General features: G+C 57.8%; 51 protein-coding genes (2 of these 51 cut by a window edge). 31 read left to right on the top strand and 20 right to left on the bottom strand.

Going from position 1 to position 57,671, the window contains the following annotated elements; translation table 11 throughout:
* The 5 genes in view from BOA8489_RS09010 to BOA8489_RS08990 are tightly spaced (at most 57 nt apart) and all read left to right on the top strand, a layout consistent with a single transcriptional unit that may run on beyond the window.
* Positions 1–106, top strand: partial view of a TRAP transporter large permease gene (locus BOA8489_RS09010; protein WP_093973697.1) — the 3' portion only. Its footprint begins 1,223 nt before the window's first position; only the last 106 of its 1,329 coding nucleotides appear in the window; the start codon falls outside the window, past its left edge; its stop codon occupies positions 104–106.
* A gap of 46 nt (positions 107–152) precedes the next feature.
* Complete coding sequence (locus BOA8489_RS09005) at positions 153–1,184, top strand: TRAP transporter substrate-binding protein (protein ID WP_093973696.1); 1,032 nt, start codon at positions 153–155, stop codon at positions 1,182–1,184.
* 57 nt (positions 1,185–1,241) lie between these two features.
* Entirely contained in the window at positions 1,242–2,603 is a 1,362-nt protein-coding gene (locus BOA8489_RS09000) for a glutamine synthetase family protein (protein WP_093973695.1), read from the top strand.
* Between the two features lie 4 nt (positions 2,604–2,607).
* A complete protein-coding gene (locus BOA8489_RS08995; protein ID WP_093973694.1) occupies positions 2,608–3,981 on the top strand; it encodes an aldehyde dehydrogenase family protein in 1,374 nt (457 codons plus the stop codon).
* Between the two features lie 4 nt (positions 3,982–3,985).
* The gene (locus BOA8489_RS08990; RefSeq protein ID WP_093973693.1) at positions 3,986–5,146 is read left to right on the top strand and encodes an iron-containing alcohol dehydrogenase; all 1,161 of its coding nucleotides are present in this window, start codon (positions 3,986–3,988) and stop codon (positions 5,144–5,146) included.
* Between the two features lie 172 nt (positions 5,147–5,318).
* On the opposite strand, the gene BOA8489_RS08985 is transcribed toward BOA8489_RS08990, so the two are convergent.
* The 3 genes from BOA8489_RS08985 to BOA8489_RS08975 are packed head-to-tail and all read right to left on the bottom strand — an operon-like array spanning position 5,319 to position 9,710.
* Positions 5,319–6,200: a DMT family transporter gene (locus tag BOA8489_RS08985; RefSeq protein ID WP_245813748.1), complete on the bottom strand. Its 882-nt coding sequence runs from the start codon at positions 6,198–6,200 to the stop codon at positions 5,319–5,321.
* Positions 6,184–8,529, bottom strand: coding sequence for a PIG-L family deacetylase (locus tag BOA8489_RS08980; RefSeq protein WP_093973692.1), 2,346 nt, complete (start codon positions 8,527–8,529; stop codon positions 6,184–6,186). Before BOA8489_RS08980 ends, BOA8489_RS08985 begins: the two co-directional genes overlap by 17 nt.
* Before the next feature lie 14 nt (positions 8,530–8,543).
* Positions 8,544–9,710 (bottom strand): ROK family transcriptional regulator, encoded by a 1,167-nt coding sequence (locus tag BOA8489_RS08975; protein WP_093973691.1) that lies wholly within the window; start codon positions 9,708–9,710, stop codon positions 8,544–8,546.
* A gap of 96 nt (positions 9,711–9,806) precedes the next feature.
* Between BOA8489_RS08975 and BOA8489_RS08970 the strand changes: the two genes are divergently transcribed.
* The 6 genes from BOA8489_RS08970 to BOA8489_RS08945 all read left to right on the top strand — a co-directional run bounded on the left by BOA8489_RS08970 (position 9,807) and on the right by BOA8489_RS08945 (position 16,324).
* Positions 9,807–11,063, top strand: a complete 1,257-nt coding sequence (locus BOA8489_RS08970) for an extracellular solute-binding protein (protein ID WP_093973690.1) — start codon at positions 9,807–9,809, stop codon at positions 11,061–11,063.
* 66 nt (positions 11,064–11,129) lie between these two features.
* Positions 11,130–12,017, top strand: coding sequence for a carbohydrate ABC transporter permease (locus tag BOA8489_RS08965; RefSeq protein WP_093973689.1), 888 nt, complete (start codon positions 11,130–11,132; stop codon positions 12,015–12,017).
* A complete protein-coding gene (locus BOA8489_RS08960; RefSeq protein WP_093973688.1) occupies positions 12,017–12,898 on the top strand; it encodes a carbohydrate ABC transporter permease in 882 nt (293 codons plus the stop codon). The genes BOA8489_RS08965 and BOA8489_RS08960 overlap by 1 nt, the downstream gene beginning before the upstream one ends.
* The gene (locus BOA8489_RS08955) at positions 12,895–14,379 is read left to right on the top strand and encodes an argininosuccinate lyase (protein WP_093973687.1); all 1,485 of its coding nucleotides are present in this window, start codon (positions 12,895–12,897) and stop codon (positions 14,377–14,379) included. The genes BOA8489_RS08960 and BOA8489_RS08955 overlap by 4 nt, the downstream gene beginning before the upstream one ends.
* A gap of 2 nt (positions 14,380–14,381) precedes the next feature.
* Positions 14,382–15,440, top strand: coding sequence for an ABC transporter ATP-binding protein (locus tag BOA8489_RS08950; protein ID WP_093973686.1), 1,059 nt, complete (start codon positions 14,382–14,384; stop codon positions 15,438–15,440).
* The gene (locus BOA8489_RS08945; protein WP_093973685.1) at positions 15,437–16,324 is read left to right on the top strand and encodes a carbohydrate kinase family protein; all 888 of its coding nucleotides are present in this window, start codon (positions 15,437–15,439) and stop codon (positions 16,322–16,324) included. The genes BOA8489_RS08950 and BOA8489_RS08945 overlap by 4 nt, the downstream gene beginning before the upstream one ends.
* Positions 16,325–16,456: 132 nt before the next feature.
* Here the strand turns inward: BOA8489_RS08945 and BOA8489_RS08940 are convergent, their stop codons facing one another.
* The 3 genes from BOA8489_RS08940 to BOA8489_RS08930 are packed head-to-tail and all read right to left on the bottom strand — an operon-like array spanning position 16,457 to position 18,908.
* Positions 16,457–17,680, bottom strand: a complete 1,224-nt coding sequence (locus BOA8489_RS08940; RefSeq protein ID WP_093973802.1) for a metal-dependent hydrolase family protein — start codon at positions 17,678–17,680, stop codon at positions 16,457–16,459.
* Positions 17,681–17,694: 14 nt separating this feature from the next.
* Positions 17,695–18,177 (bottom strand): GAF domain-containing protein, encoded by a 483-nt coding sequence (locus tag BOA8489_RS08935; RefSeq protein ID WP_093973684.1) that lies wholly within the window; start codon positions 18,175–18,177, stop codon positions 17,695–17,697.
* Entirely contained in the window at positions 18,177–18,908 is a 732-nt protein-coding gene (locus tag BOA8489_RS08930) for a GntR family transcriptional regulator (protein ID WP_093973683.1), read from the bottom strand. Before BOA8489_RS08930 ends, BOA8489_RS08935 begins: the two co-directional genes overlap by 1 nt.
* A 140-nt stretch (positions 18,909–19,048) precedes the next feature.
* On the opposite strand from BOA8489_RS08930, the gene BOA8489_RS08925 reads away from it, so the two are divergent.
* Genes BOA8489_RS08925 through BOA8489_RS08895 form a run of 7 tightly spaced genes read left to right on the top strand, consistent with a single transcriptional unit; the run spans position 19,049 to position 27,469 of the window.
* On the top strand, positions 19,049–21,103 hold the full coding sequence (locus BOA8489_RS08925) for a hydantoinase/oxoprolinase family protein (RefSeq protein ID WP_093973682.1): 2,055 nt from the start codon (positions 19,049–19,051) through the stop codon (positions 21,101–21,103).
* Positions 21,096–22,778, top strand: coding sequence for a hydantoinase B/oxoprolinase family protein (locus BOA8489_RS08920; RefSeq protein ID WP_093973681.1), 1,683 nt, complete (start codon positions 21,096–21,098; stop codon positions 22,776–22,778). Before BOA8489_RS08925 ends, BOA8489_RS08920 begins: the two co-directional genes overlap by 8 nt.
* Before the next feature lie 50 nt (positions 22,779–22,828).
* Positions 22,829–23,824 (top strand): TRAP transporter substrate-binding protein, encoded by a 996-nt coding sequence (locus BOA8489_RS08915; protein ID WP_093973680.1) that lies wholly within the window; start codon positions 22,829–22,831, stop codon positions 23,822–23,824.
* A gap of 9 nt (positions 23,825–23,833) precedes the next feature.
* A complete protein-coding gene (locus BOA8489_RS08910; RefSeq protein ID WP_093973679.1) occupies positions 23,834–24,409 on the top strand; it encodes a TRAP transporter small permease subunit in 576 nt (191 codons plus the stop codon).
* Positions 24,409–25,722, top strand: a complete 1,314-nt coding sequence (locus BOA8489_RS08905; RefSeq protein ID WP_093973678.1) for a TRAP transporter large permease — start codon at positions 24,409–24,411, stop codon at positions 25,720–25,722. Before BOA8489_RS08910 ends, BOA8489_RS08905 begins: the two co-directional genes overlap by 1 nt.
* 11 nt (positions 25,723–25,733) lie before the next feature.
* Complete coding sequence (locus BOA8489_RS08900) at positions 25,734–26,474, top strand: SDR family oxidoreductase (protein WP_093973677.1); 741 nt, start codon at positions 25,734–25,736, stop codon at positions 26,472–26,474.
* Positions 26,471–27,469, top strand: coding sequence for a Gfo/Idh/MocA family protein (locus tag BOA8489_RS08895; protein WP_176440248.1), 999 nt, complete (start codon positions 26,471–26,473; stop codon positions 27,467–27,469). Before BOA8489_RS08900 ends, BOA8489_RS08895 begins: the two co-directional genes overlap by 4 nt.
* A 17-nt stretch (positions 27,470–27,486) precedes the next feature.
* On the opposite strand, the gene BOA8489_RS08890 is transcribed toward BOA8489_RS08895, so the two are convergent.
* The 6 genes from BOA8489_RS08890 to BOA8489_RS08865 all read right to left on the bottom strand — a co-directional run bounded on the left by BOA8489_RS08890 (position 27,487) and on the right by BOA8489_RS08865 (position 33,622).
* Positions 27,487–28,620, bottom strand: a complete 1,134-nt coding sequence (locus BOA8489_RS08890) for a Gfo/Idh/MocA family protein (RefSeq protein ID WP_093973675.1) — start codon at positions 28,618–28,620, stop codon at positions 27,487–27,489.
* A gap of 10 nt (positions 28,621–28,630) precedes the next feature.
* Positions 28,631–29,371 carry a sugar phosphate isomerase/epimerase family protein gene (locus BOA8489_RS08885; RefSeq protein WP_093973674.1) on the bottom strand — a complete coding sequence of 247 codons (741 nt, stop codon included), beginning with the start codon at positions 29,369–29,371 and terminating at the stop codon, positions 28,631–28,633.
* Positions 29,372–29,439: 68 nt separating this feature from the next.
* Entirely contained in the window at positions 29,440–30,519 is a 1,080-nt protein-coding gene (locus BOA8489_RS08880) for an ABC transporter ATP-binding protein (RefSeq protein ID WP_093973673.1), read from the bottom strand.
* A 4-nt stretch (positions 30,520–30,523) separates the two neighbouring features.
* Positions 30,524–31,429, bottom strand: a complete 906-nt coding sequence (locus tag BOA8489_RS08875) for a carbohydrate ABC transporter permease (protein WP_093973672.1) — start codon at positions 31,427–31,429, stop codon at positions 30,524–30,526.
* The gene (locus tag BOA8489_RS08870) at positions 31,422–32,315 is read right to left on the bottom strand and encodes a carbohydrate ABC transporter permease (RefSeq protein ID WP_093973671.1); all 894 of its coding nucleotides are present in this window, start codon (positions 32,313–32,315) and stop codon (positions 31,422–31,424) included. Before BOA8489_RS08870 ends, BOA8489_RS08875 begins: the two co-directional genes overlap by 8 nt.
* An 80-nt stretch (positions 32,316–32,395) precedes the next feature.
* Positions 32,396–33,622, bottom strand: a complete 1,227-nt coding sequence (locus BOA8489_RS08865; RefSeq protein WP_093973670.1) for an ABC transporter substrate-binding protein — start codon at positions 33,620–33,622, stop codon at positions 32,396–32,398.
* A 181-nt stretch (positions 33,623–33,803) separates the two neighbouring features.
* Here BOA8489_RS08865 and BOA8489_RS08860 point away from each other — a divergent pair, with 181 nt between their 5' ends.
* The 5 genes from BOA8489_RS08860 (at position 33,804) to BOA8489_RS08845 (ending at position 40,177) form a co-directional block, all read left to right on the top strand.
* Positions 33,804–34,862 carry a LacI family transcriptional regulator gene (locus BOA8489_RS08860; RefSeq protein WP_093973669.1) on the top strand — a complete coding sequence of 353 codons (1,059 nt, stop codon included), beginning with the start codon at positions 33,804–33,806 and terminating at the stop codon, positions 34,860–34,862.
* 97 nt (positions 34,863–34,959) lie between these two features.
* The gene (locus BOA8489_RS20405) at positions 34,960–35,103 is read left to right on the top strand and encodes a hypothetical protein (RefSeq protein ID WP_176440247.1); all 144 of its coding nucleotides are present in this window, start codon (positions 34,960–34,962) and stop codon (positions 35,101–35,103) included.
* 429 nt (positions 35,104–35,532) lie between these two features.
* Positions 35,533–36,936: a glucuronate isomerase gene (uxaC, locus tag BOA8489_RS08855; RefSeq protein ID WP_093973668.1), complete on the top strand. Its 1,404-nt coding sequence runs from the start codon at positions 35,533–35,535 to the stop codon at positions 36,934–36,936.
* Positions 36,933–38,375 carry a mannitol dehydrogenase family protein gene (locus BOA8489_RS08850; protein WP_093973667.1) on the top strand — a complete coding sequence of 481 codons (1,443 nt, stop codon included), beginning with the start codon at positions 36,933–36,935 and terminating at the stop codon, positions 38,373–38,375. Before uxaC ends, BOA8489_RS08850 begins: the two co-directional genes overlap by 4 nt.
* A 173-nt stretch (positions 38,376–38,548) precedes the next feature.
* The gene (locus BOA8489_RS08845) at positions 38,549–40,177 is read left to right on the top strand and encodes a winged helix-turn-helix domain-containing protein (RefSeq protein WP_093973666.1); all 1,629 of its coding nucleotides are present in this window, start codon (positions 38,549–38,551) and stop codon (positions 40,175–40,177) included.
* Positions 40,178–40,340: 163 nt separating this feature from the next.
* On the opposite strand, the gene BOA8489_RS08840 is transcribed toward BOA8489_RS08845, so the two are convergent.
* From BOA8489_RS08840 to BOA8489_RS08825, 4 genes are all read right to left on the bottom strand, one after another.
* A complete protein-coding gene (locus tag BOA8489_RS08840) occupies positions 40,341–41,582 on the bottom strand; it encodes a ShlB/FhaC/HecB family hemolysin secretion/activation protein (RefSeq protein WP_093973665.1) in 1,242 nt (413 codons plus the stop codon).
* 60 nt (positions 41,583–41,642) lie between these two features.
* The gene (locus BOA8489_RS08835; RefSeq protein ID WP_245813746.1) at positions 41,643–41,885 is read right to left on the bottom strand and encodes a DUF6522 family protein; all 243 of its coding nucleotides are present in this window, start codon (positions 41,883–41,885) and stop codon (positions 41,643–41,645) included.
* A 96-nt stretch (positions 41,886–41,981) separates the two neighbouring features.
* A complete protein-coding gene (locus BOA8489_RS08830) occupies positions 41,982–43,040 on the bottom strand; it encodes a Gfo/Idh/MocA family protein (protein ID WP_093973663.1) in 1,059 nt (352 codons plus the stop codon).
* Positions 43,037–44,041, bottom strand: coding sequence for a Gfo/Idh/MocA family protein (locus BOA8489_RS08825; protein ID WP_093973662.1), 1,005 nt, complete (start codon positions 44,039–44,041; stop codon positions 43,037–43,039). Before BOA8489_RS08825 ends, BOA8489_RS08830 begins: the two co-directional genes overlap by 4 nt.
* 145 nt (positions 44,042–44,186) lie before the next feature.
* On the opposite strand from BOA8489_RS08825, the gene BOA8489_RS08820 reads away from it, so the two are divergent.
* Entirely contained in the window at positions 44,187–45,962 is a 1,776-nt protein-coding gene (locus tag BOA8489_RS08820) for an SLC13 family permease (RefSeq protein ID WP_093973661.1), read from the top strand.
* A gap of 13 nt (positions 45,963–45,975) precedes the next feature.
* On the opposite strand, the gene nagA is transcribed toward BOA8489_RS08820, so the two are convergent.
* The 4 genes from nagA to BOA8489_RS08800 are packed head-to-tail and all read right to left on the bottom strand — an operon-like array spanning position 45,976 to position 49,817.
* Entirely contained in the window at positions 45,976–47,133 is a 1,158-nt protein-coding gene (gene nagA, locus BOA8489_RS08815; RefSeq protein ID WP_093973660.1) for an N-acetylglucosamine-6-phosphate deacetylase, read from the bottom strand.
* Positions 47,130–48,155, bottom strand: a complete 1,026-nt coding sequence (locus BOA8489_RS08810) for an SIS domain-containing protein (RefSeq protein WP_093973659.1) — start codon at positions 48,153–48,155, stop codon at positions 47,130–47,132. The genes nagA and BOA8489_RS08810 overlap by 4 nt, the downstream gene beginning before the upstream one ends.
* A gap of 10 nt (positions 48,156–48,165) precedes the next feature.
* Positions 48,166–48,924, bottom strand: a complete 759-nt coding sequence (locus tag BOA8489_RS08805; RefSeq protein WP_093973658.1) for a GntR family transcriptional regulator — start codon at positions 48,922–48,924, stop codon at positions 48,166–48,168.
* Entirely contained in the window at positions 48,921–49,817 is an 897-nt protein-coding gene (locus BOA8489_RS08800; protein WP_093973657.1) for a glucosamine kinase nucleotide-binding domain-containing protein, read from the bottom strand. The genes BOA8489_RS08805 and BOA8489_RS08800 overlap by 4 nt, the downstream gene beginning before the upstream one ends.
* A gap of 153 nt (positions 49,818–49,970) precedes the next feature.
* Between BOA8489_RS08800 and BOA8489_RS08795 the strand changes: the two genes are divergently transcribed.
* The 7 genes from BOA8489_RS08795 to BOA8489_RS08765 form a co-directional block, all read left to right on the top strand.
* Positions 49,971–50,873: an N-acetylmuramic acid 6-phosphate etherase gene (locus tag BOA8489_RS08795; RefSeq protein WP_176440246.1), complete on the top strand. Its 903-nt coding sequence runs from the start codon at positions 49,971–49,973 to the stop codon at positions 50,871–50,873.
* Between the two features lie 14 nt (positions 50,874–50,887).
* Complete coding sequence (locus BOA8489_RS08790; protein ID WP_093973656.1) at positions 50,888–52,141, top strand: ABC transporter substrate-binding protein; 1,254 nt, start codon at positions 50,888–50,890, stop codon at positions 52,139–52,141.
* A 113-nt stretch (positions 52,142–52,254) separates the two neighbouring features.
* Positions 52,255–53,181 carry a carbohydrate ABC transporter permease gene (locus tag BOA8489_RS08785; RefSeq protein ID WP_093973655.1) on the top strand — a complete coding sequence of 309 codons (927 nt, stop codon included), beginning with the start codon at positions 52,255–52,257 and terminating at the stop codon, positions 53,179–53,181.
* A 10-nt stretch (positions 53,182–53,191) separates the two neighbouring features.
* On the top strand, positions 53,192–54,031 hold the full coding sequence (locus tag BOA8489_RS08780; protein ID WP_093973654.1) for a carbohydrate ABC transporter permease: 840 nt from the start codon (positions 53,192–53,194) through the stop codon (positions 54,029–54,031).
* Positions 54,028–55,053: a Gfo/Idh/MocA family protein gene (locus BOA8489_RS08775; RefSeq protein ID WP_093973653.1), complete on the top strand. Its 1,026-nt coding sequence runs from the start codon at positions 54,028–54,030 to the stop codon at positions 55,051–55,053. The genes BOA8489_RS08780 and BOA8489_RS08775 overlap by 4 nt, the downstream gene beginning before the upstream one ends.
* Positions 55,050–56,048, top strand: coding sequence for an ABC transporter ATP-binding protein (locus BOA8489_RS08770; protein ID WP_093973652.1), 999 nt, complete (start codon positions 55,050–55,052; stop codon positions 56,046–56,048). Before BOA8489_RS08775 ends, BOA8489_RS08770 begins: the two co-directional genes overlap by 4 nt.
* Positions 56,049–56,280: 232 nt before the next feature.
* Positions 56,281–57,671, top strand: the 5' portion of a protein-coding gene (locus BOA8489_RS08765; protein ID WP_093973651.1) for a glutamate synthase-related protein. 220 nt of this gene lie beyond the right edge of the window; only the first 1,391 of its 1,611 coding nucleotides appear in the window; its start codon is at positions 56,281–56,283; its stop codon lies off the right edge, out of view.

Below are 57,671 nucleotides of genomic sequence, written 5' to 3'. Positions count from 1 at the left end.
GTCCATTACGCCTTTTGTCATGATCATGGTGCTGGCTCTGGTTCTTGTGATGATCTTCCCGGGCATCGCCACATGGCTTCCTGACTACGTATACAACAAACAATAATAGAACCGCCGTTCAGGTGGTCATCATTTAACCAAGGAGAGAAAACATGACTTCAAGACGTAAATTCATCCAAGGTGCCGCCGTCCTTCCTGCGGCCTCGCTGGCGACTCCGGCACTTGCTCAAAGCAAGATCACCTGGCGTATGCAAACCTATGCTGGCGCCGCGCTTGCCGCCGAGGTGATCGACCCGGCGATCAAGATGTTCAACACGATCGCAGGCGATCGCATGCAGATCGAGTTGTTCTATGCAGATCAACTGGTCCCGACGGGTGAGCTGTTTCAGGCGCTTCAGCGCGGCACGATCGACGCGGTGCAATCGGACGACGATTCGATGGCGTCGCCTACGGAGGTGACTGTATTCGGGGGCTATTTCCCGTTCGGTTCACGCTATTCACTCGATGTGCCCGTGCTGTTCAACCAGTATGGACTGAACGAGATCTGGGACGAGGAATATTCAAAAGTCGGTGTCAAACACATCTCGGCAGGCGCTTGGGATCCGTGTCACTTTGCCACCAAAGACCCGATCCGCAGCCTTGCGGATCTGAACGGCAAGCGCATCTTTACCTTCCCGACCGCTGGGCGCTTCCTGACCCAGTTCGGCGTCGTGCCGGTCAACCTGCCATGGGAAGACATCGAAGTCGCCGTGCAGACGGGTGAGTTGGACGGGATTGCCTGGTCTGGCATCACCGAAGACTACACCGTTGGTTGGGCTGACGTGACGAATTACTTCCTGACAAACAATATCTCCGGCGCATGGGCCGGGTCGTTTTTTGCCAATATGGATCGTTGGAATGAATTGCCGGAAGACCTGCAAACGCTGTTCCGGGTATGCTGTGACCAGTCGCATTACTATCGTCAATGGTGGTACTGGGGTGGCGAAGCCAATCTGCGGGTCAACGGCACCAAGTTGGAGCTCACGACAATCCCGGACGAAGAATGGGCGACCGTCGAAACGGCTGCGCAGGTCTTCTGGGAAGAGATCGCCGCAGAGTCCGAGACCAAGCGACGCGTTGTTGATATTTTCAAGAAATACAACGCAGATATGGTCAAGGCCGGACGGCCTTATCGTTACACCTGAACAGACGTCGGGGGTCGCGCACGCGCGGCCCCCACTCCAGATTGAAATGGACACGCCATGCCCGACAAAATGACCTTCGATAATCTGAAATCCCGCGTTGCAGACGGTGGAATTGACACGGTTCTTGTGTGCCTCGTTGATATGCAGGGGCGTTTGATGGGCAAGCGTTTCCATGCGCAGGCCTTTGTCGAGAGCGGATACGACGAAACGCATTGCTGCACGTATCTGCTGGCAACGGATATCGAAATGGCGACCCCCGACGGCTATGCCGCGACCAGTTGGCAGCAGGGGTACGGCGATTACATCATGAAGCCTGATCTCACCACGCTGCGCCCTGTTCCCTGGCTTGAGGGCACCGCTATGGTCCTGTGCGATGCCTTAGATCATCACCACAAGCCAATCGCCCATTCTCCGCGCGCAATGCTGCAAAAACAGATCGCGCGCTTGGCTGAAATGGGGCTGACGTCGACGATGGCGACAGAGCTTGAATTCTTTCTGTTCGAGAAGTCATTCAGCGAGATCACAAAAAGCGGGTTTCGTGAGCTGACACCGATCAGCGATTACAACGAAGATTATCACATTCTGCAAACCACCAAGGAAGAGGCGGTCATGCGCCCGTTGCGCAACCATCTTTATGCCATGGGTATCCCGGTCGAAGGGACCAAAGGCGAAGCAGAGGCTGGACAAGAAGAGCTGAACATCAAGTACGCTGATGCGCTTGCCTGCGCCGATCATCATTCCATAGCGAAACATGCGGTCAAGGAAATCGCGTGGCAACAGGGTCACGCCGCGACATTTCTGCCGAAATGGCATCATGACCGGACCGGCTCGGCCAGCCACGTTCATCAGTCTCTTTGGAAGGATGGCAAGTCTGCTTTTTTCGACCCCGACCGACCGCTCGGGAAATCGGAAATCATGGATCACTACATGGCTGGCTTGCTGAAATATGCCGCCGACTACACGTATTTCCTGGCACCTTACGTCAACAGTTACAAACGCTTTGCCAAGGGAACGTTCGCGCCGACCCGCATAATCTGGTCTGTGGACAATCGTACCGCAGCCTATCGCCTGGTCGGTGAAAACGGCCCGGGCATTCGCGTTGAATGCCGTATTCCGGGGGCCGATATGAACCCCTATCTGGCGCAAGCCGCGATGCTAGCCGCAGGCCTCAAGGGGATCGAGGAAGAATTGGTCTTGCCCCCGGCTTATGCAGGCGATGCCTATCTCGACGATACTTCGGAACACATTCCACGCAATCTGCGCGATGCGAAGGACGCGCTGTATCAATCATCCATGCTTCGCGAGGCGATGGGCGATGCGGTGGTCGATCACTATGTCCGCGCCGCGACATGGGAACTTGAGGAATTTGACCGTGTGGTGACCGATTGGGAAATCGCGCGCGGCTTTGAAAGGGCTTAAAGTCATGACAATCCAGTGCATCTCGCCGATTGATGGCTCGGTTTATGTCACACGCGAGGTATTGTTGCGGACCCAAGCCGATGAGGCCGTTGCCCGTGCGCGTTTGGCGCAAAAGAAATGGGCGGCGCGCCCCTTGTCGGAACGTATCGCATTGGTCCAGGCGGGAGTTGCGGCCGTGGGCGCGATGAACGACGAGATCGTCCCTGAACTTGCGTGGCAAATGGGCCGTCCGATCCGCTATGGCGGGGAATTCGGCGGCTTCAGCGAGCGTGCGACCTACATGGCGCAGATTGCACAAGAGGCGTTGGCCCCGATCGAGATCGAGGACAGCGACGCCTTTCGCCGGGTCATCAAGCGCGTACCGCACGGGCTTATTTTGGTCGTCGCGCCTTGGAACTACCCGTTCATGACCGCGATCAATACCGTGGCGCCGGCTCTGATTGCAGGCAACGCGGTCATGCTCAAACATGCTTCGCAGACACCGTTGGTGGGTGAGCGTATGGTCGCGGCGTTCTACGCGGCGGGCGTCCCTGCGGACGTTTTTCAGAACGTTTTCCTTGACCACCAAACGACGTCAGACCTGATTGCTTCCCGCGCCTTCGAGTTCGTGAATTTCACAGGTTCCGTCGGAGGTGGCCGCGCGATGGAGGCTGCTGCCAGCGGAACTTTCACCGGGCTTGGACTGGAGCTTGGCGGCAAGGACCCCGGTTACGTCATGGACGACGCCAACCTGGACGCAGCAGTGGATACTCTGATCGACGGTGCGATGTTCAATTCTGGCCAGTGTTGTTGCGGAATAGAACGCATTTACGTCCACGAAAGCTTGTTTGACGCCTTCGTGGAAAAAGCCGTTGCCATTGTGAACGGCTACAAACTGGGCAATCCGCTTGACCCCGAAACTACGCTTGGGCCGATGGCGAATGTGCGGTTCGCCGATGCGGTTCGCAGCCAAACCGCCGAGGCTATTGCCGCGGGGGCAAGGGCTCATATCGACCCGACCGATTTCCCCGAAGACGGCGGGGCATATCTGATGCCGCAAATTCTGACGAACGTGACCCACGAGATGCGCGTCATGCGCGAAGAGAGCTTTGGCCCCGTCGTCGGTATCATGCCGGTCAAGGATGACGCCGAGGCGATCCGGCTGATGAATGACAGCGACTTTGGTCTGACGGCCTCACTTTGGACGCAAGACACGGTACGCGCCGAGGCGATTGCCGATAAGATAGACACCGGCACAGTGTTCATGAACCGTGCCGATTATCTTGATCCGGGTTTGTGCTGGACCGGCTGCAAGGATACCGGGCGCGGCGGCGGACTGTCGATCATTGGCTATCACAATCTAACCCGTCCCAAATCCTATCACCTCAAGAAAGTCTGACGACATGAGCATCAAAGCAAACTGGTCTTATCCCACGGCCATTCGATTTGGCGCAGGCCGGATATCCGAGATCGCTGACGCTTGCGCAGCTGCGGGGATCAAGAAACCCCTTTTGGTTACCGACCGGGGTCTTGCCTCAATGGCGATCACTACCAAAACGCAGGACCTGCTTGAGGACGCCGGTCTGGGCCGTGCGATCTTTGCCGATGTTGATCCGAACCCGAACGAAAAGAACGCTGAAGCCGGGGTGAAAGCCTATCGCGATGGCGGTCATGACGGCGTGATCGCCTTTGGGGGCGGCTCTGGCCTGGACCTGGGGAAGCTGGTGGCATTTCTTGCCGGACAAACCAGACCGCTTTGGGATTTTGAGGATATCGGCGACTGGTGGACGCGGGCCGATGCGGATGCAATCGCCCCGATCGTCGCGGTTCCCACGACGGCGGGCACTGGCTCTGAAGTCGGTCGCGCCTCGGTGATCACCAATTCCGAGACGGCCGAAAAGAAAATCATCTTTCACCCCAAGTTTCTGCCAACGGTGGTGATCTGCGATCCGGAACTGACTGTCGGCATGCCCAACTTCATCACCGCCGGCACTGGTCTGGATGCGTTCGCTCATTGCGTTGAGGCCTATTGTTCTCCACATTACCATCCGATGTCTCAAGGTATTGCGTTGGAGGGGATGCGGTTGGTGAAAGACTATCTGCCGCGTGCCTATGCTGTCGGAAATGACATCGAGGCTCGCGCGCACATGATGTCTGCCGCTGCCATGGGAGCCACGGCGTTTCAAAAGGGTCTGGGGGCCATTCATGCGCTTTCTCATCCGATTGGCGCCATACATCACACCCACCATGGCACGACCAACGCCGTTTGCATGCCCGCCGTGCTTCAGTTCAACAAACCGGCCATCGCCGGCGTCATTGAAAAGGCTGCTCGATATTTGGATATCGACGGCGGTTTTGACGGTTTCTGCACCTATGTCGACGAGTTGAATGCGTCGCTTGGCATACCGAAAAACCTGACCGCGCTCGGCATCGAAAACCCGGACATTGATCGCCTTGTCGCAGGTGCTTTGCGGGATCCAAGCACGGGCGGAAACCCGGTCGAAATGACGAAGGAAAACACAAGGGAACTCCTTCTCGCCTGCATTTCCTATGGCGATGCCTAGTCGCAGACACTTGAGCGAAAGCAGCGCGGACGGCGCGGTATCTGGAGATTGGGTCCCGGTCGGCGGCTGCATTGCTCTTTGATGGGGCATTGATGAGGCGTCCGGCACCGGTTTATCGCTGCGAGAGAAACGGCTCGCAACCGAAAGGCGGGCCGCAAGAATTGCTTGGATTTCAAGAGGATGCGGCGGCAATCCGGGGCGCGCGACGTAGTGTGATCCACAAGGTCGCAGCAATGATCAACAATGCTCCGACCCAGAAGCTGAAGCTCGGCGCCTCGTCGAAAACGAGGTATCCAACCGTGGTGGAAAACAAGAGACTTGCATAGGAAAGGATCGCCAGAAACGCCGCCTGACCATACCGGTGCGCACGCAAGAAGCAGAATTGGGCACATTGGGCGAAGGCTCCGATTGCAAGCAGCGCAGGCCATTGCCCTGCCGGCACAGGCTGCCACGTCGACAGCGCGAAGGGCGCTGAAATGAGTGTGAGGCCGGCTGTGTAAAAGGTCATCATGACGACTGTCGGGGCTTCGACCAGTCGGCGGGTGACGATCACCACCGCCGTCGCGGCAAGAACCGTGATGACCTGCGCAACAAGACCCGAGCCGCCCGACAAGGTTGAAGGTTCGACCGCGATGACGACCCCGATCAATCCGATCAGCGCCGCGACCCAGCGCCCGCCCGAGATGACCTCACGCAGGATCAGCGCGGCAGCGATCATCGTCAGGATTGGCCGCGTAAAGCTCATGGCCGTGAACAGCGCGAGGGGCAGGCGTGTGATTGCATAGAAACTGGCTGTCAGAGCAATCGCGGAGAACACGACACGCATGGCGTGCAGGTGCAAGTCTGGCAGGCCGACGAAGGCGCGACGCTGGCGCAGGACCCACGGCAGCATCAACACCAGCCCGACGAGGGCTCGCAGAAACACGATCTGAAAGGCAGGGTAGCCCAGGCCGATTGCCTTTACGATCGCCAGCGCCCAGATGTTGAGCGACATATCAGCCAAAAGCCAGGCCGCGCCGGTCAGATTGCGCGGTGGATCAGTTCCTTCGGGCAAGAAGGTTGGCCATGATGCGGAAGGCGCCGGGTGTCAGTTTTTCCATCTGGTGGTGCAGGATCAGCGAGGTATGGACGTGGCGTCCCTTGCCGACGTCTGCAACCAGCAATGCGCCATCCAGAGGTGCTTCGTCGGGATCATGCATGGATATCAGGGGTTTATAGGCGGGATCCCAGTCCTTGGCGAAGTAGAGCCCACGTTCCTTGTGCCAGCCGGCCCAGTCGTCTTCACTGATTTCATTCGGCATGTGTAAAAGCGAATGCTCGGGTTCCAGCAGCGTGACCTCGGCGGCTTCGTCCGTCACACGCCACCTGAGAGACGGCTGCCCGATCTCAAGGCGATGCGGCGGTGTGGCTTCAGGATTCCAGTTGTCCCAAGGACGATGATAAAGCGTAACCAATGTCCCTCCGTTCCGGGTCCAGTCGTGAATTCTGGGCATGGCTTTCGCAAGACCGGGGCAGAATTTCATGGCGAAGATGCCGATCACAAGAGTATCGAATTGTGCCAACGTTTCGTCGTTCAACTGGTGCTTTGAAAGGTCCGTGACGTCGGCCCCGATGCGGTCCAGCCAATGTGCGACACGATCATTCCCACCGCCGATATACCCGACTTTGACGTCTGGAAGTTTTGCTTCAACGACGCGAACGCGGACTTCCGCCGGACGTATGAGTGCCCGAGGGGGGAGGCCGTGGTGCTGAATACGCTGCACACTTCGAGCGGGTGCGCCGTCAATCTCAAGCGCCAGCGTATAAATGCCAGGACTTACATCGCTCGGAGCTTCCAGCGAGAAAACATGACCGGCCTGCGAGACCGCCCAACCTTCCGGAGCCTGCAATGTGGCGTCAGCGCCTGCGGGTCCGACATCGTCGAGCCGGACCATGATCGTGCGATTTTCGGCTGCTGAGTTGATGACGTCCTCGCCAGGGGTCAAGGTTGCTGACCGCGCAGGAATGATGACCGGAGCTGTCTCAAATGGAACGCGTGTGGTCGAATGCGTGCCCATCGTTTTCAGCGTTACCTCAAGGCAGGGGGCTTCGGGTTCGCCGGGCAGATAGGTGTCCGGGTAAGGGTTGCTTGGATAGGTGGCCTCGTCAATGGTCACGGTTGAGCCGTTGAGCGACCAACCGGCCGGCAGAACAGGCGAAACTTCGACCGTGGCGGGGTGGCGATCTATGCGGATTCCAACGCTTTCCGAGGGTCTCAGGATGTTGCGTTCAAACGCGCCTGTGACCGCGACGCCAGCTGCGATGCGGATGACGGTGCCAAGCTGTGACCGCTTCCGATCAAGCTTGTGGCCGATTGCGTCTTCGCTGTCTTTGCCGAGTATGGCCCGAGCCCGATCTAGAGCGGTGAGCGCCAGTGCGGCACGTTTTACAATCTCTGATTGGTTGGGAAAGGCGACGATTGCCGCGTCAATATTTTGTTGTGCGTTTGCAAGGTGTTCGGTGGCTTCTGGGGCGGACAGGTCGCCAAGGGTCAGGGCGAGCCCTGAAGTCAGGCCTGTGTCGGGGCCGCCTGTGCGGCTGCGGACGAGGTGGAGCGGGAAATCGGTTTCTTCGCCCCGGTTGACCCAACGCCCCATCGCTTGAGTGGCGTGTCTTACCCGACTTTGCTGGCCCATGCGGGCGAAACTCCAACCGGTGACCGGGTCTTCGTCCATGGCTTTGATGGTGAGCGTGGCGGGCGGAGGAGGGAGGTCGTCGTCATAGGCCTGACCCGCGCCGGACCATGCTGGAAGGTAGAGCTTTTTCACCTCCCAAACGGGCAGATCGCAGTCGCTATAGGCAGGGTCCGCCGCAAGGTCCATGACGGTGTGTGCCGCTTCCGTCATTGCCCGGTGGTGTCCGTGCTGGCCGGGGATATCGAGGAAAGTCGGGCAGATGATGTCCGGCCGCTCGCGACGGATGATGTGAACGAAACGCGCCAACGTGCGCGCGCGGTCCCACTTTGCAAGCGTTTCTTTACCAGATTTGGAAAACCCGAAATCGAAGATCGTGTCGTCAGGGCTTTCGGATAGCCAATACATGCGCAAATCAAGCTGGTCGCAGGCGGCTTCCATTTCGACGGTGCGCAAGATCCCCAGTGCATGCGTCGTTTCAGTTCCGATATCGTTCTGTCCTCCCTCGCCGCGCGTCGAGCAGGCGTAGGAAATGTCGATGCCATCGCGGAAGCGCAGGGCCGCAAGCATGGCGGACGTTTCGTCATCTGGGTGTGCGCCGGTGTTCATAAATGAGACAACGCTTTTGAGGGCAGTCAGAGCTTTCCAAAGGACGACGATGCGCGGTGCGCTTTGGTCGCGGGCAATCCGGTCTTTGTCAGTAAGGGGCATGGACCGCTTTCCGATCAGTGAGCATGGGCGATATGGGGCGAAAGTGTTCGGTGAAGCACAAGAGCCGCCGCGCCAAGAGTCGCGGTCATGCGGCCAGATGCACCGCGCTGAAGTCGTGGATGCATTGAATCCGGCCGATGCGAGACCGATTGGTCCGCAAGCGCCGTATTCGTCACGAAATGATCCAGAATGGCGTCGGGCATAGCCCCGCCAAGGATCACGGTTTCGGGATCGAACAGGTTCTCGACAATGGAAATTGCGTATGCCAAAGCGTCGGTCGCCGACGCCAGCCAGTTCATGAGATCCTTGTCTTTTTCGGCGAAAAGGGCCGCGAGTGTGTCGATATCTTCGCCTTTCTTTCCCACATTCTGGAGGTGCCTTTGAAGCGACAGACGACTTAGAGCGCTCTCCAGATTCCGCGCTTTTGCTGGCATGGGGATATGTCCGATCTCGCCGGCGTTGCCGAATGCGCCCTGTATCAGGTTGCCTCCACTTACAAGCCCAAGTCCGAGACCTGCTCCGAAATACAGGTAAGCGTAATTCGAAATGCCCTGCGCGGCCCCGTTCAGTCGCTCTGCCATCGCGGCCGCATTAGCGTCATTGCTGACTTCAACCGGAAGCGCCAGCGCGCGAGAAAACAATGTGTTTGCGTCGACGTCACGCCATTCGTCGAGGTCCGTTCCGTGCCCCTTAATGCCGGTCGGACCGAAGGGTCCCGGCATGACAATTCCCGCGCCAAGCATTCGGGCTTTGGCCCCCGCTTCATCCGCAAGGGCTTCGTGGTAGAGGGATTTGATCTGGAAAACGACGGTTTTCGGGTCGTTCTTTTTCAGAGCGACTCTTTTTGTCATCACCGGTTCGCCTGCCATGTTCAAAAGGGCCGCGAAAACTGCGTCGGGGCGCACCTCGATCCCGAAGGCATAGCCGCCTTTCGGATTGAGGGCGTATTGTCTGGCCGGCAGGCCGCGGCCAGACGTCAGTTGCCCGCGTTCGACCAATAGGCCGTCGTCCGAGAGTTCTGCTATGATATTGCTGACCGCTTGGGTGGAAAGCGACAACGCGCGTCCGATCTCGGCGCGCCCCATCGTTCCACTTCGGTGGATCTGTCCCAGCACGGCCTGCCGGTTGCGGTGCCGCGAACGTTCGGCATTGCTGCCTTTCTGGGAAGCGCGTTGAAACATATCCGGGGATTAACTCAAACTGATTGAACGATCAATCTAATTGAGTTAATCGGGTAGCAGGATCAAAAACGAAAAAATCTTCTTGGGAGTTATCAAATGAAAAAGCAATTCAAGGGTATGGTCGCCGCTGGCCTGACCTCGGCTGCGGCACTTTTTGCATCAACGGCAAATGCCGTTGAGATCGAATACTGGCAGTATTTTTTCGATGCACGGGTCACGGCGATGGAGCAGTTGATCGAGAATTTCGAAGCCGCCAACCCGGATATAACAGTGACGATGACGCATTTCCCCTATGCCGACTATCGCACTAAAGTCGCCGCCGCGATACCGGCGGGTGAGGGGCCTGATGTCGTACAGTTGTTTTACGGCTGGCTGAATGACTATGTGCAGGCGGAGTTGATTCAGCCGTTGCCAGCGGACACATTCCCGGCGTCGACAATAGACGAAGAATTCTTCCCGATGGTTCAGGCGATGAAGGATGGCGACGCATATTGGGCGCTCCCAACAGCCGTTCGCTCGCTGGCGCTCTTTTACAACGAGCGTCTGATGGAAGAGGCCGGGGTCGAGCCTCCGACCAACATGGAAGAGTTTTTGGCCGCGGCTGCTGCAATGACGAAGGTTGACGGAGCTGGCAACCTTACACAAGTTGGAGTCACTGCGGGGATGACGGCGCAGGACCACCACTGGTGGCGTGAGGGCCTTGTCCGTCAGATGGGTGGCGAGCCATACACCAACGACTATCAAACGGTAAACTACAACTCAGAAGCGGGTGTTAAAGCGCTAGAGTTCTACACGGACCTTTTTGAGGGCGAAAACCCGGTTACGGCGATCGGCTTCATGGATGAACCGCAAGCGGCCTTCAAAGCAGGCAGAGCAGGCATGCACATTGACGGTTCGTTCCGGATCGGATCGTTGAACAATACGCGGGGCCTGAAGTGGGGCGTGACCGAGTTGCCGGCAATGGCTGATGGCACACGGTCGAACTATTCCTCCTACTGGGTGAATGCGATCACGACCAAGGCAGAGGGCGAAAAGTACGATGCCGCGGTTAAGTTTATGCAGTACATCACCTCGGACGAAGCCATGCAAATCTGGCTTGATGTGGTGGGTGAATTGCCAGCAAAGCCATCGGTTGGGCTGACAGAAGCAAATGCAAATGATGCGACTTACGGTCCGTTCATTCGTGGACTTGCTTATGCCAATACAACGAAGTTCGCCAATGAAAGTGCTCAGCGACAGCTTATGGTCGAAATGGTCGAGCGCATTCAGCTTCAGGACATGAGCGTTGAAGACAGTCTTGCGATTGCAGCGGAAGCTGAGCAGAAAATCCTCGACGAATACTACAGCAAATAGAGCTGTTTGGTGCCGTTCCGGTCTTCGCGGCCGGGGCGGCATGTTTCGACCCTAAAGGGCGCCTTCATGTATCGCAATCTTACCATTCGCCAGAAGCAGATTGTCTGGGCGTGGGGCTTTCTGGCCTTGCCGGTGATCTTTTATGTGGTGATCCGGTTTTACCCGACAGGGAATGCCATTGTTATCAGCTTCCAGAACTGGAACCTGCTGGGTGATCGCACATGGGCGGGGCTGGAGAACTACAAAAAACTCTGGAATGACCCGGTCTTCTGGAAGGTCTTCCAGAACACGTTTCTTTATCTTCTGATCGGGACGCCGCTGAGCCTCATCCTTTCATTCGTGATTGCGTATCACCTTGACAAGCTGCGGTTCATGCACGGCTTCTTGCGGATGCTGTATTTCCTGCCGTTCATGACAAGTGCTGTGGCGATGGCATGGGTCTGGCGCTGGTTCTATCAGGACGTCCCCATCGGGTTGTTCAACAACATTCTGGCCGGGTTCGGGATCCCGCAGATTGCGTTTCTGCAATCGACGACCAATGCCTTGCCGTCTGTTCTGGCCCCGGCGGTCTGGGCGGGACTGGGCTTTCAGGTGATCATTTTCATGGCCGGTATCCGCGCCATTCCGACAAGCTATTACGAAGCTGCCAAGATCGATGGAGTGGGGTGGTGGACTGTTTTGACACAGATCACGCTGCCACTGCTGCGACCAACGATCGTGTTCATCGTCGTCTTTTCGTCGATAGGGTTCCTGCGGATTTTCGATCATGTGTTCAACATGACGACCAATAATCCCGGCGGACCTTTGAATTCGACGAAGCCGCTTGTGCTGATGATCTATGACACAGCGTTCAATGGCTTTGATATGGGGTACGCCGCTGCGCAGACCGTTGTTCTGTTTACCATTCTTTTGGTCGTCTCGCTCATTCAACTTCGACTGCTGAGGAGCAATTGATGGTCGCTGCTCCGGATGTCCCGCGCGCTTCGTCCGACGCGCTTTTGAATGCCCAGCCCGCGCCCAAGTCGCGCAATATGGGACAGATCATCCGCTGGCTTGTGCTGTTTTTCGGCGGGATCCTGATGGTCATGCCGATTGCATACATGATCTCGACATCGCTGAAGTGGCCGCACGAAGTTTATAACGTCAATCTGATCCCCGAAGAGCCAACCATTGAGAACTACACCTTCGTTCTGGAAGATGGCCGCTTCTACTGGTGGTTCGTGAACTCGATCATCATCGCGACGATCACGACGATCTCGAACCTGCTGTTTGACTCGCTGGTGGGATATACGCTCTGCAAATTCCGCTTTCCCGGACGCACGATCGTTTTCATCGCGATCCTTTCCACGTTGATGATCCCGACCGAAATGCTGGTGATCCCCTGGTACCTGATGAGCCAGAGCTTCGGCTGGCTGGACAGCTATTGGGGTATCATGTTCCCGGGCATGATGACGGCATTCGGGACGTTCCTGATGAAGCAGTTCTTTGAGAGCGTGCCTGATGACTTTATCGAAGCGGCCCGGATCGACGGGCTGAATGAACTGCAGATCTGGTGGACCGTTGCAATGCCTCTCGTAAAGCCTGCACTGGCTGCCTTGGCAATTTTCGTATTCCTCGGCAATTGGACAGCGTTTCTCTGGCCGCTGATTGTGACCAACTCGGTCGACATGTACACAATCCCGGTCGGGCTTTCGGGCTTTGGCGACGAGGCTGACGTTGCTTGGGAGTTGATCATGACCGGTGCCGCAATCAGCACAATTCCGACACTGGTGGTTTTCCTGATTTTCCAACGCTTCATCATTCGCGGCGTGGTCATGGCGGGCCTGAAGGGATGACGGACAAAAGCGTATTCCCTGATCCGGTCTACAAGAGAACCGTGTTGGCGCCGCTGTTTGAGGGCGTGAAGGCGCATTATGCCAGCCACATGGGGGCAATCAACAGGGCACATCTGGTGATGCTGGTTGAGACAAGGGTCTTGTCCGCCGCCGATGGCGCGCAGATCGCCGGGGCGCTTCAGATGATCGAGCGCGAGACCGATGTTGCGGCTTTGGAGTATACAGGTGAGTTCGAGGACTATTTCTTCTACGTCGAGGCAGAACTGCGCCGCCGCCTAGGCGATCTTGGCGGTGCGCTGCATACGGCGCGGTCGCGCAACGACATGGACCATACCTTGTTCAAAATGGCGTTGCGCGGGCTTGCCGAAGCATTGCTGGAGAGTCTGCTGGATTTGTCGGATGCCCTGACGAAGAAGGCCGAGATTGAAGCCAGGACGCTGATTGTCGCTTACACGCACGGGCAACCGGCGCAGCCGACCACGTTCGGCCATTATCTTGGTGCGATGATTGAAGTCCTGAACAGGGATGCGGAACGCCTTTCTGTGGCGATTGATGGACTTGGACACTGCCCGATGGGGGCTGCGGCCATAACCACTTCGGGTTTTCCGATTGACCGCGCGCGAATGGCGGAGCTTTTGGGATTTGAAGCCCCTTTGATGAATTCATACGGCTGCATTGCATCGGTTGATTATGTGACCGGACTATATAGCGCGATGAAGCTTGTATTCCTCCATTTGGGTCGTGTCGTGCAGGATATGGCGTTCTGGTCCAGTTTTGAGGTCGGGCAATTATACGTTCCCAATTCGCTGGTGCAGATCAGTTCGATCATGCCGCAAAAACGCAATCCTGTTCCGATCGAACATATGCGGCACTTGTCGTCCGTGACGGTCGGACGCTGCGATATGGTCGTGAACACAATGCACAACACGCCGTTTACCGATATGAACGACAGTGAAGGCGAAGTGCAGCAAGCCGGTTATGCAGCCTTCGAAAGCGGCGCGCGTGTCATTGAGCTTTTGACGGCGTTCTTGCCTGCTTGTTCGATCAATAGCGATAATGTGAAGCGCAATACGGATGCCGCGTGTATCACGGTGACTGAACTTGCCGACACGCTCGTGCGCGACGAGGCCTTGAGTTTTCGTCAGGCGCATGAGGTCGCGGCTGGAACGGCGCGGTCTGTTATTGAGCAAAACGCGCCGCTTGGTGATGGGTATCAGGCTTTCAAGGCCGCGTTTCTGAGCATTGCAGGGCGTACCACCTCGATGAGTGAGGCCGGCTTCAGGCAGGCGACATCTGCCGAGAATTTTGTGGCCGTCCGGAACCGAATTGGTGGACCTGCGCCCGAAGCTTTGGCCGATGCACTTGCTCAATATCGGGGCGCAACCAAGGCATTGCGCGACAAGCACGCTGTGCGGTCTGACAGAACAGCAGCTGCTTCCCAGCGTTTGGAATCAGCGTTCACTTCCCTTTTGGAGACCTGACTTTGGCAAATCTCGCACTTCGCTCGCTGACGAAATCTTACGGCTCGACCGAGGTGCTGCATGGTATCTCGCTGGATGTTTCGGATGGAGAATTCGTGGTCTTCGTTGGCCCGTCAGGCTGCGGCAAATCCACGACGTTGCGCTTGATCGCAGGTCTGGAAGAAACCACCAGCGGGATCATCGAAATCGGTGATCGCGAAGTGAACAATCTTGAACCGAAAGAGCGCGACATCGCGATGGTCTTTCAGAACTATGCGATTTATCCGCATATGTCTGTGAAGAAGAATATTGCCTTTGGGCTGCGGTCTTCCAAGATGCCCAAGGCTGACAAAGAGAAGCGTATTCAGGAGGTTGCGGGAATCCTGGATATGACGGAACTGCTGGACCGAAAACCTTCGCAGCTTTCCGGCGGACAGCGTCAGCGTGTTGCGATCGGGCGGGCCATGGTGCGGGATCCGGCCGTGTTCCTGTTTGACGAGCCACTTTCGAACCTCGATGCCCAGTTGCGGACCCAGATGCGTCTCGAGATCAAAAGGCTTCATCAGCGCGTCGGTAGTACAATCATTTTCGTAACTCACGATCAGGTCGAGGCCATGACGATGGCTGACCGAATCGTCATCATGAAGGACGGCCATATCCAACAGGTCGGAACACCAAGCGAGGTCTATCACAAGCCTGCCAATACCTTTGTCGCAAGGTTTATTGGTGCACCATCGATGAATTTGCTGCCTGCAAGCATGTCGGGTGAGATGATTTGCCTGACGGGCGGGCGACAGGTCGAGGTGACCTTGAAAGAACTTCCGTCTGGCAAGGACGTGCTTGTCGGCGTTCGTCCGGACGATCTTCTTCCCGACGATGTGAATCCCGTCATAAGCGGCAAGGTAACCGTGTTGGAGCCCCTAGGGCCGGAAACACTGATCTACGTCGAGACCGCAAGCGGCGAGATTATCGCCGAGGCCGACGGAAGGTCTCCGCCCCGGGTGGGCGACACAGTCAACCTTGGTGCGGGACCCGAACATCTGCATGTCTTCGATGCTAAGACAGGAGAAGCTCTTACATGAGCGGGGGTGTCCTCTGTGCCGGCCGGCTTTATTGCGATGTCGTGTTTACGGGTGCGCCACGCTTGCCGACGTTGGGCACGGAGGTCTTTGCCGATGGCTTGTCTTTGCACGCCGGAGGAGGGGCCTTCATAACAGGCGCAACCCTTGCGGCTTTGGGGGATCGCGCGACGCAGTTTTCCGTCTTACCCGCAGCGCCATTCGACGCCGTTGTTCGTGAGGCGCTTCGCAAGGCCGGTGTGTCTTCCAACTTGTGTCATGCAGCGCCTGTGGGAAGCGATCCACAGGTCACGGTTGCCATCCCAATTGCGAATGACCGTGCGTTTCTGACACGCGCCACGGGTCAGGCTTTGCCTCCGCTTGGGACGTTTGACTGGACCGGGTTCTCACACCTTCACATCGGTGAACTCGGCACGCTCGAAGAAAACCCTGAACTTATCGAGACGGCAAAGTCGGCTGATCTGAGCATTTCACTAGATTGCGGCTGGCAAGACAGTTTTCGCCCCGAGGTCCGCGATTTGATCGCTGAAGTGGATGTCTTTCTGCCAAACCAACGAGAATTGGCTGCATTGCTCGACGTCGGGGTTCCCGAGACATGCGCCGAGGTGACTGTCGTCAAGAATGGCAAAGACGGCGCGCGCGCATGCGTGCGTGGTCAGTCCGGCTGGCATCACGAGGCATCGCGCCCGGTTCGTGTCGTCGATGCAACCGGGGCTGGCGACGCGTTCAATGGCGGCTTTATCTCTGCCTGGCTGAAAGGTGCATCGCTGAGGGATTGCTTGCGTCAGGGAAACGCCTGCGGTGCAGCATCGGTGCAATCCACTGGAGGGGTTGGCGGATTATCCAGCCTAGCGCAGCCTCAATCTGCAGAACCAAGCCTGCACTAAGCGTAATTGCGAATTCTAACGCCCTGCCTTTCCTCTCTGAAACCGGGCTCCTGCTTTCCGGGCGCGGGTGATGCGTTCCGGCGAAGCACTTGCCGAGTTGAAGATTCCGCATTGGTCAGATGGTCCGCCCGACTACCCTTTTACTGCGATGCCGCCTTTCATGATGAGCGGCATGTGTCGGCCCTGTCCGGTCAGAAGATCAAGGTTTTTCAGCGGGTTGCCTTCGACTGCGATCAAATCGGCATGTGCGCCCGCGACAAGGGCGCCGACTTCGCCCTCCATCCGCAAGACCTTGGCTGCATCAAGTGTTGCCGCGCGGATCACTGCGTCTGTGGGCAGGTAACGCCCTCGCAGGGTAAATTCACCTGATTGCTCGCTTTGCATTCCGCCCAAAAGGTCTGTTCCGTAACCCATCGTGACTCCAGCGGAATGCAGCTTCTCCAGCTTTTCCAAACCGGCCTCGCGGACGTCTTCGATTTTGGCCACGGACTCTGGCGGCAGTCCGAATTCCGCGCCGCGCCGTGCCAGAAGGTCGTAGGTTATGTTCGTGGGAACGACGACGGCGCCTTCGCGGGCAACGCGCGCTATTGTGTCATCGGAAATCAGATTGCCGTGCTCGATACATTCGATACCGCAATCGAGCGCGCGTCTTATGGCTGCGTCGGCGTAAAGGTGCCCCGAAACGTAGGTGCCAAAACCCTTGGCAATCTCCACTATGGCTTTCAGTTCATCCACCGAGAACACAAGGTAGCCGACAGGGTCCGATGGTGAAGATATGCCTCCGTCCGCCATCACCTTGATGAATTGCACGCCGCCTTTTAGCTCTTCCCTCGCGGCGCGTTGAACTTCAGGAACTCCGTCACAGATGCGCCCCATTGAGCCAAGCTGCGAGGCATACCAGTCAACGCTGCGATTGTCGTAAGGCCCGCGGTAATCCGTGTGGCCACCCGACTGCGAGAGCGCTTTGCCGCAGATGACAAGGCGGGGTCCTTGGAAATAGCCTTGCTCGACGGCTTGTTGCAATCCCCGGTCAGCACCTCCGAGGTCGCGCACGGTGGTGAAGCCGCGCATAAGCATGTCATTCATCAGCCGAGCACTCTTGGCGGCAATCAGCGATGAGGGAAGGCTGGCGTTTTCGCCAAGGTTGGCGGTGGTTGCGATTGTGTGGACGTGGCAGTCAATGAGGCCCGGCATGACGATCAGATCTGACAGATCCAACTCCCCGTCAGCGGCGAATGACACCGATGCCCCGATTTCTTTGATCTTGCCGTCTTCGATGGCGATCTGCACAGGATCGGTTGGGCGATCCTGCGATCCGTCGACGATGCGGGCATTGCGAATAAGGAGCGAAGTCATGGTGTTGGTTCCCATTATGTAGATGGCGGTGTTATCATCGTGGGCAAAAGCGTCTGAGCAATCTGGGCCATTTCTGCGAGGTCGTCGACTGTATAGCTGTCACGCGCCGCATTCAGCGAGAGAATGCCCTTTGTCTGAGCGTTCCAACGAACGGGTGCGCAGGCGCAGGCCTCGCATCCTTTTGAAAGGATCAGTTCCGCGTCTGGAAAGGCCCAGAGGACTTCATCACGGCTGTTGCCGAGCCATGTTTTTCCGCCTTCGATGACGACCTTGCCCCAAGGCGTCCCACCCATGGGTTTCAAGGCTCCGACCGGATAGTCATCGGGTGAAGAGCTGTGCAGGCGCAGCACGTTATTCGTTCCGGGAAGTGTTTGCAGGATCGTCAGGAAGTGGAAGCCGAACAGGTCCGAGCATGCCGTTTCGACGGCCTGAAAAAGTCGTGCGGGCTGGCCGTTTTCCGTTTGGGCCTTGATCAGCTTTTCGAGGGTGTCTTGCATCAGTCCATCTCCCATGTGTCGAGCGACAGGTCATCGACGGAGGCCATTGAACGCGCACCATCGAACAGGACTTTTATTATCCGGTCCTTGGTGAGTTCGTAGTGTTCGACCGCGATCGCATCTGCGCGTGTCACATCGCGGTCCACGATCGCACTAAAGATTTCGCGATGATGCGCGACGGTCGTGGCAAGATGGCTTTGAAGCGTTGCGCTGCTTTTGGTATCGCCGGTTTCTCGGGCACCGCTGAAACAGGCGCGAGCCAGACGGATGGTGTCGACCAGCACGCGGTCGTAGAAATCGCGGATGTATCTGTTCTGCGCTGCCTTTGACACGGCCTTGTGGAAGTCCTGATTGGCTTCGGAACGATTGATACCGTTACCTGTTTCGGCGGCGACCTCAAAGGCGTGCATATACCGTTCGATTGAAACGAGGTCGGTAGTCGTGCGATTTTCTGCGGCCAGTCTGTGTACCAGTCGGCTGGAGACAAGTAGGGCATCGTAGAGCTTCGGCACCTCGTCAAAATCCAGCGGCGCGACCTTGGCTTTGCGTCCGTCCCGAACAACGAGGCCTGCCGCGATCAGTTCGATAATGGCCTCGCGGATTGGCGTTCTTGAGACATCCAGGCGCGCCGCCAGTTCGGCTTCGTCCAGAATCGTGCCCGGGCGAAGCTCCATGCGCAGGATCGAATCTCTGAGCGTTTGAACGACTCTCAGACCGTCACGTTTCATCATTGGCTGTCCGAACTTGGTTGTTTCGCTCGATTTTCTGTTTCGTTTCAATTGCCTGCGTTGTGCAGGATCTTCGCTTGCAAATTCAGTATACTTTTTGGATGCTGAATTACAACAATCCTTGGATCGGGTGATAGAAGCGCATGAATGAGCAGGCTGGACGGTCGGATTGGATTCTGGGTGTTGACGTTGGTGGCACGTTTACTGACTTCGCTGCGCGCAACATGAAGACTGGCAAAACCCGGATCCACAAGCGCCCCTCAACTCCGTCTGATCCATCCGAAGCGATCGTCGAGGGATTTCGCGAGTTGATCGAAAAGGTGGGTATCGACGGCGGCGAGATTGACCGTTTTGCCCACGGCACGACAGTCGCCACCAACGCCTTGCTGCAAAGGAAAGGCGCGCGTGTGGCGGTCGTGACGACCAGGGGGTTTCGCGATCTTCTGGAGATTGGCCGACAGGTGCGTCCGGCGATTTACGACCTGCAGATGGACGCGCCACCGCCGCTTGCGGCGCGTGCAGAACGTCTGGAAGTATCCGAGCGCATTGCCTACGATGGATCGGTTCTGGAGGAACTGAGCGATCAGGCAATCGACGAGATGCTAGCGGGTCTGAGCGGCATTGAAGGTCTGCAAGGGGTCGCAGTGTGCCTTTTGTTTTCCTTTATCAACAATGCGCACGAGCAGCGGCTGGCCAAGGCCATTAGACAGGCCAGACCGGATCTTTACGTCTCGATTTCCTCGGAAGTTCAGCCGGAGTTTCGCGAGTATGAAAGATTTTCGACAACGCTGATCAACGCCTTTCTTCAGCCAGAAGTCGGCAGGTATATGGAACGTCTTCAGGCGACGATCGGCGAGGTGGCCGAGAACGCGCGGTTTGGCATATTCCAGTCGTCGGGCGGCCTGATGTCCGTGGAAAAGGCGGCGCAGTTTCCTGTGCGCACCGCATTGTCGGGACCAGCCGCAGGCGCAGTTGGCGCGGCCGCTTCGGGGGCGGCATCCGGCATCGGAGACCTGGTGACATTGGATATCGGCGGCACTTCCACAGATGTTTGCCTGATCCGCGAAGGACAGACTGAGATCGCCTATGTGCGCGAGATTGCCGGATTTCGTATCAGGCTTCCGATGGTCGATATTCACACAGTCGGCGCCGGCGGAGGCTCGATTGCGCGGATAGAGGCGGATGGCTTGATGAAGGTCGGACCCGAGAGTGCCGGAGCCGTCCCGGGGCCGGCATGCTACGGAAAGGGCGGGAGCGAGCCTACCGTGACCGACGCCAATGTCTTTCTGGGCAGGCTGCCGTTGTCATTGGCGGGGGGAGGATTGACGATCGACCGGGCGAAAGCCGAAGACGTCATTGCCTCGATTGCCGACAATCTGGGGGTTTCTCCTGTCAAGGCGGCGCTGGGGATTGTCGGGATTGCGACCTCCAACATGATGCGGGCGATTAGGTCGGTATCGACCGAAAAGGGTCACGACCCGCGCGACTTCTCGTTGATGCCGTTCGGTGGAGCAGGGGGGTTGCATTCCGCCGATGTTGCGGCAGCCCTTGGGATCAAGCGGATCGTCATTCCGCGCACGCCGGGAATTTTGTGCGCCGAAGGGTTGCTGGAAGCCGAATTGCAGGAGAACTTCGTCCTTCCTTGTCGCGGCCGGCTTGAGGGCGCGATGGAAGACATTGCGGCAGCGGCGCGCGCGCTTGATGCTGAGGGAATTGATTGGTTGCGCCGCGAAGCAGGTGGCAGTCAGGGAGGCCGCGTTATCGTGACTTTGGACATGCGATACGTGGGTCAGAATTACGAACTTGCGGTTGAGATGTCGGCTGGCGGCGGCGACATCGACAGTCTACGGCGCGGCTTTCTGGAAGCGCATGAACGCGCCTATGGTCACGCCGACCCCGACGCGGCAATTGAAGTGGTGAATATTCGCGCCAAGGCTGTTGCCCGGTTGGCGCGGGGCGAAACGGACCTGACTGGCCCCGAACGTCTGGGGGCGCCGAAAGAAGTCGTTCCGGTGTGGTGGACCGAATTCGATCAGTTGGAGACGCCGATTTTCGAGCGGGGCGATTTGCCTGTCGGCACCGTTCTTGAAGGTCCTGTCATCATAACGCAACTGGACGCGACAACATTGGTTCCACCGGGGTCGGTCGTGACCGTGGATGCCGCGCTGAACCTTTTGATGGAGAGCCGTGATGTCTGACGCTCCCGAGCTTGATCCGATTGCGCTGGAGATCACCTGGAACGGTTTGAAATCGATCGCGGACGAGTGTTTTCTGACGATCATGCGAAGTGCCTTTTCGACGAACATCAAGGAGCGCCACGATCATTCAACCGCGATTGCGGATGCGCGCGGCAGGTTGATCGTTCAGGCCGAGCGCGCATTGCCAATCCATCTGGCTTCGATGTCCGGGCTGATGACGCATATCTTGGAGATCTACGGGGATCGGATTGCGCCGGGCGACATCTTTATCGGCAATGACCCCCATGTGGCGGGTGGCACGCATCTTCCCGACATCAATTTGGCTGCGCCGGTTTTTGATGGGGACACGTTGATCGGTTTTGTGGCGAACATCGTGCATCATGCGGATGTGGGTGGCGCGGCGGTCGGGTCGATGTCTGGCGGTTTGGATGAGATTTACAAAGAGGGTTTGCGGATTCCGCTGGTGCGCCTCTACCGCGATGGCGCGCTGGACGACGATATCATGCGGTTGCTGCTGCTGAACATGCGCCTTCCGGACGAGCGAAAAGGTGATCTTTACGCACAGATCGCGGCCATCCGGCTTGGGTGCAAGCGCCTTGGTGAAGTGATGGACCGCATCGGAGCCGAGACGCTGACGCAGACGTTTTCCGAGATCGTGAGCCGGACATACATCCGGATGCAGACGGCCATTTCGCGGCTGCCGGACGGTGAATATACGTTCCAGGATGTTATGGATGATGACGGAGCGGGGACCGAGAATATTCCTATTGTCCTTACAATCCGAAAGTCGGGCACCGAGATCGTTTTCGACTTCGCCGGAACCGCCGATCAGGTGCTCGGAAACTTCAATCTTACGCTGAATGCAACGCAATCGGCGGTGTGTTTTGCGCTGAAGGCTCTGCTGGATTCCGATGTACCGAACAATCAGGGCATATTCGACGCTATTGGAATCGAGGCTCCGCTTGGGTCATTTGTGAACTGCGTCGCGCCTGCTCCGGTGGCTTTACGGGCCAACACGTGTCAGCGGGTGGTAGACATCGTCATCGGTGCTTTGGCAGATGCGTTGCCCGATCAGGTCGTCGCGGCGACGAACGGAGCCAACACTAGTGCGGTTTTTGCCGGGACCGATCCCCGCACCGGCGGGCAGTATGTCTATCTGGAAACGCTTGGTGGCGGCATGGGTGCGCGCGCCACACATGATGGCAAGGATGGTGTTCAGGTGAACATCACCAACACGTCCAATTTGCCCGTGGAAGCCATCGAACAGGAGTATCCGCTGAGGGTCGAGGAATATGCACTTGTCGAAGACAGTGGCGGGGCCGGAAGGTACCGCGGTGGCATGGGCATCAGGCGTGTGATCCGTCCTGTGGATCACACCTGCGAATTCAACGGAGTCGGAGAGCGGTTCACCAATCAGCCCTGGGGGCTTTTTGGCGGAAAATCAGGCGCAACCGGGTCATTTCAGGTGAAAAATGACGATGGTCCAACAACTCCTTTGCCAGCGAAGGCATCTCGTGTGAAGCTGTCACCACATGATGCGGCAATTATCGTGACTCCAGGCGCTGGTGGGTACGGGCCTCCGAAGGATCGCAGCAGCGAGCATTTGGAGAAGGACAAGCAGTCCGGCAAGTTCACCGAAGCCTTCTTGGCGAGGCACTATTTTGAAGCGGAATAATCAACGGACCTGACCAGAAAGGCCGGGTCTTTATAACAGGGAGTAAGTTCATGATTATGAAGTCTGTTCTTGGAAGCATCGGGGTGGCTGCCGTGATGCTTGCAGCGCCAGCTTATGCGCAAGACGTCAAATGGGATATGGCAAACGAATATCAAGACACATCCATCCACGGTCAGGCCCAGAAGGTTTTCACCGATACGGCGCGCGAGGCGTCCGGCGGATCAATTGATATCACCAACCATTTCGGCGGATCGATTGGCTACAAGTCCAAGGAGCATTTCGATGCGGTCGCGGACGGTGCATTGCCGATTGCCAACACCAGCATGGGTCAGGTCGCGGGCATCGAGCCGATGTTCCTTTTGTCGTCACTGCCATTCCTTGTCGGATCAGCCGAAGATGCACGGCTTTTGTGGGAAGTGGCGCGCCCGAAATACGAGGAAGTCTTCGCGCGAAACAACCAGGTGTTGCTCTATGCTTCGCCGTGGCCGCCAGCAGGTATCTGGGCGAAAAAGGCTATCACGTCCGAGGATGAGCTTGCCGGTGTCAAGACCCGGGCATGGGATGCAAGCGGCACGAGCACGCTGATCAACGCCGGCGCTGCCGCCATTCAGATGAGCTGGGCCGATGTTGTGCCGCAGCTTGCGACCGGTGGCATCGATGCGGTTCTGACCTCGGCCGAGGGCGGCACGAACGCCAAGTTCTGGGAACATCTGAGCCATTTCTCGGCAATCAACTATTCGATGTCGCTGAACATGACGCACGTAAACAAGGACGAATGGGACGCGCTTACCGATGATCAGCGGGCTGCACTGCTGACAGCTTCGGAAGCCGCAAGCGACGCAGCCTGGGGTGCTCTGGCGACGCGGGTCGCTGAAAACTATGCCGACATGGAAGCTAACGGGATTACCGTGATTGCGGAAGTTCCGTCGGAATTCCTTGGCCAGCTTTCGGCTGCAGGCGAGCAGGTCTATGCCGACTGGCTTGAAAAAGTCGGGGCCGACGGACAGGCAATTCTTGACGAATACCGCGCCCAAAAGGGCTCGTAAGTTCAGCAAATGACGCGGCCCTGCGCGTTGCGCGGGGCCGTTTTTGCCATTGCAAAACGAAGTGGGGCGGCTGTGCTGATAAAGGCCTTTGTCAAGGTGAACGATCTGGCGGGGAATTTCGCTGTTCTGATTTCTTCGGTTCTCTTGGTTTACATCGTGGGACACATCACGTTGGAAATCGCGATGCGCCATTTTTTCGAAAGCTCCACGTTTTCGATGGACGAGTTCGTCGGCTATGCCATTGGCGCGATGACGTTCTTGTCGCTGGCCCATACATTCAGATATCGCAAACACATCCGCGTCAGCATTTTGCAATCGTTCGTGAAAGGCCGCGTTGCTCTGGCGGTCGAACTTCTGTGTATCGCCTTCACGTTCGGGATCACGCTATTTCTGGCGCGCTACATCTGGCGCACGCTTGAACGGGATTTCACGCGCGGCACGGTCAGCCCAACTCTGACGGAAACCCCGATATGGATGGTGGATGCCGTGATTTTCGTCGGGTTGGTCTTGTTTCTAAGTCAGCTTCTTGCCAGTGCAGTATTGGCGATCAGGGACGGCGTGCCTGAAGACGAGGCCGTCGAATAATGGAAAGCCTGTTCGTCGCCTTCGTAATCCTTTTGTTGGTCATGTTCTTTCTGGGACTTGGCGTCTGGGTCTTTGCCGGTTTGCTGCTGGTCAGCACTGTGGGCCTTGTTTTCCTGATTGATATGCCGCCGGACCGGATCGGCAAGATCATGTCCCCCCTTGTCATTAGAAGCGCGACGTCGTGGGAGATATCGGCCATCCCGATGTTTATATGGATGGGCGAGATCATGCTGCGAACCGATATGTCGGATCGCCTGTTTCGAGGGCTGTCGCCTCTGACGTATCATTTGCCGGGCCGGCTCTTGCACACGAATATCATGGGCTCTGCCCTGTTCGCGGCGATCAGTGGGTCAAGTGCTGCAACCACGGCGACAGTCGGCAAGATCACTCTGGCGGAACTCGAAAAGCGCAACTATTCGAAAATGCTGGCGTTTGGATCGCTGGCCGGAGCAGGCAGTCTGGGTCTGCTTATCCCCCCCTCGATCGTGATGATCGTTTACGGCGTTCTGGCAGAGGTTTCGATTTCCCGCCTGTTCGCGGCGGGCGTGATCCCCGGTTTGATGATCGCGTCGCTTTATGCGGGATACGTGATGATTGTCAGCCTCATGTACCCGGATGTCGCACCGCCGGATCGCGAAAAGCCGGGGCTGAAGGAAATGGGCAAAGGGCTGCTTGACCTGATCCCGATTTCAGTTCTGATTTTCATTGTTCTGGGATCAATCTACAGCGGCATTGCGACACCTTCGGAGGCTGCGGCTGTCGGGGTCGTGGCGACCTTGACCATGACGGTGTTGACCGGGCAGATGAACCGCGATGTGTTCTTCGGCACCCTCGTTTCGTCGGTCCAGACAAGCTGCATGATCGCCGCGATTCTGATCGCGGCCGCCTTCCTGTCAACCGCGATGGGCTTTCTTCATGTGCCGCAGGATGTCGCGAACGCCATCGGCTCGCTGGATTTGTCGCCCTATCAGCTAATCTTCATCCTTGCGATTTTCTATGTGCTTCTCGGCATGTTTCTGGAGGGCATTTCTATAACAGTTATGAGTTTGCCGATTACGCTGCCGCTGATCCTCGGCGCGGGGTTCGACCCGATCTGGTTTGGCATCTTTCTGGTTATCATGGTCGAATTGGCGCAGATCACGCCGCCCGTCGGTTTTAACCTGTTCATCATCCAGGGCCTGACCGGAACGCCGATCATGCGCGTCGCACTTGCGGCATTGCCGTTCTTTATCCTGATGTGCGTCGGTGTGGTGATACTGACGCTTTTCCCGGACATCGCGCTTTGGTTGCCAAATCTGCTGTTCAATAGCTGAGGACGCGCGCGATGCAGAGGCTTCACAACAAGACCTGTCTGGTCACCGGCGCCGGTGCCGGGATCGGGTATGCAACGGTTGAGGCATTCATTGCCGAGGGGGCGAATGTCATTGCGATCGACCGCACGCCAGTAGGGTTGGCCGATCTGGCCAGTCGCCATTCCGGGCTGAAGACGCATGTTGTCGACGTAACCGACGCAGGCGCGGTCAAGGCGCTCATAGGCGGATTGGACAGATTGGACGTGCTGTTCAACTGTGCGGGCATGGTGACGACGGGCGATCTGTTGACGTGCACTCCCGAGGACTGGACGCGGACGTTCGATCTGAACGTGACCGCGATTTTTCATATGTGTCGCCATGCCGTGGCCTTGATGATCAAGTCAGGCGGCGGGAGCATCGTGAACATGGGGTCCGTCATATCGTCTATCGGTGCAGCTCCGGACCGGCTGGCATATGGGGCCAGCAAAGCGGCAGTGATCGGCTTGTCCAAGTCGATTGCGCTGGACTACGCCGCAGAAAACGTGCGTTGCAATGTGATTTGTCCGTCAGCCGTCGAAACACCTTCCATGGCGGCGCGGATCGAGGCGATGGACGATCCGGTCGCAGCGCGGCGTGCCTTCGAAAGCCGTCAGCCGATCGGACGTATGGCGTTCACTGGCGAGATTGCCGAAATGGCCGTCTATCTAGCAAGCGATCTGTCGGGCTGCGTGACAGGAAGTACGATGATCATGGATGGAGGGGCGAAGCTGTGAGTGAGCAAGTGCCTGTGCGCGCAGCCATTGTCGGTCTTGGGCGGTGGGGGCAGAACCTTGTGTCGTCCGTCGCGGGTCAACCGGACACGGGCCTGGAATTCACCCGTGGCGTGACCAGAACTCCGGACAAGGCTGTTGATTTCTGCCGGTCGCGGGGCCTGCGGCTTTCGGATGATTATGACTCGGTTCTTGCCGAAGCCGACGTTGATGCTGTTGTTCTGGCAACGCCGCACAGCCAGCATTGCGATCAGATTTGTGCGGCGGCGCGGGCTGGCAAGCATGTTTTTGTCGAAAAGCCCGTGACGCTGACGCTTGAAGAGGCGCAGCGGGCTATCGCTGCGTGCGACGAGTATTCCGTCGTTCTGGCTGCAGGGTTCAATCGGCGGTTCTTGCCCGGATATCAGGCGCTTAAGACGCAGATGTTGGCCGGGCACATTGGTGTAGCACTTCATGTAGATGCGAACTTCTCGGGGCCGTTTGGCTACGACTACACCGCTGATATGTGGCGGGGAACCGTCTCTGAAAATCCGGCGGGTGGAATGGCGGCGATGGGTATCCATATGCTTGATGCGATGATCGGCGTTTTAGGACCTGTCCACGCGGTGACCTGTCTCAGCCGCCGGCGGGTCTTGAGCGCACCGATTGATGACACGACAACGGTCCAGATTGAATTTGATAGTGGTGCAACCGGCACTTTGACGACGCTCATGGCGACGGGTGCAAACTGGCGTTTTCAGGTGTTCGGATCGTCCGGTTGGCTTGCCATGCCGGATCAGAGCACGCTGACACTTCAGAAAATCGGGCACGAGCCCGAGGAGCGTCACTTCCAGGCGGCGGACACGCTGCGCGACGAATTGGAGCATTTCGCCCGTTGCATCCGCAATGGGGTCACCCCGATCGTGTCACGTCAGGATATACTGTCCGGCGTCGCGGCGATGGAAGCGATCGCAATCTCGGCCGCGATGGCCGGTGCGCGCACGGAAGTGAACCGATAGGTGGCTGCCCTATTGCTTCAAGCCAGTAAATCCTGCGCTTGGTTTGGTGCTAGCCGTTCCGGGCGCTCGCAGGTTGTGACCATGTCGATCCAGCGGCGCTCTTCGGCGGAACGCAGGATGGCGGTCATGACCTCTACCACATGTGTCGCAAGTTCGAGGCTACAGCGATGGGGTCGACCCTGCGCTATGGCCGCCGCCATATCCGCCAGTCCTGCACCGCGATAGTTCGCGCGACCAACGCCTTGCCCGTCAGCGGCATTGGGGACACCAAACGGGTGGTCCTGCGCGGCGACCTTGCCTGCTTCGCCGCCTTTCTCTGCCAACAAGACATCTCCTCCGAAGAAATTCGGGTCTGGTACATAAAGCGAGCCCTTGGTGCCATAAAGTTCGATGTTTTCATGGCGATGCGCCCATACGTCCCAACTTGCGCCAAGCGTGATGATAGCGCCGTTGCAGAACTCCAGAACAGCATGGATGTTTGTGGGTGTCTCGACCGGCACAGTCTCTCCCAGCCTTGGGCCGTTTTCGATTGTGCGGGTTTTGAAGCTGGCGGAGGCCATGGCCGACACGGTTTTCACCGGCCCGATCAGTTGCACCAGATTGGTGATATAATAGGGGCCGAGATCAAGAATCGGCCCGCCGCCTGGCTGGAAGAAGAAGTCCGGGTTGGGGTGCCATGACTCCATCCCATGCGACATCACATGGCAGGTGCCGCCGATGATTTCGCCGACCTTGTCGTCGTCGATGGTCGCGCGCGCCAGTTGGTGCGCTCCACCCATGAAGGTGTCGGGCGCGGACCCGACGCGCAGACCCTTTTGGACCGCAAGTGCGCGCAGGGCCTCGCCTTCTTCTAGGGATAAAACATAGGGCTTTTCGGAATAAGCGTGCTTACCGGCTTCGAGAATGCGCTTGGTGACCTCGAAATGGGCTGCAGGAATGGTCAGGTTCACCACGATCTGAACATCATCCGCGGCCAACAGATCGTCGATGGTATCGGCGCGCACCGCGTGTTCCTTGGCGCGTTTCTCTGCAGCTTGCATATTGAGATCGGCAACGGCGATCACCTCGAACGAGTTAAACAGAGGCGCAAGTTCGAGATACGCCGATGATATGTTTCCGCATCCGATGATGCCGACGCCGAATTTCGTCATTGTCTATTCCTCAAAACGCCTGAACTGTCGCAAGTGACCGGGTAGCCATGCGTTTGTGATCATTTGGGTTGTCGTGTTCGATAACGTAGCGGGTCACGCCCGCCGCATCCATCGCCGGTTTGATGGCGGGCCAGTTCATTGTGCCGTAACCAACGTCGGCCCAACCGCTTTCATCAGCGTTTTCGCCTTCGGGTGCGACGTCCTTGACGTGGACGTTTGAAATGCGATCAGCGTATTTGTGCAACCATGCGACTGGGTCCTGTCCGGCGACATGCACCCAAGCGAGATCAAGTTCGAGCATGATGTTCTTGGACGCCGCGGCGATCACATCCAGCGGCATCTGACCCTCGACCGGCACGAGTTCGAAGTCGTGATTGTGCCAAGCGAATTCCAGACCTGCCGCAACAATCGGCTTGCTCATTTCGGCAAGGCGGTCGGCGAACGTCTTCCATCCGGCAAGGTTCGTTGGGCGGACTTCAGGGGCAATGTATGGCGCAATGACCGTGCCGATACCAAGTGCGCGGGCAATCGAGATCACCTTTTCAGGATCGCTTTCGATCAGGTCCGGGGCGAAGTGTCCGGTTGGCATGGTCATGCCATGTGACTGAAGCAAGGCCTTCGTGCGGGGCAGATCTTCGTATTGCGGGCCAACGCCTTCGACTTCCTTGAAGCCAGCCGCGGCCAGCATCGCGAAGGTTTCTTCGATGTCCCAGTTGCGGGACGAGTAGAGCTGATAGGAGATGGTCGGCATGGTCTTTCCTTGTGCGAAGATGTTTGCTGAAGGGCGCGCCGCCCGGTGGCGACGTCGCAGATCAGATATCAGAGCCGGAGTTCGGATTTTGCGTCAAAAAGAGACGCCATTGACGGGTTGATACCGATCCGTAACTTTTCGCCCAACGAGACGCGCGACTGTCCGTCCATGCGAACCCGGAAGTGGTTTCCGGCAACAGTGCAGTCGATCAGCGTATCCGAACCCGTTGGCTCGATCAGGCTGACTTCGACGTCGACCTGGAAGGCAGCATTGCCGACAAGTTCACCTGTAACGACATGCTCGGGACGAATGCCGATTGTGGCGTCCGCGTCTACAGGGCTTCCGCCAGCAAAGTCGTAGCCATCGAGAGGAATCGACAAATCGCCGACATGGAACGCGCCGCCCTGGATTCTCCCGTCAAGGAAATTCATCGAAGGAGAACCAATGAAATCAGCGACATACTTGTTTACAGGGCGGCCGTAAATCTCATCCGGCGAGCCAAGTTGCATGATCTGGCCGCCGCGCATGATGGCGATACGGTCGGCAAGCGTCATGGCTTCGATCTGGTCGTGCGTCACATAAATCATCGTGTTCTGAAGGCTGTGATGCAGTCTCTTGATCTCCACACGAAGATCGGCGCGCAGCTTGGCGTCGAGGTTTGAAAGTGGCTCATCAAAGAGGAAGACATCCACATCGCGCACCAAAGCTCGCCCAATCGCCACACGCTGTCGCTGACCACCGGACAAAGCGGCTGGTTTGCGTTTCAGAAGCGGTTCGATCTGAAGAATTTCCGAGGCACGTTTCACGCGGCTTTCGATCTCGGCCTTTGGCAGTTTGGCGTTTTTCAAACCAAACGAGAGGTTTCCTTCAACCGTCATCTGCGGATAGAGCGCATAGGACTGGAACACCATACCGATCCCGCGCTCAGACGGTTCGGCCCATGTGACGTTTGTTCCGTTGATATGGATTTGCCCGCCGCTGACGTCCAGAAGTCCCGCGATGCAGTTCAGCAGGGTCGACTTGCCGCAACCAGACGAGCCGAGCAGCACGAGGAATTCGCCCTTGCCGATGTCCAGATTGAGGTCTTGCAGGACTTTGACGGCGCCAAAGTGAAGGTCGAGTTTTTTTATTTCAACTGAGTTTGTCATGAGATCAGCCTTTGACTGCGCCGGCTGCGATGCCGCGTACGAAGAGTTTTCCAGAGACGAAATAGATGGTCAGGGGCACCAGACCTGTGATGATCGTGGCGGCCATGTTGACGTTGTATTCCTTTACGCCCTGCGTCGAGTTTACGATGTTGTTGAGGGACACTGTCATCGGATAGCTGTCGGGGCCGGTATAGACGACGCCGAAAAGGAAATCGTTCCAGATACCAGTGACTTGCAGGATCACCGCGACTGTGAATATCGGAAGGGACATTGGCACCATGATGCGGAAATAGATGCCCCAGAACCCAGCGCCATCAACGCGTGCGGCCTTGAACAATTCCTCGGGAAGGGATGAGAAATAGTTCCTGAACAACAGCGTCAGGATCGGCATTCCAAAGACCGTGTGGACAATGACCAATCCCGTCAGAGATCCATAAAGCCCGATCTCGCGCAGCATGATCACGATGGGATAGAGCATCACCTGATAGGGAATGAAGGCGCCGAAGATCAGGATGGTGAAGAAGACGTTGGCGCCTTTGAATTTCCAGTTTGCCAGCGCGTAGCCGTTCACAGATGCGATAATGATCGACAGGATCACGGACGGAATGGTGATGCGGACCGAGTTCCAGAAGCCCGTGCTGAGGCCGTCGCATGTGAGGCCCGTGCAAGCCTGTGACCAGGCTTTGACCCAAGGCTCAAAGGTGACTTCGAGAGGGGGGGCGAAAATGTTGCCGAGGCGGATTTCTGGCATTCCCTTAAGCGACGTCACGATCATGATATAAAGGGGCAGGGCATAGTAAAGCGTGACCACGAACAGGGTTCCGTAAAGGAAGATATTGCGGCGCGATAAGGCCTTTTTGGGTTTTGGCCCGTGCGGGCCGGTGAAGCTGTGCGATGTTGTCTCAACCACGGTTCTTCGAGCCTCCGAATTCGAGAAATGCCCAAGGGATCACGACCAGCGCGACAGTCACCAGCATCATGGTCGAGGCCGCAAAGCCCTGCCCGAGATTGTTGGCCTGAAACATCATGTCGTAGACGTATTTTGCCGGAACCTCGGTCGCGATGCCGGGTCCTCCCCCGGTTTGTGCAACGATCAGATCGTAAATTTTCACGATACCCGTAACTACCAGTACCAGCGTCGTGATGAAGACGGGCCGCATCATCGGGATGACGATGAAGAGGTAGGTTTTCCATGCCGGAATGCCGTCGACCCGCGCCGCCTTCCAGACGTCCTGATCAATGCCACGCAGGCCCGCCAGCATCAGTACCATGACAAGACCGCTGCCTTGCCAGAGACCGGCAATCAGAATGCCGAAAATCGCGATCTCGGCGTTGTAGAGGGGATCGAAGGTGAACGTCTCCCATCCCCAGCCTCGGACGATGTTCTGAACACCGAATTCCGGGTTCAGGATCCATTGCCAGACCAGCCCGGTAACGACGAAGCTCAGGGCGTAGGGATAGAGAATGACAGTGCGAATTGTATTTTCGAAGCGGATTTTCTGATCGAGAAGGGCCGCTAGAATGAAGCCGATGACGAAGACCAGCACCAGCATCGACAGGCCATAGATGGCGAGATTCTCAATCGAAACCAGCCATTTTCGGGTGTCCCAGAGGCGCTCGTATTGGTCGAGTCCGACCCACTTCAGGCGCGGCAACAGGCCGGAGCTAGTAAAGCTGTAAACAATGGTCCAAGCCGTTCCGCCGACAAACACAAAGAGAGCCGTCACGATCATCGGGATCGCTGCGATCTTTGCGGATTTGTTGCGGAATAACTGATTTGGGCGTGTAGAAGCCATCTGCTCCCCCCCTTTTGACAATCAGAAACTCGTGGGTGTCGGCCCGCCATCTTCGAGCAGGTCGACGCCCATTGGTTCGCTTATTCGGCGCGTGAGATGATCTTCACGAAGTCCGCCTGTGCGTCCGCGGCGCTGATCGAGGCGTCCGCGAAGAACTCTGTGAAGAGCGTGTTGATCTGGTTCGTCGTGTCAGACGTCAACAGCATGTTGGTGTCAGGCAGAAGCGCGCCGTCAGCCAGAAGGGCCAGACCCTTTTGCATGCAGTCATTTGCCGACGATAGATCGATGTCACCACGTACAGGCAAAGACCCCTTCTTAAGGTTGAAGGCCACTTGCGTTTCGGGCTTCAACATCAGAGCTGCGAGTTCAGATTGTGCCGCGATTTGTGCGTCGTCTGACAGGACGGGGAAGTAGAACGCGTCGCCGCCTGTGCCCAGAAGCTCGGTCACGCCGAGACCCGGAAGGCAGCTATAGTCCTGTCCTGCAACTTGTTCTGCCACGGCGAATTCACCTTGTGCCCAGTCGCCCATGATCTGGCCGCCGGCCTGACCCGTGATGACGAGGTTTGTCGCATCGTTCCAATTCTGAACTGTCGAAGTCGCCGCCATGTCGCGCGCATCAGCAGCGGCTGCAAAGACGCGGGCGACTTCTGGTCCGGCCGCGACTTCGGCGTTCTTGTCGCCATAGACTGCCAGATAGATCTCGCTTGGCACGAGGGCTGCGAACATGACGTTGAACGCGCCCGACTGCTGCCAACCCTGCTGACCCATCGCCAAGGGCGTCTTGCCCGCATCGGCCAAGGCTTGCGACGCGCCGACGAATTCGTTCCAGTTGGTTGGAACGCTGAGGCCGACGTCCTCAAATGCCTTGTGCGAGACCCAAAGCCACTGCCATGAGTGGATGTTCACCGGGGCGCAATAGATGCGGCCATCGACAGTGCAGGCATCAAGAAGCGTCGAGGGGTTCACGATATCTTTCCAGCCTTCGGCTTCGGCAATATCGGTGATGTCGCGCAGAAGGCCGGCTTCGATGAGTTCTTCCGCCTGACGGCCGTGGTTGAACTGGAAGGCGCCCATCGGATCACCGCCTGTCAGGCGGCTGACCATGACTGCGCGTGCAGATTCACCACCAGCGATCGCAGCATCGACCCAAGTGTTCCCTGTGGCGTTGAACGCGGCGGCGAATTCCTGAACGGCAGCAGCCTCGCCACCTGAAGTCCACCAGTGCATGACTTCCAGCTCTGTTGCGGATGCGCTGGACGCAGCCACAATGGCTGTCGCTGCAAGTAATTGGGTAGATCGATTCATTTTGGTTCCTCCCTATAGCTGAATCGTTTTAGAAATTTCTATAACGATTTAGTTTATGCTTGCAAGAGTTTTTTGTTAGCGCCTAAACTATCAGATGGCCGAGCTGTATCCTTGATCAGCGGAGCGCTAGCAATCAGGAGCGTCCTCACGCTATTACTGTGCGGACGCAGGGAGTGGTCGGATGAAACGCATTGCGTCCGAAGTGGCAAAAACGAGCGACGAAGAGATTCGTAGCCAGGTGAAGGCCGGTGAAAGACCGACGCTGAAGACCATTTCCCGAATCAGCGGTATGGCCGTGGCGACGGTTTCGCGCGCCCTCAGCGATGCGCCCGACATCGGCAGCGACACCAAGGACCTCGTGCATCGGATTGCCAATACGATTGGCTATGTCCCGAACCGCGCCGGAGTGCGTCTGCGCACCGGGCGCACGAATGTCATCACGCTGGTCATCCCGGCCGAAGCCGATGTGATGACCAATGCGGCGAGGCTGACCAGTTCCATTGCCGGCGAATTGCGCGGCACCCAGTTCCACCTCAATATCTTGCCGTGGTTCCCAGATGAGGATCCGCTGAAGCCGATAAAATATATCGTGGAAACGCGGTCCGCCGACGCGGTCATTTTTAACATGACCGAGCCAGAAGACAGGCGTGTCGCCTATCTGATGGAGCACAAGTTTCCTTTTGCCACACACGGAAGGACGAACTGGTGCGACCAGCACGCCTATTACGATTATGACAACACCTCCTTCATCAGTGGCGCCCTGAAGCGACTGACAGAACGTGGGCGCTCGAATGTGCTCGCCATTCTTCCCAACCTGAAGCAGTTTTATGCGCAGGATATGGTGAGGGGACTAGAGCGGAATTCCGAGCGCCTCAATATCCGCTATCGCATCGCTCAGAACGTCGACAGCGACCGGACAGCCGAAGATATTCGCCATTGGGTCACGCGCCGTCTGGAACAGTCGCCCGAGATAGACGCCATTATCTGTTCGTCCTCAAAGGGCGCGATCGCCGCAGTTGTCGCCGCCGAAGAAAAGGGGCGTGTTCTGGGGAGCGACATCGATGTCTACACCAAGGAAGCCGCACCGATCCTGAAAACGTTTCGCGAAAACATCATTGTCGAGATTGAAGATGTCGGCGAGGCGGGGCGGTTCCTGGCCAAAGCTGTGACCCGGCAGCTTAAACACCCCGAACAGAAACTGATGCAATATCTGTTCGTTCCAAACGACCAGGCATCCTGACTGCCAAAAGGCGTGAAGAAAGACGTGGCAACACAGATCAAAGAAGCTGGGCTTTTTTGGCTCAATTCGCGGGTGGTGATCAACCAAGACCGGATCGATGCCTGTCACGTCAATGATGCTGAAATCGAACCAAGCGACCGAGCTGGAGGCCGGGATTTCTGTCAACCGTGACAAGGCTCTGACGGCAAAGAAAGTATTGGCGTTCTTGGCAGATCCGCTCAGTTTTGTGGATGGTCGCTAGGTCAATGACAACGCCCATGTTCTGTTGCGTTTTTCCGGCGAGGCACGGGGATTGCTTAGGGCCAGTCAGGTTGCCGCCGGACGCGAGAACGGGCTGGAATTGGGTCCGGAATTGGACCGGGCAGTGGTCGCTGAACCCGCATTCCAAAAGGTTACCCGGAGGTGGCCCTGGAAGGCTTCGACAAAATCTAAAGCGACGCCGCTGACTTTATTCCCAGAACAAGCAACGGCGATCTTTAGCCCGGCATCGATGCGATACGGGACGGAATGCGGTTCATCGCGGACTGCCAGACGAGCGCCGCGAATGATACGTCATGGGTGCCACGGCGTCCGGTGGGCTGACCGGGCTTGCGCGAAGGGTTTCTTCGTTGCAGTCAGTGCGTAACGCGGTGATCCTGTCGCTTGTGTGGAGCACGTCTGAAGGTACGCCATGATACTTGATCCCGATCGGTTTTTCCCTCTTGAAGCCAACGCAAGACAGCTTGCGCGAGAGCTTTTTGCAACCGTGGCCGGTTTGCCGATCATCAGCCCTCATGGACACACGGACCCGCGCTGGTTTGCCGAAAACGAACGGTTTTCTGATCCGGCGCAACTTTTCGTTACACCCGATCATTACGTATTTCGGATGTTGTTCTCGCAAGGCATCCCGCTTGAAAGTCTGGGTGTGCCGCGTGTGGATGGTGGTCTGACCGAGACCGACGGACGCAAGATCTGGCGGCTGTTCGCGGAGAACTATCACCTCTTTCGCGCGACGCCGTCGAAAATGTGGATCGACCACAGTTTCCAGCACGTATTCGGGTTGGATCGCGCGTTTGCGCCGGCAACGGCGGATGCCTTTTACGATCGTATTTCCGAGTGTCTTGGGCGGGATGACTTTCGCCCCCGTCAATTGTTCGACCGCTTCGGGATCGAGGCTCTGAGCACCACTGAAAGCGCGATTGATCCGCTGGTCTGGCACAAGGCCATCCAGACCTCGGACTGGACTGGCAGGGTCATCACGGCCTATCGCCCCGACAGCGTCGTGGACCCCGAGTATGATGGCTTCGCGCAAAACATCGCCACGTTGGGCGAAATGACGGGCGAGGATACGACCTCGTGGCCCGGCTATCTGGAAGCGCATCGTAATCGGCGGGCTTTCTTCAAGGCGCATGGCGCGACGTCTTCGGATCATGGCCATCCAAGTGCGCACACAGAGAACCTGTCTCAGTCTGAGGCGGTGGCGCTGTTCGCAAAGGCGCTTGCCGGGAACTGCTCAACCGGGGAGGCCGAAGCGTTCCGGGGCCAAATGCTGACGGAAATGGCGCGGATGAGCATCGATGACGGTCTGGTGATGCAGATCCATCCGGGCTCTTTTCGCAATCATTCGCAGCCGATCATGGCGCAGTTTGGTCGTGACAAGGGGTTCGATATTCCGACGCGCACTGATTTCGCGCGGGCCTTGCGGCCAATGCTGGAAGCCTTCGGGACGGATCCACGTCTAAGCGTGATCGTTTTCACCTTGGACGAAACCACTCTTTCGCGGGAACTGGCACCGTTGGCGGGCGTTTATCCGGCCCTGAAACTTGGCCCGCCTTGGTGGTTTTTTGACAGCCCCGACGGCATGATGCGATACCGCGAGCTGACCACGGAAACTGCGGGTTTTTACAACACCGTCGGCTTCAACGACGACACGCGCGCGTTTTGCTCCATCCCGGCGCGTCACGACATGGCGCGCCGTGTCGACTGCGCCTATCTGGCGAAGCTGGTGCGTGCGGGCAGGCTGAACGAGGCAGACGCCTATGAGTTAGCGCAGGATTTGTCTTACCTGCTCGCCAAGAAAGCCTATCGGCTGTGACCGGCAATCTTCCAAGGCTTGCTCGAAGGGCGGCAGCTCCCAGGCCGGGAATTGTCCATCTTGGATTGGGGGCATTTTTCCGGGCACATGGGGCGCTGGTCATTGAAGATGCCATGCGACCTGCTGGTGGCGACTGGGGGATTATTGGTGTCAGCCTCAGATCTGCCGGCGTCCGGGATAATCTGGAAGGCCAGGGCAACGTGTATACTGCTGTCGAGATGAGTCCGGAAGGGCAGCAGCCCCGCATTGTGGAAGCCTTGAGCGATGTGATTTTCGCACCACAGAACCCGGACGCGCTTTTGGATCTGATGGCGGACCCGGCAATCAGGATTGTGTCGCTCACGGTAACGGAAAAAGGCTATTGCCACATTCCAAGCCTTGGCACGCTCGATGTCTCTCACCCCGAAATCCAGAAAGATATCGGGGCAGCGCATCCCGCAACCGCGATTGGCTACATTGTTCGGGCCCTGGAAAGACGCCGTTCGGCCGGTGTGCGCCCGTTCACCGTATTGAGTTGCGATAACTTGCCCGACAACGGGCGGGTCGCGCGCAACGTGGTGGTCGGATTGGCAAGGTGTATCGACGCTGATTTGGCCGACTGGATTGAGCGGGACTGTCGTTTCCCATCGACGATGGTCGATCGGATCGTTCCTGCGACAACACCGGACGCTATCGAGCGGCTTGCCACGAGGGTCGGTTACCGGGACCTCGCTCCGGTGTTTCATGAACCCTTTTGCCAATGGGTGATCGAAGACCGTTTCGTGGATGATGCTCGCCCCGGATTTGAGTCCGTCGCGGGGGTTCAGATGGTCGACGATGTTGCGCCTTTTGAACTGATGAAGATCAGGATGCTGAACGGCACGCATTCCGCACTTGCCTACCTTGGATACCTGGCCGGTCTTGAAACCATATCCGACACAGTTCGCGATCCGGTTTTCCGGGGCTTTGTTCAACGGGTCTGGCGCGACGAAATTATCCCGAATGTGACCCCGCCCGAGGGCGTGGATTCGGTGGCCTATGCAGAAGACCTTTTGGAGCGCTATGCCAACCCGGCGATTCAACACAAGACGTGGCAGATCGCGATGGACGGAAGCCAGAAGTTGCCGCAACGCATACTTGGCACCATCTTGGATGCGGTTAAGGCCGGACGGCGCTGTGACGGGTTGATCCTCGCCGTCGCGGGCTGGATGCGATATGTTGGAGGCACCGACGAACAAGGCAGTCCGATCGACGTGAAGGATCCGCTGGCGGCGCGATTGCGTGCCCTCTCGGATGCGGCCAGCAGTCCGCGCGAGAAAGTCGTGGCTTTGTTGAACGTGACAGAGGTTTTCACGCCTGAGCTTGCGGAATTGATCAAGGACGATCTATGCCGAGCCTACGAGATGCTGAACCGTGTCGGCGCCAGGGAATGTGTGCGAATGCGCAGTCAAGAAACCTGAGTTGCCGCGGGTTTTTGAAAAACCATGCCGCAGCGGCAGCGGGTTCGAGTTTCCGGCGCGTTAAGGTGCGAAATTGTATGGGCTCTTGCTGAAAATGCCATGCGAAAGTGCTGTTGCCGGATTGCTTGTGTGGTCTACACTCTATGTCGCAAGATAATGAAATGTAGTCCAAAATGAACGCCGCCGCGGAACCATCTGACGTGCAATTCAACCCCGGCTTTACCGAGGCCAATCGCTCGGACGGTTCGTCTGTGACCTTTACGCGTTCGGAGGCTCGCGCGATTGCCGCAATGGCCGCCAGCCCCGGGCGCCTGATGACCCGCAACCAGTTGCTGGACGCAATCAGCGAGCCGGGCTCGGAAAAGAACGATCGCAATGTCGATTTTCTGATCAACCGTATCCGGCGCAAACTTGGCGACAGTGCCAAGAACCCAAGGTTTATCGCAACGCGCTATGGAGAAGGGTATCTCTGGGTCGGCAAACAAGAACCGGTTGTGGAAGATCAAATCGGTGACGCTTATCTGATCATTGGTCCGGTACGCGGCCTAGGCGCGCTTGGAGATATGCCGGACCTGGCAATCGAGGTGGCCAATGAACTTGCCGCTCAGATCAAGCCGCTCTTGGAGTCTGATCAGAAACTGGTGATTGCCGCGGACTTCGCCCCCGACAATGCCAAACCCGGCGAAGGGCCTGCGGTTTCGGTCGATCTGACGTTTTTTCGCAATTCAGGCAAGACAGAGTGCGTCTTGAGTGCGCGATCGCTTCGCACATCTCGCATCTATTACGCAACGCGTTTCACGCTGGAGATGAACACCGGACAGCCCGGTGCGGGTTCTGCAAAGCACGCTAAGCGCATCGCACCGCTGCTGCTTGCAAAATCGTGGCACGCGGACATGGATAGTGCATCAGATCAGTTGCCGTTGCCGGTCGCGATGCACGAAGCGGGTAACAAGCCGGACAAGGGAACGATCTCGTGGCCCGAAAACGATATCCGCTTGCGCGCGCTAAGGTCCGAACATCCGGACGATCCAGCGATAAAGATGATGTATGCGACGCACCTTCACACGAAATACATAACACGTGGACGCGAGTTGTTTCATCAAGGCGAGGCGACATGCGAAGCAGACGAAGCGGAAATCGAGGCATTGGTCCTTCAGTCTCTGGGCTACGTGCAGAACCGGCCTGAACTGGCGGTTGTCGCGGCAAAACTGCTTTATTTCGTTGATCGCGGTTATAAGAATCTGGCGCTTGAACTGGCAACTGAAGCACTGGCCAATTGCGGTTCCGTGTCTTCATCGCTGTCCATTTTCGGCCAGCTCAGGGGGTTTGTCGGCGACATCGGCGCGGCGGTCGAAAGCCTGACACAGGCCAAATTGCTCAGCACAACCGGCTCGCACCATCATATGTATGTAATGGTCATGCTGTGTCAGGTGCTGATGGCAGCGGGCCGACGCGAGGAGCTCGCGGTTGCACGAAGTGAGCTGTACAAGCAATCCTCGGTCTTGGCCGTGTTTCTCGAGCCAATTTTTTCGGATCCGATCAATCCGTCCTTACGGGCAAAAGGCGTGACGCTGATGCTGAGCCGCGCGCGCGCGGTCGCGATTTTGCGACACATTTTTTATGTTTCAGCGCGCCTCTTTGAGCACCAGAACCATCGCGAGAACGTCTTGCGCACGCCGGTTAATCTGTTTGTCCGCCGTTTCGGACAGGGCATCGTGCCTGCGGACATCCGAGCGACTGTTCCTGGTCTCTTCGATGCTGAACCGACAGCATCGCGCCGTCGAAAGCTGCATTTCAAATAATCTTGCAACAATTGAGTGCGATCCGTGTATCAGACGGCGTATTCATGAGCAGGGTATGAGCAAGACCGGATCGTCAGCGCATGCTGGCTCTCCTGAATCTGGCATTTGCCCGTGCCCTGTTCTTATATGCGCCGCCTGTTGTTTCGCGCCCCGTGGTTGCAGACTAAAACCTGACGCCCGCACGCACCCAGAATCTTGTCTGATCTTGCGGGGCCGGACCGATAGGCTGATCGAAGATATGGGTGAGACTGACTTCCCCGATGAAGTCGCCCTGGATGGTGCGCACGCCAAGAGAGGCGCTCGACCATTCATCGGTCCGCGATGGCAAGATAGCGTTCTCATTGTCCCACAATCTGCCGACATCGACGCCGAAATAGGCCTGGGTGAATTGCAAGCCTTCGTCGACTAAACTTGGCGGTTGAACGTTGTAGGCCAGTTCGAACCGCGAGCCGAGGCATTGATCGCCTGAGACAAAAGTTTGGTCAAAGCCGCGCGCATAGGCATTGGTGCCGTATCCGCATTGCTGAGACACGGGCAAGCTGTCGCCGCTCCATTGACCGATAAGACCTGCGTTGACGACCCACAATTCAGATAGGGGAAGCGAGATTTCCGCGCTGAAAGACGTGCGCAGGAAGTCCGACGTCGCACCCGGAGCGGAAGCAAGAGGATTGTCGTGGCTAGATGCACCCAAAGCGTCCAATCCTTTGGTGATGGCCGCGGCAAACCGGCGCTGGAAGAGGTTTGGCAGGCCTTGTTGATAAAGGACCGCCGCCCGCAGCAGTCTCAGGTCTTCGTCGATGGTTGGAGTTCCAAGCAGAGTTCCCTCTCCCTGCCGCGCGACAAGTTCGACCGATGAAGTGATCTCGGACTCGTTTTCGCGGGGCGCGGTATGGCGCACGCCAATCGCTCCGACGCGCAGTGTGCCGGTGATATCCAGCACAATCATATCAGAAGAGCCAAGCGTCACGTCCGACTGTGTGTAGTTGGCGTAGCCAACGATGCCTTCGCCCAAGCGCGCGCGATACCCGATTCCGCCCGCCCGCAACTCCAGGCTATCGTCGGCGGAAGGTCCGGCAATCACACCGACGATATCCAGCTGGTCTGCTTCGACAAAGAGATCGGGTGTGATCCGGCCAATCGACAGTATGTTTGGTCCGACGTCTTCGGATCCATAGGTATCGAAGGTAAGAAAAGTCGTTGGCTGATCGAGTTTCTGTATGTTTGAAGTTGACCCACGGTCCACACCGGCTGCGGGTTCACTCACGTTTGAGGCGAAAAAGGACTGCGCGTGTGAGGCGCTTGCCGTTGCAAAAAGGAATACGGTTGCCGCAAGGCAAAAAGCCTTAGCTACGGCGCAAAGAGTATTCACCTTTGGCGCAGGCCAAAGAGATTCTTCAGGTTTCATGAAAGCATTTATCCCCGTTCCGGCACCACCATGCGTGGATTTCGACTCAACCGCAAGATGCTAACGCGGTCGTGCGTCCGTGCGAACGGTGCTGATGACTTTACCGTCATCAGTGCATGTCAGTCGAACACGTTTGCCATTGTGGTAAAACGTCAGTCGAAGGCGTCCGGCGTCTTCGTCCTGTCCGGTTTCGTATTTGCTGGTGATCTCGCCTTGTCGCATTTTGGCCTGAACTTCGCTCGGTTCAAGTCCGAGCAGATCGCCAAGATCGCGTGCGTCGATCACCGGTTGTCCATTGTTCATTTCGATCTTCATGGCTCATTTTGCCCATTTGCGGTTGGTGCTCATCAAGGCAGAAAGGGGCGAATTATCAAGCCCCGTCCTCAGAGGATTTCCCGGCTACGGGGTCCAGCCTGCGTAAAGCGGATGATCCCTTTCAATGGGCAGACATTCAGGACCGCCAATCCGCGCCGATGCGTAGACGGCGGTGACGAATTCCAGTGACCGCCGTGCGTCGGCGAAGGTGACGCGCCGGTTGTCTTTACCGTCCAGTGCGTCGGCAATTGCCGCGAACAGACCTGTGTAGCCGGAAGGCGGCGTCGCAACAGACGCGAGCACCGCGTCGATCTGGGCCTGAGTGGTCGGCGCGCGGGCCGTGAAATGCCAACCCTTCTCGGCGGGTGAATAGGGCGCGTGATCCGATTCCACGCTAAAGCCTTCGAACATCAGGCGTACACGGCTGATGTTTTCGGCGCAGCCCAAAGTGACGGAAGATGTGATGACCGCCCCGCTCTCCATCCTCAGACTGAGGGCCGCACAGTCTTCGACCTCGATGTCGTTCACACGAGTCGCAAGCTCGGCGTGGACTTTTGCGACAGGTCCAAGGGCGGCGGACAAAAGATCGTGGATGTGGATCGCGTGACCCAAAATTGCACCGCCTTGTTCGCCAGCCCAGGTGCCTCGCCACGGAACGGCGTAGTAGTCGGCCTGCCGATCCCAGTGCGTTTCCAGCGTGCCGGCAAAAGCACGTCCCGGCAGTCCGGCGTCCATCAAGGCGAGAAGCTGTGCCATCCCCAGTCCGAAGCGATATTGAAACACTGGGGCCAGAAAACCGCCGGTGGCCTCAAGCCTTTCAGCGAGGGCATCGGCTTCTTTTAGCGAGCTTACCAGGGGCTTTTCGCAGATGACTTTCTTTCCGGCATCCAGCGCCCTCAGGCAGGTGTCAAAATGCAAGTGCGGGGGGAGGCAGACGTCGACGATGTCGATTGTTTGATCGCGAAGAACGTCGTCGAGACTCGTGGTGAACCCGGTTCCGGGCTGTCTGTCGGCGAGCGCACGTCCTCGTGCTTCGTCGAGGTCGCAGATCGAGTGCACGCTGTAGCGTTCGGGCAGGGCTGCATAGCCCGCCAAGTGCTCGGCCCCAATCCCTGCGCCGACGATACAAACCGAATGTCTCATGGGGTTTGAGCTTTCATCTGTGCCTCGATTGCCAATCTCATGGTGGTGAAGGTATGCGCCTGCGCGACCGCGGTTTCGCTTCGGTCTTCGACATCGCGTACAAGGCGGGGAAAATAGGGCAGAACCGCATCATGGCAGGGGATCAGTTCGTTCTTGGTGCCGTTCACCAGTATAAGGGTGTCGGTTGCATGTGCTCGGCCGATATCGGTGTATTTCCGCAATTCGATCTGGCCTTCGGTGCCTTGGATGAAAAGACGACCGTCGCCCCATGTCGGCAGTCCATCGGGCGTGAACCAATCCACACGAATATAGCCGTGACCGCGGTCCGAGCGCAGAACAAGTTCACCGAAATCCTGAAAGCCAGCTTGCTCGGGCATGGTGGTGTTTTCGACAAGCGCATGGACGATGGTTGCGTCCGTCGATCCGGTGAAATGCAGAAACTGGTCGATTTGGTGCGAGCCGATATCACACAGGATGCCACCGAATTTTTCGGGGTCAAAAAACCAGTCCGGTCGGGTCGCTAGGTTCTGTTTATGGGGCCCAATGCCGATGGTCTGGATGACCCGGCCAATCGCGCCGCCCAACACCAGCTCTTCGGCTTTGGTCACGGCGGGCACTTCGAAACGCTCGGAAAAATTCACCGTCCAAATCCGCCCCGTGCGCGCCTGAACGTCGCGGATTAACGCCAGTTGATCCAGCGTCGTGCAACCCGGCTTATCGACCATGACGTCCTTGCCAGCTTCCATCGCTTCGATGGCCAAAGCTGCGCGCTGAGCGGGGATGGCCGAAATCAACACCATCTTGACGTCCGGATCTTCAAGAATGCGGCGGCGGTCGTCGCATTTGGAGAGTCCTGGGAACACCTTGCGAAACTTGGTTTCGGTGACGGCTGCGCCGCGCGTCCAATAGGCGTCGCAAGTGCAGCCCTGTTCCAGCATCCGTCCCAGCATCCCGAAGATATGCCCGTGATCGATCCCCAGAACGCCAATTTTGAACGCCATCGCGTCTCTCCTTTCACAGGGGCCTTGTCAAAGCCATTCAATGAACCCCAGTCTGTGGGCAATCTGGCGCAATTCCGACAGGGCGTCGATGGAAGACATGTTTTTGCGCTATCGTTGTCCGGACGGGCGTGTTTAGACTCTCGGTATGCCAAGTGATCAAACACAGATTTTCGCTATTTTTGCAGTGCTTTTCGTCCTGCTGGTCTGGGGGCGCATCCGGTATGATCTGGTCGCGTTCGGGGCTCTGGTCGTTGCTGCCGGGTTGGGGCTGGTACCATCGGATCAGGTATTTTCCGGGTTCGGACATTCTGCGGTGGCTATTATCGCGCTTGTGCTCATCGTCTCTCGCGGGTTGATCGGCTCGGGGGCGATTGAACTGCTCGCAGCCCGCCTTTTGGACGCCGAGCGCCCGCTGCCGCTTCACATCGCAATCATGGCCTTTGTCGGCGCAGGTCTGTCGGCCATAATCAACAACGTCGCGGCGCTGGCGATCTTGATGCCGCTCGATGTCGAGACGGCCGCGAAAGCCAAACGTGCAGTAAGTCTGACACTCATGCCGTTGTCCTTTGCGACAATCCTTGGCGGCATGATCACGCTGATCGGCACGCCGCCCAATATCGTGATTTCCGAGTACCGTCAGGACGCGCTCGGCACACCTTTCGCGATGTTCGATTTCGCCCCTGTCGGTTTGTCCGTCGCAATTGCCGGTATCGCCTTCGTGTCTCTGGTCGGCTGGCGGTTGTTGCCCAGCCGCGAAGGCGCCGTCGAGCAAGAAGCGGCCTTTGCCGAAGGCCGCTATGTTGCCGAGTTGCGTGTCGGTGAAAAGGCAAGCGACCGCACTGTCACCGTTGGTGATCTCTTTCCTTTGGCCGACGAGCACGACCTGCATATTCTTGGACTGGTGCGCGGTGGTCGGCGCAAGTCAGGGTTCGCCGCCCGTGAAGAAATACGGGCGAGTGATTTCATCGTCGTGGAGGGCGAGCCGAAGTCAATTGAGGCGTTCATGGGCAAAGCCGTCCTTGAGTTCTCGGGGTCGGAAAAGCACGAGGGCGGCGTCGCGTCGGGTGGTTTGACACTGACCGAGGCAATCGTTCCGGATGGTGCTCGGATTGCCGGGCGTACCGCGCGCGATCTTAAGCTCTTGTATCTTCATTCAGTGACGCTTTTGGGTGTATCGCGCAGTGGCAGGCGTTTCCTTGACCGGGTGCAATTGCTCAGGGTCAAACCCGGTGATGTGTTGCTGCTTTTGGGAACCCCGGAACGCAACGCGGCAGCAGCCGCATGGCTGGGTGTCCTGCCGCTCGAAGGGCGCCAGACACAGGTTGTGCAACGCTCGAAGGCAGGCTTGTCGATCGGCATTTTTCTCCTGGCCATCGCTTTGGCGGCATTCGGGGTGAGTTCCTTGCCCTTCGCCTTGTCGGCCGCGGTTATCGGATTCGTGGGGGTGGGTCTGGTATCGGGCCGCGAGGTCTATGACTCGATCGAGTGGAAAGTGATCGTCCTTCTGGCCAGTCTGATCCCGCTCGCGGCGGCATTTGAAGCCTCAGGCGGCGCTGATCTGATTGCGTCGCAAATTCTGGGCGTGACGGACGGGTTCCCGCCTTGGGTTTCTCTTCTGGTCTTGATGGTCGTCACGATGACTTTGTCGGATTTCCTCAACAATGTCGCCACGACTCTGATCGCCGCACCGATTGCACTGGGACTTGCGACGGCGACCGGAACGAACCCGGACGCATGGCTGATGGCCGTGGCGGTAGCGGCGTCCTGTGCGTTCCTGACTCCGATAGGCCATAAGAACAATACCATCATCCTGGGACCCGGCGGGTATCATTTTGGTGACTACTGGCGCATCGGTCTGCCGTTGGAAATGCTGGTCGTGGCAATCGCGATGCCCGCGATACTTGTGTTCTGGCCCCTGTGATCGGCGCGCGTTCTCAGGTGCCTTTTTCGGCACAAAGCACGCGCCGAGTGATCGAGCGTTCCGCCCCATCCGGGAAATAGACCGCCCGACGTGCGCCCTTCAAAACCCCAAGACCCTCAGCGTCCTGCAAAAGCTCGGCCGGTGTTGATGTCGCGCGTCGCACCGCCTGCGACAGCTTATCCCCGACCTTGGTCATCATAACCTCAATGGCACGCGGCATCTCAAGGTCCGCGCCCGCCAGTGTCCCATCTTCAAGCGTAAGCCGCCCGTCCTTCCGCAGGATCTGTCGCCCATTCAGACGAAAGCTCGTGATGTCCGAACCCGCACAGGCCATCGCATCCGTCACCAGAAAGACACGCTCCGAGTGCGGCTTGGCGGCAAGGGCCACGGCCATTGTCGCGGGGTGAACGTGGATGCCATCCGCAATAAGCCCGGCATACACTTCGCCGCGCGAAAGGGTCGCTCCGACCAGTCCGGGTTCACGGCTCTGAAGCTGGCTCATCGCGTTGAACAGATGTGTCGCACAGCGCGCGCCCGCGTCAAACGCCGCGTGGCAGGTCGCCACGTCAGCGTCCGTGTGGCCCAGCGATACGTTGATGCCCGCCTGAGCCATCGCGCTGATCTGCGCTGGCGTCGTATTTTCCGGAGCAACCGTGACCATGACATTCGCCAAACGCTCGGCGGCGTTCAGCAGAAGTTGCAGATCGTCATCGCTCATCGGGCGGATCAGGCTAGGGTCATGCGCCCCTTTGCGCGCGACCGAAAGATGCGGGCCTTCAAGATGAATTCCGACGATCCCCTCAACCTTCTGCGCAATGGCCTGCTCGACCGCGTCGATGGCAGCGCGTGTGCGATCGGGCGTGTCGGTGATCAAAGTCGGCAAAAGCGCCAACGTGCCGGTCGTCGCGTGGGCCTCTGCGATCTTTTGCAAGGTCTCGACAGATTGGTCCTCGTTGAACATCACACCTCCGCCACCGTTGACTTGAAGGTCAACGAACCCGGGGGTGATCAGCCCTCCGCCCAGATGTTCTTTCGGACAATCGGCAGGCACGGCGTCAAGCGGCAGCACAGACAGCAAGCCTTTGCTGTCACAGACCAGAGCATGGTCGTACACCAGGGCGCGTCCATCGTGGATTTTGGCGCCGACATAGGCTTTTTGCGGCGCGCTCATACGGTTTCAGTCACTTTCTTCAAGTGACGCGGGGCGTCCGGATTGATCCCTCGCGAGGCAGCGGTGCGTTCTACCATTGCATAGAAACTGGCAATCAACGAGATCGGATCGGTCAACGCGTGGCCGGTGCGCGTCACCTCCAAGGCACTGGCTTTGCTCACCTTTTCGGTGGTCGCAAAGACGGTTGCGCCCTTGGATGCAATCTCATCCGCGACACTGGCAAGTGCACCTTCCGCTTCATCGGCGGACGCAAGCGCAATTACGGGAAAGCCGCCGTCTACGATAGAAACAGGACCGTGCAACACTTCTGCGGACGAGTAGGACTCGGCATGTATTTGACAGGTTTCCTTGAATTTCAGCGCTGCCTCATTCGAAATCGCATATGCAGGACCGCGACCCAGACAATAGATCGAGTTGCGCCCTTCCAGCGCCTCTCGAACGGCCGGCCAGTCGATCAGCACCGCGCTTTCCAGCTTTTCCGGAAGGTTGTGAATCGCCGCGAGAAGGGCGGCGTCCTCTGCCCATTCGGCCAGAAGCCAGATGCCTGCAACGGTCGAATTCACGAAAGTCTTTGTGGCAGCGACGCTGAGTTCGGGGCCGGCGTGCAAATTGAGCGCATGATCCGCCACCTGAGCAAGCGGGCTGTCGGGGTGATTGGTCATCGCCACGGACAACGCACCGCCCGCGCGCGCCATACGCGCCATTTCGACGATATCGGGGCTTTTTCCGGATTGCGAAACAGACAAGCAGACCGCGCCCTTGAGGTTGAGTTGGCGTTTGTAGATCGACGCGATGGATGGACCGATCGACGCGATCGGTGTTCCCATCAGAAGTTCGGACGCGTATTTCAGATACGTCGCCACATGGTCGGACGAGCCCCGCGCAACGCTGACCATGAACGATGGGTCTTGCGCCCGGATTGCGTCGGCGGCAGCTTTGATATCGTCGCCGCCGTTGCGCAACAGGCGATCAACAGCACTGGGGATTTCCAACACTTCGCGGCGCATTTGTGTCTCGGCCATGTCTGGCGTCCTATTCTTTTGCAAGGCGAAGTTCGGCCACGAAGTTGTAGGCGTCTCCGCGGTAAATGGATTGGGTGAATTCGACGGTCCGTCCGTCGGAAAGGTAAGAAGTGCGTTCGATACGCAGGCCGGCTTTGCCGGGCTCGACTTCAAGAAGTGTCGCGTTGTCTACTTCGAGATTTATTGCCGAGATTTTCTGTAGAGCGCGCGCTGGCCGATACCCGGCCTGTTCCAGCACTTCGTAAAGCGATGTTTCGACCAGCAGCGGATTGGGCAACATCTCTGTCGAAAGCGAGGCGCGCTCGATTGCCATGGGTTTGCCATCAGCGGTTCTTAGGCGTGCAATGCGAGACACAGAGGCGTCAGGCGAAAGGGCAAGGGCCAGCACCTCGTCCGGAGAAGGCATGAAGATACCACGTTCCAGCCAGATGCTGGTCGACGTCATGCCGCGCCGCGCCATGTCTTCGCTGAATGACGTCAGACGTGAAAGGGATTGCTCGATCTTGGGCGTATCCGAGGCGACAAAGGACCCCGAACCCTGTTTCTGAATGACGATCCCGTCTTGAGCCAGCGCGTGGATGGCCTTGCGAACCGTAACGCGAGACATGTCGGTGATCGCGGCGATCTCGCGTTCTGGCGGCAGTGAACTGCCTGCTTTCAACACGCCCTGATCCACACCATCGCTCAGCCGCCGGCGCAGTTGCACGTACCTCGGGCCGCCGTCCGGCCGGAGCCATTTTTCGGGGGCAAGGAAGTCCACGATGCTCATTGAGTGCGCTCCGGTGGACTTGCCGCAAGCCGGGCCGCCAACTGAAATGCGCCATCCAGGGACCCACCGTGAGAAGATACGCGACCCTCCAGAGCGTCTTGCGGAAGATAGGCTTCATAGTGCGGGCCGACGCCGCCGGTCAGGCAAATGGTGTCGCCGGATCGGAACCCAAGCGTTGCAAGGGCCTGCATCAGGTAATCGGCACCCTCATTCATCAGGCTGACGCCCCATTCATCACCCGCATTTGCAGCTTCGATAATGAGAGGAGCAAGCGTTCCAAAGTCTCCAGGCATGGCAGAGGCCGCAAAGGTGACCATACCATTCGGATCGCTATCGAAACGGGCGAGCAAGCTGCGGGTCAGGTCCGAGTGTGGGGTCAGTCCGTCGAGGCACAGGATCGTGCGCCGCAGAGCTGCATGTCCAAGCCAAGCACCCGAGGCCTGGTCCGAAAGCTGAAAGCCCCAGCCGCCGACAAATCCAAGTGTTCCGTGGTGGCTGCTGGCCACAATCGTTCCCGTTCCGACAGCCAGGAGATAGCCATCCTGATCCCCAAGCGCGCCCGCGATCGCCGTTGGCCGGTCGTCTGTCACGATTGTGCGCTGAAAGGGCAGAGCACTGGAAATGCGTGTACTGTCATCAGCCGTCATCACGCCCGCCAACCCGACATGGGCCACCGCGCCGGATAATGCATCGGCGGAAAACCCGGCTGTTTGCAGTGCCGCATGAACAGCTTCAAGGACGCTTCTAATTGCCAGCGCGGAGTCGGATGTCGCGTTTGCGCGCCCGCCTTCGGCGCGAGCGAGCACGCCTTTTGCAAGCGTGCCAACCGCAGCCCGGCAGCCGGTCCCGCCTCCATCCACGCCTATGAGCAAGGTATGATCTGAATCAGACATAAGATACCTTTATAATACCTATTTTGGAAAAGATAGACCTATTGCGTGTAAAAAGCTGATAATTGGCCTTATCAAAATGGCAGAAATGTGGCGGCGGAGAAAATGGTAGACAAAAGGTATTTAAAAGGTATTAGATTGAGGAAGGAGATTCGAATGTTGCTGCCTGTCACTGAAATGTTGTCCGAAAACGAGGCGATTGACCTGCTGGGCGCAGATCAAGCCGCCGAAGTCTTCATTGGCGCGCAAATGGCGGCGCTTCAGGCTGTTCTGGACGCATCGGAAAGTATCGCGCGCGGCGCCGAAGTCATGGCGGGAGCTGTCCGCTCGGGCGGGTCTTTGGTGTATGTCGCGGCCGGAAGCTCGGGTCTGATGGCGCTTGCGGATGCCTGTGAATTGCCCGGCACCTTCGGCATCCCCGCGAACAGAATTCAAATTCATATGCCTGGCGGTGTGCCGGTCGACGGACGTATGCCGGGCGATACTGAAGATGATGTCGGTGCAGCCGGCACAGCGATGCGCGCTGTCAAAGACGGCGATGTTGTCATCGTCCTCAGCGCAAGCGGCAGCACGCCTTTCGCGATTGCTGTGGCAGAGCGGGCGCGTGCAAAAGGCGCTGTCGTGATCGCGATCGCCAACAATCCAGGCACGAAGTTGCTTGAACTTGGAGATATTCCGATCTGTCTTGTGACGCCACCCGAGGTGATCGCCGGATCAACACGGCTGGGGGCCGGGACCGCGCAAAAAGCGGCGCTCAATCTCATGTCATCGCAGATGGGAATTGCGCTAGGTCATGTGTTTCGCGGGCAGATGGTGAATGTTGTCGCTGACAACAGGAAGTTGGTCGGGCGGGCGACCGGGATAATCTCGGGCATCGCCGGTGTCTCGCGAGACGCGGCAAAGGCCGCCCTGACCGTTGCAAAAGGTGATACAAAGGCAAGCATTCTGGTCGCGACGGGAATGACTGTCGAACAAGCGAACCAACTACTTTTCCGGCACAAAGGCCAGCTTGGCCCATGCCTCATGACGATCCAACCAAACCAAAACACAACTGTTTAACCAGGGAGACTACCATGAAGAGAACCAAATTGACCGCAGCGCTTCTCGCCTCGACGCTGATCGCAGGCGCGGCGACGGCCCAAGACGTGACGCTGACAATCGAAAGCTGGCGCAACGATGATCTAGCAATCTGGCAACAGCAGATCATTCCGGCATTCGAGGCCGCGCATCCGGGGATAAAACTGAATTTCACACCGTCGGCTCCCGCCGAATACAACGCGGTCTTGAACTCGAAACTGGATGCGGGTTCGGCTGGTGACATTATCACATGCCGTCCGTTCGACGCGTCGCTCGCGCTGTTCGAGGCTGGACATCTGGCCGACATCGGCAACATCGAAGGCATGGCCGGCTTCTCGCCGGTGGCGAAATCTGGCTGGAGCACAGATGACGGGTCCGTGCAGTTCTGCGTGCCGATGGCATCGGTGATCCACGGCTTCATCTACAACAAGGACGCCTTTGACGAGTTGGGTCTCGAGGAACCAAAGACAGAAGCCGAGTTCTTTGCGGCGCTGGACGCGATCAAGGCGGATGGCTCATATATTCCAATGGCGATGGGCACCAACGACCAGTGGGAAGCCGCGACGATGGGATATAACAACATCGGGCCGAATTACTGGAAGGGCGAAGAAGGCCGGTTGGCGCTTCTGGCGGGTGAGCAATCCCTGACGGATGAGCCTTGGGTTGCACCGTTCCGTCAGTTGGCGAAGTGGGGCGATTACCTGGGCGACGGCTATGAGGCGCAGACCTATCCCGATAGCCAGAACATCTTTACTCTTGGCCGCGCGGCAATCTATCCGACCGGTTCTTGGGAAATCTCAGGCTTCAACAATCTTGCCGATTTCGAGATGGGTGCTTTCTATCCGCCGGTCCAGAACGCGGGCGATACCTGCTATATCTCGGACCACACCGACATCGGAATCGGGATGAATGCAGCAACTCCCAACCCCGAGGCCGCGACGACCTTCCTCAACTGGGTGGGATCGTCGGAATTCGCGACGATTTTCGCCAACTCTCTGCCGGGCTTCTTCCCGCTGTCCGACGCTCCGGTCACTCTGGAAGACCCGTTGGCGCAGGAGTTCATCTCTTGGCGCGATGAGTGCGAGAGCACGATCCGGTCGACCTATCAGGTTCTGTCGCGCGGCACGCCTAACCTTGAAAACGACACATGGAATGCGTCCGTGGCCGTGATCAAAGGCGAGGAAAGCCCGGAAGATGCAGGCGCGCGTCTGCAAGCGGGTCTGGCAAGCTGGTACGAGCCTCAGCAATAAGCCCTTCGTGACAGCACTGCGCCGGGGGTTTCGGCCATCGGCGCAGTCTGCCCGGATCGTTTTCCGCAACCATTGCTTCGCTATGTGCTCCGCAAAAACGGCAGGATAATCTTATGACAAAACATCAGAATAAGCCGAAGTTCAGGTGGCATATCGTGATTTTTCTCGCGCCTGCCGTCCTCGTCTACTCGGCAATCATGATCTTCCCGCTGTTCGCCACTTTGCGCCTGGCTTTGTTTACCGAAATCGATCAGGAAAGGGTCTTCGTCGGCCTGCAGAACTTCCGCGCGTTGTTTGGCGATGCCGTCTGGTCGGATCAGTTCTGGAACGCGCTTGGCAACAATTTCTGGTTCTTCGTCATTCACATGCTGGTGCAAAACCCCATCGGCATTGCCCTTGCGGCGATCCTCAGCCATCCGCGATTGCGGTATGCTGCTTTTTACCGCTCGGCCATCTTCATTCCGACCATCCTGTCTTTTGTCATCGTCGGGTTTGCCTGGAAACTGATCCTGTCGCCGATCTGGGGCATTGCGCCGGGGATGCTGGACGCGGTCGGGCTGAAATCCCTCTACGCACCGTGGCTTGGCAAACAGGAATACGCTTTGACCACACTGTCACTTGTCTCTGTCTGGCAGTTCGTCGGCATCCCGATGATGCTGATCTATGCCGCGTTGCTGTCGATCCCCGACGAAATTCTCGAAGCCGCTGAAGTTGAAGGCATCACCGGCATGTCAGCCTTCTGGAAGATCAAGCTGCCGCTCATCCTGCCGTCGATCGGGATCATCTCGATCCTGACATTTGTGGCGAACTTCAACGCGTTCGACCTGATCTATGCCGCGCAAGGCGCGCTGGCGGGGCCAGATTTCTCAACCGACATTCTGGGCACCTTCATGTATCGGACGTTCTTTGGCTTCCAGCTTCAACTGGGTGATCCGCACATGGGGTCGGCAATTGCCTCGGCCATGTTCGCGATCATTCTGATCGGCGTGTGCATCTACCTTTTTGGCATCCAGTCGCGCATGCGCCGCTATCAGTTCTAAGGACAATGACATGAGCATCGCCCGTCAAAACCGCCTCAATACCTACGCTGCGCATGGTGTATTGATCCTCTATACGCTGATTGCGTTGTTCCCGGTATTCGTGATCATTATCAACAGCTTCAAAACCCGACGCGCGATTTTTCGCGAGCCGCTGGCGATGCCCAATTCCGAGACGTTTTCATTGATCGGATACGAGACGGTTCTCAATCAAGGCGACTTCTTCCTCTACTTTCAGAACTCGATGATCGTCACGGTCGCCTCGCTATTCTTCATTCTTCTGTTCGGAGCCATGGCCGCTTTCGCGCTTGCCGAATATCGCTTCAAGGGCAATCTTATGATGGGGCTTTACCTGGCCCTTGGCATCATGATCCCGATCCGTATCGGCACGGTGGCGATCCTGGAATTGATGGTGCAGACCGGCCTTGTGAATACGCTCTGGGCGTTGATCCTCGTCTATACAGCACAAGGATTGCCGTTGGCAGTCTTCATCCTGTCCGAGTTCATGCGCCAGGTGAGTGATGATCTGAAAAACGCAGGCCGCATCGATGGGCTTTCGGAATATCGCATCTTCTTCCGTTTGGTCCTGCCACTCGTGCGCCCTGCGATGGCGACGGTCGCGGTCTTCAACATGATCCCGATCTGGAACGACTTGTGGTTTCCGCTGATCCTTGCACCCGCAGAAGAAGTAAAGACGCTGACCCTCGGAAGTCAGGTCTTTATCGGGCAGTTCGTCACGGACTGGAACGCAGTCCTGTCGGCCTTGTCGCTCGCGATCCTGCCGGTCATGGCGCTTTACGTGATCTTTTCGCGCCAACTTATCCGCGGCATCACATCGGGAGCAGTCAAATGAGAGTTATCGTCGCCGGATTGGGCAATATGGGGCGCAGCCATGCGATTGCCTACCACAAACACCCCGAGGCAGAAATCGTCGGGTTGGTGAACCGCTCGCACGTCGATTTGCCCGAGGCTTTGCAGAGCTACCCGCGCTTTTCGACCTTCGAGGACGGACTGGCCCAAGACCCCGATCTGGTCTGCATTGCGACCTATTCGGACAGCCATGCGGACTATGCCATCGCCGCGATGGAGGCGGGGGCTGATGTGTTCATCGAAAAGCCGCTGGCAACGACCGTGGCCGACGCCCGGCGCGTGGTGGAAACGGCTGTGCGCCTCAACCGGAAACTGGTCATCGGGTATATTCTGCGGCACCACCCAAGCTGGCAGCGCCTTATCGCTGAAGCGCGCGCGCTGGGCGGGCCATATGTCTTCCGCATGAACCTCAACCAGCAGTCGGACGGTCCCACATGGGAGACACACAAGGCATTGATGCAAACCACAAGTCCGCTGGTGGATTGCGGCGTGCATTACGTTGACGTGATGTGCCAGATCACCGACGCGAAACCTCTGCGCGTCAGCGGCATGGGGGTGCGTCTGTCGGACGAGATCGCGCCGCAAATGTACAATTACGGTCAGTTGCAGGTTTGGTTCGAGGATGGATCAATCGGTTGGTATGAAGCGGGCTGGGGCCCGATGATGTCCGAGACCGCGTTCTTCGTGAAGGACGTAGTGTCTCAGAACGGCGCGGTGTCGATTGTGGACGGCAACAAGGGGGCCTCGGACGATGTGGACGGCCATACCAAAGTGGGCGGGCTTCTGGTCCATCGCCCAGGCGGTGACACTTTGATCGACATGCCGGGTGAACCCGGTCATCAGGAACTTTGCGACGCCGAGCAGGCCTATATGATCCAGGCCATTTCTCAAGACATCAACCTTACGCGCCACATGAGCGATGCCGTGCAATCACTGGCAATTTGTCTGGCCGCGGATGAAAGCATTCGCACCGGACGACCTGTGGAATTGGGAGTTTCGACATGACCGCGCTGGCCCTTACGAATATCTGCAAGTCCTTTGGTCCGGTTGAAGTCCTGAAGGACATCAACCTGACCGTCGAAGAAGGTGAATTCGTCGTCTTTGTCGGCCCCTCCGGGTGCGGTAAATCCACGTTGCTCCGGGTGATCGCAGGCCTTGAGGATGCCACCAGCGGGACCGTCGAAATCGGTGGCGCCCAAGTCAACTCGGTTCCGCCCGCGAAACGCGGAATTGCGATGGTTTTTCAATCCTATGCGCTTTATCCGCACCTCAGCGTTCGTGATAATATGGCGCTTGGTTTGAAGCAGGAGAATCAGCCGAAATCGGTGATCGAAGCACGCGTGAACAAGGCGGTCCAGATGCTTGATCTGGGTGCCTACGTGGACCGGCGCCCGTCAGATTTATCCGGGGGTCAGCGCCAGCGTGTGGCCATTGGCCGGACGATTGTGCGCGAGCCGAAACTGTTCCTGTTCGACGAGCCCCTTTCCAATCTGGACGCGGCCTTGCGAATGAACACGCGTGTTGAAATCGCCGAACTGCAACGCACGCTCAGTGCGACGATGATCTACGTGACGCACGACCAGACCGAGGCGATGACGCTGGCCGACAAAATTGTCGTCCTGCGTGACGGAAGGATCGAACAAGTGGGCTCGCCGATGGAGCTTTACAACAACCCCGTGAACCAGTTCGTGGCCGGTTTTCTGGGTTCCCCGGCGATGAACTTCCTGTCGAAAGCCCCTGTTTCCATTCCTGAAAACGGGGTGATCGGCATCCGTCCCGAGTATTTGCGTCCGGTTTCCGGCGGGCGGATCAAGGGGCGCGTGACGCATGTCGAGCGGCTTGGCGGGGATACGAACCTTCTGGTGAAAACCGCGCAGGACGAGGCTTTGACGGTACGCATTTTCGGTCAGGACGACACGCGCGTGGGCGAGGCGATCGAGCTTGATTTCGACGATGCGAAGGCCTTTGCGTTTGATCACGAACAGCGTCGGGTAATCTGAAAACACACGTTATGGCGGGTCGGTGTGACGTCCGTATCACGTCGGTATTGCGTCGGTGCGCCCGTTCGCTGGATTAGGAATGTGTTAGGATTGCCGACATCCGCGCAGCTTGGACGACGTGCCAGACTCTGACCTGCGTAGATGCAGGTCTGCTGTGATTGGACGGCGCCGGGATAATCGGCCATCGTGCTTTGAGAGGTCCTCACGCGACCCAAGGCAAAGGACGGTACACATGAAAACCACTGCGATTTACAAATTGGACGATCTGGCAGACCGCACGCCGGAATACGCGATTGTTGGCGAAGTCGATTTGGTGGTGGTGCGATTTGATGATGAGATATCCGTGTTCTACGGACGCTGCCTGCATCGGGGCGCCTTGATGGCTGACGGCCACGTGCGGGGCAACGATCTGATCTGCGGCGTGCATAATTGGGATTACCGGCTGGACAGTGGCGTGTCGGCCTATGCCAACGACGAGAAGTTGCCCAAGTTCAAATCCTGGGTCGAGGATGGCTCGGTTTGCGTGGATGCCGATGAGATAAACGCTTGGGGGCATGACAATCCCCAGCCCTATAATCGCGATGCGTATCTGGGGCTCTATGCGGACCCGAGCCACGGGACTGACGCAGAGCCCTACAACGGCTTGATCCAGCGATACGCCAAGCAGGGCCTGTCGAAAACCGGGCATCACGGGGTAGTTGAATCGATGGGCGTTCCGCGCGGCGAGTTGCCGGATTGGGATGAGATCCAATTGTTGACGGCGCAGTTGCACAAGCCTCCACTGTTGGATGAGGATCCGGTCGGGACCGAGGTTGTGATCGGGCCGAACGCGCAAAAGCCGTTGAAGTTGAAGATACCGTTGTTCGTGTCCGACATGAGTTTCGGGGCCTTGTCGGGAAGCGCCAAGATTGCTTTGGCGCGTGGCGCCGAGTTGGCGGGGACGGGGATTTGTTCCGGCGAAGGCGGCATGCTGCCCGAAGAGCAGGCCGAGAATTCGCGCTATTTTTACGAGTTGGCGTCGGGGCGGTTTGGCTTTTCGTGGGACAAGCTGGACCGGGTTCAGGCGTTTCACTTCAAAGGCGGGCAGGGTGCAAAGACCGGGACCGGAGGCCATTTGCCCGGTGAGAAGGTTCAAGGGAAGATCGCCGAAGTGCGGGGTTTGGAGCCGGGCACGGCGGCGGTGTCGCCTGCACGGTTTCCGGACTGGACCGAGGTGTCTCAGATCAAGGAATTTGCGGACGAAGTGCGCGACCGCACCGGAGGTATTCCGATCGGATACAAACTGTCGGCGCAGCATATCGAAAAAGACATCGACTCGGCTCTGGACGTCGGAGTCGACTATGTGATTTTGGATGGGCGCGGTGGCGGCACGGGCGCTGCGCCGGTGATTTTCCGGGACAATATCTCGGTGCCGACAATCCCGGCCTTGGCGCGCGCACGGCGGCATCTGGACGTTCTGGGGCGGCAGGATGTGACGCTGGTCATCACCGGCGGTTTGCGCAAACCGGCGGATTTCATCAAGGCGATGGCGCTGGGCGCGGATGCGATTGCGGTGTCGAACGCGGCCATGCAGGCGATTGGGTGTTTGGCGATGCGGGCGTGTCATACGAACAATTGCCCGGT

Source organism: Boseongicola aestuarii, from assembly GCF_900184815.1.
GTDB lineage: Bacteria > Pseudomonadota > Alphaproteobacteria > Rhodobacterales > Rhodobacteraceae > Boseongicola > Boseongicola aestuarii.
The sequence above is the reverse complement of the archived record's forward strand: the minus strand, read 5'-3'. Positions and strand labels throughout refer to the sequence as shown.

Excerpts from the sequence above, each read along its gene's own strand:
- BOA8489_RS09005 (WP_093973696.1), top strand. The coding sequence starts at position 153 with ATGACTTCAAGACGTAAATTCATCCAAGGTGCCGCCGTCCTTCCTGCG.
- BOA8489_RS09000 (WP_093973695.1), top strand. The coding sequence starts at position 1,242 with ATGCCCGACAAAATGACCTTCGATAATCTGAAATCCCGCGTTGCAGAC.
- BOA8489_RS08995 (WP_093973694.1), top strand. The coding sequence starts at position 2,608 with ATGACAATCCAGTGCATCTCGCCGATTGATGGCTCGGTTTATGTCACA.
- BOA8489_RS08990 (WP_093973693.1), top strand. The coding sequence starts at position 3,986 with ATGAGCATCAAAGCAAACTGGTCTTATCCCACGGCCATTCGATTTGGC.
- BOA8489_RS08980 (WP_093973692.1), bottom strand. The coding sequence starts at position 8,529 with ATGCCCCTTACTGACAAAGACCGGATTGCCCGCGACCAAAGCGCACCG.
- BOA8489_RS08975 (WP_093973691.1), bottom strand. The coding sequence starts at position 9,710 with ATGTTTCAACGCGCTTCCCAGAAAGGCAGCAATGCCGAACGTTCGCGG.
- BOA8489_RS08970 (WP_093973690.1), top strand. The coding sequence starts at position 9,807 with ATGAAAAAGCAATTCAAGGGTATGGTCGCCGCTGGCCTGACCTCGGCT.
- BOA8489_RS08965 (WP_093973689.1), top strand. The coding sequence starts at position 11,130 with ATGTATCGCAATCTTACCATTCGCCAGAAGCAGATTGTCTGGGCGTGG.
- BOA8489_RS08960 (WP_093973688.1), top strand. The coding sequence starts at position 12,017 with ATGGTCGCTGCTCCGGATGTCCCGCGCGCTTCGTCCGACGCGCTTTTG.
- BOA8489_RS08955 (WP_093973687.1), top strand. The coding sequence starts at position 12,895 with ATGACGGACAAAAGCGTATTCCCTGATCCGGTCTACAAGAGAACCGTG.
- BOA8489_RS08945 (WP_093973685.1), top strand. The coding sequence starts at position 15,437 with ATGAGCGGGGGTGTCCTCTGTGCCGGCCGGCTTTATTGCGATGTCGTG.
- BOA8489_RS08940 (WP_093973802.1), bottom strand. The coding sequence starts at position 17,680 with ATGACTTCGCTCCTTATTCGCAATGCCCGCATCGTCGACGGATCGCAG.
- BOA8489_RS08935 (WP_093973684.1), bottom strand. The coding sequence starts at position 18,177 with ATGCAAGACACCCTCGAAAAGCTGATCAAGGCCCAAACGGAAAACGGC.
- BOA8489_RS08930 (WP_093973683.1), bottom strand. The coding sequence starts at position 18,908 with ATGATGAAACGTGACGGTCTGAGAGTCGTTCAAACGCTCAGAGATTCG.
- BOA8489_RS08925 (WP_093973682.1), top strand. The coding sequence starts at position 19,049 with ATGAATGAGCAGGCTGGACGGTCGGATTGGATTCTGGGTGTTGACGTT.
- BOA8489_RS08920 (WP_093973681.1), top strand. The coding sequence starts at position 21,096 with ATGTCTGACGCTCCCGAGCTTGATCCGATTGCGCTGGAGATCACCTGG.
- BOA8489_RS08915 (WP_093973680.1), top strand. The coding sequence starts at position 22,829 with ATGATTATGAAGTCTGTTCTTGGAAGCATCGGGGTGGCTGCCGTGATG.
- BOA8489_RS08910 (WP_093973679.1), top strand. The coding sequence starts at position 23,834 with ATGACGCGGCCCTGCGCGTTGCGCGGGGCCGTTTTTGCCATTGCAAAA.
- BOA8489_RS08905 (WP_093973678.1), top strand. The coding sequence starts at position 24,409 with ATGGAAAGCCTGTTCGTCGCCTTCGTAATCCTTTTGTTGGTCATGTTC.
- BOA8489_RS08900 (WP_093973677.1), top strand. The coding sequence starts at position 25,734 with ATGCAGAGGCTTCACAACAAGACCTGTCTGGTCACCGGCGCCGGTGCC.
- BOA8489_RS08890 (WP_093973675.1), bottom strand. The coding sequence starts at position 28,620 with ATGACGAAATTCGGCGTCGGCATCATCGGATGCGGAAACATATCATCG.
- BOA8489_RS08885 (WP_093973674.1), bottom strand. The coding sequence starts at position 29,371 with ATGCCGACCATCTCCTATCAGCTCTACTCGTCCCGCAACTGGGACATC.
- BOA8489_RS08880 (WP_093973673.1), bottom strand. The coding sequence starts at position 30,519 with ATGACAAACTCAGTTGAAATAAAAAAACTCGACCTTCACTTTGGCGCC.
- BOA8489_RS08870 (WP_093973671.1), bottom strand. The coding sequence starts at position 32,315 with ATGGCTTCTACACGCCCAAATCAGTTATTCCGCAACAAATCCGCAAAG.
- BOA8489_RS08865 (WP_093973670.1), bottom strand. The coding sequence starts at position 33,622 with ATGAATCGATCTACCCAATTACTTGCAGCGACAGCCATTGTGGCTGCG.
- BOA8489_RS08860 (WP_093973669.1), top strand. The coding sequence starts at position 33,804 with ATGAAACGCATTGCGTCCGAAGTGGCAAAAACGAGCGACGAAGAGATT.
- BOA8489_RS20405 (WP_176440247.1), top strand. The coding sequence starts at position 34,960 with ATGCCTGTCACGTCAATGATGCTGAAATCGAACCAAGCGACCGAGCTG.
- uxaC (WP_093973668.1), top strand. The coding sequence starts at position 35,533 with ATGATACTTGATCCCGATCGGTTTTTCCCTCTTGAAGCCAACGCAAGA.
- BOA8489_RS08845 (WP_093973666.1), top strand. The coding sequence starts at position 38,549 with ATGAACGCCGCCGCGGAACCATCTGACGTGCAATTCAACCCCGGCTTT.
- BOA8489_RS08840 (WP_093973665.1), bottom strand. The coding sequence starts at position 41,582 with ATGAAACCTGAAGAATCTCTTTGGCCTGCGCCAAAGGTGAATACTCTT.
- BOA8489_RS08835 (WP_245813746.1), bottom strand. The coding sequence starts at position 41,885 with ATGAACAATGGACAACCGGTGATCGACGCACGCGATCTTGGCGATCTG.
- BOA8489_RS08830 (WP_093973663.1), bottom strand. The coding sequence starts at position 43,040 with ATGAGACATTCGGTTTGTATCGTCGGCGCAGGGATTGGGGCCGAGCAC.
- BOA8489_RS08825 (WP_093973662.1), bottom strand. The coding sequence starts at position 44,041 with ATGGCGTTCAAAATTGGCGTTCTGGGGATCGATCACGGGCATATCTTC.
- BOA8489_RS08820 (WP_093973661.1), top strand. The coding sequence starts at position 44,187 with ATGCCAAGTGATCAAACACAGATTTTCGCTATTTTTGCAGTGCTTTTC.
- nagA (WP_093973660.1), bottom strand. The coding sequence starts at position 47,133 with ATGAGCGCGCCGCAAAAAGCCTATGTCGGCGCCAAAATCCACGATGGA.
- BOA8489_RS08810 (WP_093973659.1), bottom strand. The coding sequence starts at position 48,155 with ATGGCCGAGACACAAATGCGCCGCGAAGTGTTGGAAATCCCCAGTGCT.
- BOA8489_RS08805 (WP_093973658.1), bottom strand. The coding sequence starts at position 48,924 with ATGAGCATCGTGGACTTCCTTGCCCCCGAAAAATGGCTCCGGCCGGAC.
- BOA8489_RS08800 (WP_093973657.1), bottom strand. The coding sequence starts at position 49,817 with ATGTCTGATTCAGATCATACCTTGCTCATAGGCGTGGATGGAGGCGGG.
- BOA8489_RS08795 (WP_176440246.1), top strand. The coding sequence starts at position 49,971 with ATGTTGCTGCCTGTCACTGAAATGTTGTCCGAAAACGAGGCGATTGAC.
- BOA8489_RS08790 (WP_093973656.1), top strand. The coding sequence starts at position 50,888 with ATGAAGAGAACCAAATTGACCGCAGCGCTTCTCGCCTCGACGCTGATC.
- BOA8489_RS08785 (WP_093973655.1), top strand. The coding sequence starts at position 52,255 with ATGACAAAACATCAGAATAAGCCGAAGTTCAGGTGGCATATCGTGATT.
- BOA8489_RS08780 (WP_093973654.1), top strand. The coding sequence starts at position 53,192 with ATGAGCATCGCCCGTCAAAACCGCCTCAATACCTACGCTGCGCATGGT.
- BOA8489_RS08775 (WP_093973653.1), top strand. The coding sequence starts at position 54,028 with ATGAGAGTTATCGTCGCCGGATTGGGCAATATGGGGCGCAGCCATGCG.
- BOA8489_RS08770 (WP_093973652.1), top strand. The coding sequence starts at position 55,050 with ATGACCGCGCTGGCCCTTACGAATATCTGCAAGTCCTTTGGTCCGGTT.